This is a genomic window from Shumkonia mesophila (assembly GCF_026163695.1).
In the GTDB taxonomy this organism is placed as follows: domain Bacteria; phylum Pseudomonadota; class Alphaproteobacteria; order Rhodospirillales; family Shumkoniaceae; genus Shumkonia; species Shumkonia mesophila.
This window is the reverse complement of sequence record NZ_JAOTID010000019.1, coordinates 1-57,671: the sequence shown is the minus strand read 5'-3', so window position 1 is coordinate 57,671 and position 57,671 is coordinate 1. Positions and strand designations below refer to the sequence as shown.

Annotated in this window: 49 protein-coding genes and 3 pseudogenes (1 of these 52 running past the window's edge); 36 read left to right on the top strand and 16 right to left on the bottom strand. The window is 61.8% G+C overall.

Annotation, left to right across the window (positions count from 1 at the left end; translation table 11 throughout):
- From ODR01_RS22440 to ODR01_RS22420, 5 genes are all read left to right on the top strand, one after another.
- Positions 1–310, top strand: the 3' portion of a protein-coding gene (locus tag ODR01_RS22440; protein WP_394356865.1) for a tripartite tricarboxylate transporter permease. It extends 1,232 nt beyond the left edge of the window; only the last 310 of its 1,542 coding nucleotides appear in the window; its start codon lies beyond the left edge, outside the window; it ends in the stop codon at positions 308–310.
- Positions 311–448: 138 nt separating this feature from the next.
- Positions 449–1,438 carry a Bug family tripartite tricarboxylate transporter substrate binding protein gene (locus ODR01_RS22435; protein ID WP_316979948.1) on the top strand — a complete coding sequence of 330 codons (990 nt, stop codon included), beginning with the start codon at positions 449–451 and terminating at the stop codon, positions 1,436–1,438.
- A 310-nt stretch (positions 1,439–1,748) separates the two neighbouring features.
- Positions 1,749–2,648 (top strand): dihydrodipicolinate synthase family protein, encoded by a 900-nt coding sequence (locus ODR01_RS22430; RefSeq protein ID WP_316979947.1) that lies wholly within the window; start codon positions 1,749–1,751, stop codon positions 2,646–2,648.
- A gap of 517 nt (positions 2,649–3,165) precedes the next feature.
- Entirely contained in the window at positions 3,166–4,107 is a 942-nt protein-coding gene (rbsK, locus tag ODR01_RS22425; RefSeq protein ID WP_316979946.1) for a ribokinase, read from the top strand.
- Between the two features lie 83 nt (positions 4,108–4,190).
- Positions 4,191–5,222 (top strand): IS110 family RNA-guided transposase, encoded by a 1,032-nt coding sequence (locus ODR01_RS22420; RefSeq protein ID WP_316979945.1) that lies wholly within the window; start codon positions 4,191–4,193, stop codon positions 5,220–5,222.
- A gap of 292 nt (positions 5,223–5,514) precedes the next feature.
- On the opposite strand, the pseudogene ODR01_RS22415 reads toward ODR01_RS22420, so the two are convergent.
- Positions 5,515–5,807: pseudogene (locus ODR01_RS22415) on the bottom strand (IS701 family transposase); the annotation flags it as partial.
- A 174-nt stretch (positions 5,808–5,981) separates the two neighbouring features.
- On the opposite strand from ODR01_RS22415, the gene ODR01_RS25310 reads away from it, so the two are divergent.
- Positions 5,982–6,098 carry a MarR family transcriptional regulator gene (locus tag ODR01_RS25310; protein ID WP_394356866.1) on the top strand — a complete coding sequence of 39 codons (117 nt, stop codon included), beginning with the start codon at positions 5,982–5,984 and terminating at the stop codon, positions 6,096–6,098.
- Between the two features lie 218 nt (positions 6,099–6,316).
- Here ODR01_RS25310 and ODR01_RS25305 read toward each other — a convergent pair.
- Positions 6,317–6,421 (bottom strand): annotated as a pseudogene (locus tag ODR01_RS25305) (type II toxin-antitoxin system YafQ family toxin); the annotation flags it as partial.
- A gap of 193 nt (positions 6,422–6,614) precedes the next feature.
- Complete coding sequence (locus ODR01_RS22410) at positions 6,615–6,893, bottom strand: type II toxin-antitoxin system RelB/DinJ family antitoxin (RefSeq protein ID WP_316979944.1); 279 nt, start codon at positions 6,891–6,893, stop codon at positions 6,615–6,617.
- A gap of 327 nt (positions 6,894–7,220) precedes the next feature.
- Here ODR01_RS22410 and ODR01_RS22405 point away from each other — a divergent pair.
- A pseudogene (locus ODR01_RS22405) lies at positions 7,221–7,917 on the top strand (IS6 family transposase).
- Between the two features lie 4 nt (positions 7,918–7,921).
- Complete coding sequence (locus ODR01_RS22400) at positions 7,922–8,347, top strand: isocitrate/isopropylmalate family dehydrogenase (RefSeq protein ID WP_316979943.1); 426 nt, start codon at positions 7,922–7,924, stop codon at positions 8,345–8,347.
- A gap of 465 nt (positions 8,348–8,812) precedes the next feature.
- Here ODR01_RS22400 and ODR01_RS22395 read toward each other — a convergent pair whose 3' ends face one another.
- The 3 genes from ODR01_RS22395 to ODR01_RS22385 are packed head-to-tail and all read right to left on the bottom strand — an operon-like array spanning position 8,813 to position 11,627.
- A complete protein-coding gene (locus tag ODR01_RS22395; RefSeq protein WP_316979942.1) occupies positions 8,813–10,087 on the bottom strand; it encodes a TRAP transporter large permease in 1,275 nt (424 codons plus the stop codon).
- On the bottom strand, positions 10,084–10,632 hold the full coding sequence (locus ODR01_RS22390) for a TRAP transporter small permease (RefSeq protein WP_316979941.1): 549 nt from the start codon (positions 10,630–10,632) through the stop codon (positions 10,084–10,086). Before ODR01_RS22390 ends, ODR01_RS22395 begins: the two co-directional genes overlap by 4 nt.
- A complete protein-coding gene (locus ODR01_RS22385; RefSeq protein WP_316979940.1) occupies positions 10,632–11,627 on the bottom strand; it encodes a TRAP transporter substrate-binding protein in 996 nt (331 codons plus the stop codon). The genes ODR01_RS22390 and ODR01_RS22385 overlap by 1 nt, the downstream gene beginning before the upstream one ends.
- 233 nt (positions 11,628–11,860) lie before the next feature.
- Between ODR01_RS22385 and ODR01_RS22380 the strand changes: the two genes are divergently transcribed.
- The 6 genes from ODR01_RS22380 (at position 11,861) to ODR01_RS22355 (ending at position 18,707) form a co-directional block, all read left to right on the top strand.
- Entirely contained in the window at positions 11,861–13,288 is a 1,428-nt protein-coding gene (locus ODR01_RS22380; RefSeq protein ID WP_316979939.1) for a M24 family metallopeptidase, read from the top strand.
- 235 nt (positions 13,289–13,523) lie between these two features.
- Positions 13,524–14,777: an ABC transporter substrate-binding protein gene (locus ODR01_RS22375; protein WP_316979938.1), complete on the top strand. Its 1,254-nt coding sequence runs from the start codon at positions 13,524–13,526 to the stop codon at positions 14,775–14,777.
- 24 nt (positions 14,778–14,801) lie between these two features.
- Entirely contained in the window at positions 14,802–15,710 is a 909-nt protein-coding gene (locus tag ODR01_RS22370) for a carbohydrate ABC transporter permease (protein WP_316979937.1), read from the top strand.
- Positions 15,710–16,543, top strand: a complete 834-nt coding sequence (locus ODR01_RS22365; RefSeq protein ID WP_316979936.1) for a carbohydrate ABC transporter permease — start codon at positions 15,710–15,712, stop codon at positions 16,541–16,543. Before ODR01_RS22370 ends, ODR01_RS22365 begins: the two co-directional genes overlap by 1 nt.
- A gap of 4 nt (positions 16,544–16,547) precedes the next feature.
- Entirely contained in the window at positions 16,548–17,702 is a 1,155-nt protein-coding gene (locus tag ODR01_RS22360) for an ABC transporter ATP-binding protein (protein ID WP_316979935.1), read from the top strand.
- 147 nt (positions 17,703–17,849) lie between these two features.
- On the top strand, positions 17,850–18,707 hold the full coding sequence (locus tag ODR01_RS22355) for a MurR/RpiR family transcriptional regulator (RefSeq protein WP_316979934.1): 858 nt from the start codon (positions 17,850–17,852) through the stop codon (positions 18,705–18,707).
- A gap of 168 nt (positions 18,708–18,875) precedes the next feature.
- On the opposite strand, the gene ODR01_RS22350 is transcribed toward ODR01_RS22355, so the two are convergent.
- Positions 18,876–19,529 carry a flavin reductase family protein gene (locus tag ODR01_RS22350; protein WP_316979933.1) on the bottom strand — a complete coding sequence of 218 codons (654 nt, stop codon included), beginning with the start codon at positions 19,527–19,529 and terminating at the stop codon, positions 18,876–18,878.
- 140 nt (positions 19,530–19,669) lie between these two features.
- Here ODR01_RS22350 and ODR01_RS22345 point away from each other — a divergent pair, with 140 nt between their 5' ends.
- A complete protein-coding gene (locus ODR01_RS22345) occupies positions 19,670–20,431 on the top strand; it encodes an aspartate/glutamate racemase family protein (protein ID WP_316979932.1) in 762 nt (253 codons plus the stop codon).
- A gap of 38 nt (positions 20,432–20,469) precedes the next feature.
- Here ODR01_RS22345 and puuE read toward each other — a convergent pair whose 3' ends face one another.
- From puuE to ODR01_RS22330, 3 genes are read right to left on the bottom strand one after another with little or no spacing between them, the layout of a single operon-like run.
- The gene (gene puuE / locus ODR01_RS22340) at positions 20,470–21,387 is read right to left on the bottom strand and encodes an allantoinase PuuE (protein WP_316979931.1); all 918 of its coding nucleotides are present in this window, start codon (positions 21,385–21,387) and stop codon (positions 20,470–20,472) included.
- 46 nt (positions 21,388–21,433) lie between these two features.
- Complete coding sequence (locus ODR01_RS22335; RefSeq protein WP_316979930.1) at positions 21,434–22,186, bottom strand: GntR family transcriptional regulator; 753 nt, start codon at positions 22,184–22,186, stop codon at positions 21,434–21,436.
- A 38-nt stretch (positions 22,187–22,224) separates the two neighbouring features.
- Positions 22,225–23,028 carry an MBL fold metallo-hydrolase gene (locus ODR01_RS22330; RefSeq protein WP_316979929.1) on the bottom strand — a complete coding sequence of 268 codons (804 nt, stop codon included), beginning with the start codon at positions 23,026–23,028 and terminating at the stop codon, positions 22,225–22,227.
- 235 nt (positions 23,029–23,263) lie between these two features.
- On the opposite strand from ODR01_RS22330, the gene ODR01_RS22325 reads away from it, so the two are divergent.
- The 6 genes from ODR01_RS22325 (at position 23,264) to ODR01_RS22300 (ending at position 29,212) form a co-directional block, all read left to right on the top strand.
- The gene (locus ODR01_RS22325; RefSeq protein ID WP_316979928.1) at positions 23,264–23,959 is read left to right on the top strand and encodes a cyclase family protein; all 696 of its coding nucleotides are present in this window, start codon (positions 23,264–23,266) and stop codon (positions 23,957–23,959) included.
- Positions 23,960–24,111: 152 nt separating this feature from the next.
- Complete coding sequence (locus tag ODR01_RS22320; protein WP_316979927.1) at positions 24,112–25,140, top strand: TRAP transporter substrate-binding protein; 1,029 nt, start codon at positions 24,112–24,114, stop codon at positions 25,138–25,140.
- 86 nt (positions 25,141–25,226) lie between these two features.
- Positions 25,227–25,814, top strand: a complete 588-nt coding sequence (locus tag ODR01_RS22315; protein WP_316979926.1) for a TRAP transporter small permease subunit — start codon at positions 25,227–25,229, stop codon at positions 25,812–25,814.
- On the top strand, positions 25,811–27,118 hold the full coding sequence (locus ODR01_RS22310) for a TRAP transporter large permease (protein WP_316979925.1): 1,308 nt from the start codon (positions 25,811–25,813) through the stop codon (positions 27,116–27,118). Before ODR01_RS22315 ends, ODR01_RS22310 begins: the two co-directional genes overlap by 4 nt.
- Before the next feature lie 19 nt (positions 27,119–27,137).
- Positions 27,138–28,580: an amidase gene (locus ODR01_RS22305; protein WP_316979924.1), complete on the top strand. Its 1,443-nt coding sequence runs from the start codon at positions 27,138–27,140 to the stop codon at positions 28,578–28,580.
- Between the two features lie 161 nt (positions 28,581–28,741).
- The gene (locus tag ODR01_RS22300; protein WP_316979923.1) at positions 28,742–29,212 is read left to right on the top strand and encodes a RidA family protein; all 471 of its coding nucleotides are present in this window, start codon (positions 28,742–28,744) and stop codon (positions 29,210–29,212) included.
- Between the two features lie 432 nt (positions 29,213–29,644).
- Here ODR01_RS22300 and ODR01_RS22295 read toward each other — a convergent pair whose 3' ends face one another.
- Positions 29,645–30,412, bottom strand: coding sequence for an IclR family transcriptional regulator domain-containing protein (locus ODR01_RS22295; RefSeq protein WP_316979922.1), 768 nt, complete (start codon positions 30,410–30,412; stop codon positions 29,645–29,647).
- Positions 30,413–30,533: 121 nt separating this feature from the next.
- Here ODR01_RS22295 and ODR01_RS22290 point away from each other — a divergent pair, with 121 nt between their 5' ends.
- The 5 genes from ODR01_RS22290 to ODR01_RS22270 all read left to right on the top strand — a co-directional run bounded on the left by ODR01_RS22290 (position 30,534) and on the right by ODR01_RS22270 (position 36,383).
- The gene (locus tag ODR01_RS22290; RefSeq protein WP_316979921.1) at positions 30,534–31,721 is read left to right on the top strand and encodes a M24 family metallopeptidase; all 1,188 of its coding nucleotides are present in this window, start codon (positions 30,534–30,536) and stop codon (positions 31,719–31,721) included.
- A gap of 41 nt (positions 31,722–31,762) precedes the next feature.
- Positions 31,763–32,716 carry a TAXI family TRAP transporter solute-binding subunit gene (locus ODR01_RS22285; RefSeq protein ID WP_316979920.1) on the top strand — a complete coding sequence of 318 codons (954 nt, stop codon included), beginning with the start codon at positions 31,763–31,765 and terminating at the stop codon, positions 32,714–32,716.
- Between the two features lie 61 nt (positions 32,717–32,777).
- Positions 32,778–33,932 (top strand): threonine synthase, encoded by a 1,155-nt coding sequence (locus tag ODR01_RS22280; protein WP_316979919.1) that lies wholly within the window; start codon positions 32,778–32,780, stop codon positions 33,930–33,932.
- A gap of 13 nt (positions 33,933–33,945) precedes the next feature.
- Positions 33,946–35,838, top strand: a complete 1,893-nt coding sequence (locus tag ODR01_RS22275; RefSeq protein ID WP_316979918.1) for a TRAP transporter permease — start codon at positions 33,946–33,948, stop codon at positions 35,836–35,838.
- A gap of 77 nt (positions 35,839–35,915) precedes the next feature.
- The gene (locus ODR01_RS22270; protein WP_316979917.1) at positions 35,916–36,383 is read left to right on the top strand and encodes a RidA family protein; all 468 of its coding nucleotides are present in this window, start codon (positions 35,916–35,918) and stop codon (positions 36,381–36,383) included.
- Positions 36,384–36,582: 199 nt separating this feature from the next.
- Here ODR01_RS22270 and ODR01_RS22265 read toward each other — a convergent pair whose 3' ends face one another.
- A complete protein-coding gene (locus ODR01_RS22265; RefSeq protein ID WP_316979916.1) occupies positions 36,583–37,386 on the bottom strand; it encodes a FadR/GntR family transcriptional regulator in 804 nt (267 codons plus the stop codon).
- Positions 37,387–37,673: 287 nt separating this feature from the next.
- Here ODR01_RS22265 and ODR01_RS22260 point away from each other — a divergent pair, with 287 nt between their 5' ends.
- From ODR01_RS22260 to ODR01_RS22240, 5 genes are all read left to right on the top strand, one after another.
- Positions 37,674–38,879 (top strand): mandelate racemase/muconate lactonizing enzyme family protein, encoded by a 1,206-nt coding sequence (locus tag ODR01_RS22260; protein ID WP_316979915.1) that lies wholly within the window; start codon positions 37,674–37,676, stop codon positions 38,877–38,879.
- Between the two features lie 111 nt (positions 38,880–38,990).
- Entirely contained in the window at positions 38,991–40,019 is a 1,029-nt protein-coding gene (locus ODR01_RS22255; RefSeq protein WP_316979914.1) for a TAXI family TRAP transporter solute-binding subunit, read from the top strand.
- A 137-nt stretch (positions 40,020–40,156) separates the two neighbouring features.
- Positions 40,157–42,058 carry a TRAP transporter permease gene (locus ODR01_RS22250; protein WP_316979913.1) on the top strand — a complete coding sequence of 634 codons (1,902 nt, stop codon included), beginning with the start codon at positions 40,157–40,159 and terminating at the stop codon, positions 42,056–42,058.
- Between the two features lie 108 nt (positions 42,059–42,166).
- Positions 42,167–43,315, top strand: coding sequence for a mandelate racemase/muconate lactonizing enzyme family protein (locus tag ODR01_RS22245; RefSeq protein ID WP_316979912.1), 1,149 nt, complete (start codon positions 42,167–42,169; stop codon positions 43,313–43,315).
- A gap of 162 nt (positions 43,316–43,477) precedes the next feature.
- Positions 43,478–43,600 (top strand): hypothetical protein, encoded by a 123-nt coding sequence (locus ODR01_RS22240; RefSeq protein ID WP_316979911.1) that lies wholly within the window; start codon positions 43,478–43,480, stop codon positions 43,598–43,600.
- A gap of 257 nt (positions 43,601–43,857) precedes the next feature.
- On the opposite strand, the gene ODR01_RS22235 is transcribed toward ODR01_RS22240, so the two are convergent.
- Positions 43,858–44,349: a hypothetical protein gene (locus ODR01_RS22235; RefSeq protein WP_316979910.1), complete on the bottom strand. Its 492-nt coding sequence runs from the start codon at positions 44,347–44,349 to the stop codon at positions 43,858–43,860.
- Here ODR01_RS22235 and ODR01_RS22230 point away from each other — a divergent pair.
- From ODR01_RS22230 to ODR01_RS22215, 4 genes are all read left to right on the top strand, one after another.
- Positions 44,339–44,809, top strand: a complete 471-nt coding sequence (locus tag ODR01_RS22230; RefSeq protein WP_316979909.1) for a hypothetical protein — start codon at positions 44,339–44,341, stop codon at positions 44,807–44,809. The two genes, ODR01_RS22235 and ODR01_RS22230, sit on opposite strands and share 11 nt — an antisense overlap.
- The gene (locus ODR01_RS22225; protein WP_316979908.1) at positions 44,806–45,225 is read left to right on the top strand and encodes a DUF1924 domain-containing protein; all 420 of its coding nucleotides are present in this window, start codon (positions 44,806–44,808) and stop codon (positions 45,223–45,225) included. The genes ODR01_RS22230 and ODR01_RS22225 overlap by 4 nt, the downstream gene beginning before the upstream one ends.
- Positions 45,222–45,689, top strand: a complete 468-nt coding sequence (locus tag ODR01_RS22220; RefSeq protein WP_316979907.1) for a diheme cytochrome c — start codon at positions 45,222–45,224, stop codon at positions 45,687–45,689. Before ODR01_RS22225 ends, ODR01_RS22220 begins: the two co-directional genes overlap by 4 nt.
- A gap of 1,157 nt (positions 45,690–46,846) precedes the next feature.
- Positions 46,847–48,421: a Fic family protein gene (locus ODR01_RS22215; RefSeq protein ID WP_316979906.1), complete on the top strand. Its 1,575-nt coding sequence runs from the start codon at positions 46,847–46,849 to the stop codon at positions 48,419–48,421.
- A 362-nt stretch (positions 48,422–48,783) separates the two neighbouring features.
- On the opposite strand, the gene ODR01_RS22210 is transcribed toward ODR01_RS22215, so the two are convergent.
- Both ODR01_RS22210 and ODR01_RS22205 read right to left on the bottom strand, forming a co-directional pair.
- On the bottom strand, positions 48,784–50,292 hold the full coding sequence (locus ODR01_RS22210; protein WP_316979905.1) for a tyrosine-type recombinase/integrase: 1,509 nt from the start codon (positions 50,290–50,292) through the stop codon (positions 48,784–48,786).
- A 13-nt stretch (positions 50,293–50,305) separates the two neighbouring features.
- On the bottom strand, positions 50,306–52,240 hold the full coding sequence (locus ODR01_RS22205) for a site-specific integrase (protein ID WP_316979904.1): 1,935 nt from the start codon (positions 52,238–52,240) through the stop codon (positions 50,306–50,308).
- Between the two features lie 424 nt (positions 52,241–52,664).
- On the opposite strand from ODR01_RS22205, the gene ODR01_RS22200 reads away from it, so the two are divergent.
- A complete protein-coding gene (locus tag ODR01_RS22200; RefSeq protein ID WP_316979903.1) occupies positions 52,665–53,552 on the top strand; it encodes an ArdC family protein in 888 nt (295 codons plus the stop codon).
- A 47-nt stretch (positions 53,553–53,599) separates the two neighbouring features.
- Here ODR01_RS22200 and ODR01_RS22195 read toward each other — a convergent pair whose 3' ends face one another.
- Positions 53,600–57,046: an AAA domain-containing protein gene (locus tag ODR01_RS22195; RefSeq protein ID WP_316979902.1), complete on the bottom strand. Its 3,447-nt coding sequence runs from the start codon at positions 57,044–57,046 to the stop codon at positions 53,600–53,602.
- Positions 57,047–57,671 lie beyond the last annotated feature (625 nt).

The window sequence follows — 57,671 nt, the reverse complement described above, 5'->3', positions numbered from 1 at the left end:
TGTTGGTCTGATAGCCGTCTTCGGGATGCTCGGCTACTTCATGGAAGCGAACGCGATTCCTCTCGCTCCGGCGATCCTCGGCCTGATACTCGGGCCGCTGCTCGAGCAGACCTTCATGACGACCATGCTCAAGTCGCAGGGCGATCTCCTGATTTTCTTTTCCCGGCCGATCGGCGGCACGATCGGCGTGTTCACGATCGGTGTCTGGTTGCTGGCCGTCGGTCTGAAAGCCTTCGCCTCGCGTCACGACGCCCCCGAGGGAGGCTCCGTGCTTGTTTCAGAGAACAGACGGGAAAGCGATACAGCATAGACGGAATCAGTAATGAAAAATCTTGCCAATGTCTAAATATATCAATCTATAGTTTTTTAAATCCATATCTACAACTTAATTAAACATCGACATGTGTCTTTCCGTCAAAATAAATCTCAATAGGAAAATGGGGAGAAAATGAAGATGCGGAACAACCTTATGACGTCGATCCTCTGCGGGATCGCCTTTAACGCCCTGATTGCTGGTGTATCCTATGCGCAGTGGCCAGAGCGACCCGTTAATCTGATCGTCGTGGCGGGAGCGGGCGGCGGCAGCGACTATACCATGCGTCTGTTGGCTCGCGGTCTGGAAGCCAATACGCGGCAGCCGTTCAACGTCATCAACCAAGCCCAGGGCGGTGGCATTGTTGGCTACACAACCTATACGTCCGCGGCACCGGACGGCTATACACTGGGCCAACTTTCGCCTTTCGCGCAGTTCAAGGTGCTCGGCCAAGCTAATTTCACAAGCGAAAACTTTACGCCGATCGCCTTGATCAATGTCGATCCTGCGGCAATCCATGTCGCGACTAAATCCAAGTTCGAGTCCCTGGGCGACATCATCAGGGCGATGAAGGCGGATCCGGCCAGCCTGCGGATCTCCTGCGGCGGGACCTGCAGCGCCAGTTGGGACATTCCGTTCGTTTCCTTGATGCTCGCCGAAGGCGTCGATGTTTCCAAGATCAATCTCATTCCAGCGCAAGGGTCGGCGGCAGGACTGCAGGAACTGGTTTCCGGCGGAATCGATGTCGTCCTCTGCTCGATTCCCGAAACGGATGCCCTGGCCGATGCGGGGCTCGTCAAGACGGTCGGGGTTCTGGCCCACGAACGTCTTGCGAAGTATCCGAACGTCCCGACGGCAGAAGAGGTGACGGGGAAAGCCGTTTCCGGAGGCACGTGGCGTGGCGTTGCAGGTCCGGCGGGGATGGATCCGACGCTTATTTCCGTGATCAATGAGCAGATCCACAAGGCCTATGAGTCCGAAGGCTTCCTGGGTGGCATGAAGAATCGCGGTTTCGGGACCAAGTACCTGGGATCCAAGGATTTTGCAGCCTTCATCAAGCAGCACGAGCTGCAGACGCAACAGGTTATGACCGCGCTCGGCTTTGGGGCAAAGCCCGGCAAGTAGCAAGACGCCGAGGCTAATGCCGGGGGGCGCGTTGCGCCTTAGGTCCGATGGCTCACCGAGGCGGTGGGCGGCCCGCCAACAGCGTTCCGCCCACCGCGAAGGGGTACTGGTGCAACGGATCGCCTTTGCGCCGGGGGTGGAATGTCGTGTGTAATTTCATCATCACAATATGGGAGCAATAATTGGTTTTTAAATTTGATAACTGCAGACAGCGAAAGTAAAGCTGAAGTACATATATTGTACAGTTATTGTACTGCGGTGTTGATCGTTAGGATTTTTCGGTGATCCACTCAACGCAAAAGGAGAAGTAATGATGAAGAGGGCCGTTGGCCTCATGCCTGCGTGCATGACAATCTGGAACAGCGATCAGAGCTACAGCAAATCCAAGATGGAAAAGTACCTGCGCTGGCTCATCGATCAGGGAGCGCAGAATCTCTCGATCTGCGGCAGCACCGGTGAAAACATCACCATGAACATGACCGAGCAGATGGCGATCATAGAGCATGTGCTGAGTTTTGTTGCAGGGGAGGTTCCTGTCTTCTGCGGTACCGGTGTTTATCCCACGATGCACACCGTGACCCTCAGCAAATTCGCCGAGGACCACGGCGCCGATGGGGTGATGATCATTCTGCCTTACTACCTCAACCCCCACAAGAAAGCAGTGATGAATCACTTCCGCGAGCTTCGCCGCAATCTCTCCATCCCGATCATGGTCTACAACAATCCTTGGTTCACGGGGTATGAGCTCACCCCCCTGGAGATCAAGACCCTTTTAGACGAGGGGGTTATCAACGCCGTCAAGGCGGCCCATGGCGACGCCAACCGTGTCCATGAGCTAAAATTCCACTGCGGCGATAAGCTCGACATCTTCTACGGTCACGACTACGCGGCGATGGAAGGGCTGCTGGCCGGTGCCAATGGTTGGTTAAGCGGTTTCCCGGCGATCCTACCGAAGGCCTGCCGCGAGCTTATGGATATCTGCCTCGTCGAAAAGAATGTCGACAAGGCGCTGGCTCAGCAATTCAAGATGCAGCCCTTCATCGACTACTTTTTCTACGACAAGGTCGCTGGTGTGCCGCACTGGCAGGAAATCTGCAAGTATACCCTGACGGTTCAGGGGCTCGACGCCGGATTGCCTCGCAAGCCACTGGGCGATCTCGACGCCGCCAATAAGAAGAAGGTGGAAAAGTTGCTTGGGGATTTGCTGTAGCCGTCTTCGCGCCATCTCGCATCGCTTCATCCTCCCGCATTTGGCTGCGGGGGGATGAAGGATCCGGACACCGACCCGCCGGGGTCCCTCGGCAATTCCGAAGGCCAAAAGGATCAGCCAAAGGATCAGCCAATATTTCATTTGTGACAGCGTGCACCAAATCGCCGCCTCGCGAACCAGTTGCCGCCACCAGATCAACGACAGCACAAGTCGAAGAACAAGCATACGGCCGAGATTCTTTACGAGGCTGAAGGCCTTCCCGACCACCGAATCAAGATCCCGTCACTAGGCGATCGAGCGCGATTGCGGGAATGGGTCGGATCTAGCAGGCTGCTGAAAAAGTCCGATGCGGATCGACGGGGCGCAAGTTTCGAATCAAGGTGATCGGCGCATTGAATCGTTATTGCGTCGGTGTCGGCGCCCACGAATCAATCTTGCGTTGGCAAGGTGCCGAAATCGTTTTTCAGCAGCCTGCTAGATGTGAACTATCCATCGGCTGGATTTTGTGGAGAGCTTTATGAGTATCGTCGTCTTCGGCAGCACCAACATCGATGTTTGCGCCTATGCAACACGTCTTCCACGACCGGGAGAGACGGTACACGGCGACAGCTATGCCATCACGCTGGGCGGCAAGGGCGCCAACCAAGCGGTTGCGGCGGCACAGCTGGGGGCCCAGGTGGAATTGGCCGGCCGAACCGGTATCGACACATTCGGGACATTGGCGCGCCAGCGATTGGCCGAAAAGGGTGTTAGGACGCGTGCGCTCTACCAAGATCCGGATCACTCGACCGGTATTGCGGTGATCGGCGTCGATCAAAGCGCAGAAAACTGCATCACCGTGGTCGGCGGCGCCAACATGGCGGTGGAAAGGGGCGACGTCGAGCGGCTCGAGCCGCTGCTCGGGGAAGCGAAGGTCCTGCTTCTTCAGTTGGAGATCCCCCTGGATGCCTCGTTGGCCGCTGCACGCCGGTTTCGGTCTCGCGGCGCCGTGGCCATCCTTGATCCGGCGCCGGCCCCCTCGCATGGCTTTGATGCGGCGGCCTGGTCATCAGTTGACGCCATGACGCCCAATGAAGCGGAAACCGAGGCATTGGTCGGCATCAGACCTAAAGATGCGTCTTCCGCCGCTCGGGCGGCGACCGCCCTCGCCGAGCGCGGCCTCAAGATCGCGATCGTTAAAATGGGTGGCGCAGGCGTCTATTTCCGCTCCCCAGAGGGTGAAGGCCATATTCTAACCTTTCCCGTTAAGCCGATCGACACGGTGGCGGCTGGAGACTGTTTCAATGGCGGCCTAGCCTACGCCCTGGCTCGCGGCGATGAACTGCCGACCGCACTCCGCTTCGCCTGCGGATGCGGCGCCTTGGCGACCACCCGTCGTGGCGCCTCGGACGCCGCACCGACCCTGGCGGAGGTGGAAACGATACTTAGATGCCGTAATGGGCCGGCGCTCCTCGCATAGCCAGGAAGGCGGCTGTCCCTCAGAGTGATGATGTTGGACGAGGTCCGATTGTGTCGGCCCCAAGCATCAAGCGAGGGACAACCATGGGCTATTATGCAGGAATTGATGTGTCGCTGGAACAGAGCAGCGTTTGCGTGGCCGATTCATCGGGCAAGATCGTGCGCGAGACGAAAGTGGCGAGCGAGCCCGAGGCGCTGTTGCAGCATTTTGCCGATCTTGGGCTGCCGATAATCAGGGTCGGCCTTGAGGCGGGACCACTGTCGCAGTGGCGGCGCGAGGGTCTGGTCGACGCCGGCCTTGACGTGGTGTTGCTGGAAACGCGGCATGTGAAGGCGGCACTGTCGGCCATGACCGTGAAGACGGACCGCAAGGATGCTCGCGGGATCGCACAGTTGCTGCGCATGGGCTGGTACCGACCCGTGCATGCTAAGTCCGCGGACGCCCAGGCAGTGCGGGCGCTGCTGGTCGGCCGCAAGCTGTTGCAGGCCAAGCTGCTCGACGTCGAGCTCAGCATCCGCGGAATCCTGCACGGTTACGGGCTCAAGGTTGGCGAGGTGAGCCGGGGGCGTTTCGAGGCCCGCATTCGCGAACTCATCGAAGGCCATGACATGCTCGAGACGGTCATCGGCGCGATGCTGGAGGCGCGTGCCGCGTTGTGGCAAGAATTTACTCGGCTGCACCGCGAGATGCTGAAGATCGCTCGCGCCGACCCTGTCTGCCAACGACTGATGAGCGCGCCTGGGGTCGGAGCTTTGGTGGCCCTGACGTATCGCTCAGCGGTCGATGACCCGAGGCGATTTGCAAAATCGCGAACCGTTGGGGCGTACTTCGGACTGACGCCCAAGAAATATCAATCCGGCGAAACAGACTTCGACGGCAGTATCACCAAGGTTGGCGATGCCATGGTGCGCACCGCGCTCTATGAAGCAGCGCATATCATGCTGACGCGCGCCACGCGGTTCTCCGCCCTGAAACACTGGGCGATGGACGTCGCGAAGCGGCGTGGCATGAAACGGGCGAAGGTGGCGCTGGCCCGCAAGCTTGCCACCGTCCTCCATCGCATGTGGGTGGACGCCAGCGCGTTCCGTTGGAGCAAGGAGATCGTGACCGCGTGAAGGAGAAACAAGGGAAGCGGAGCAGGCCAGCTTAGTTAGGCTCTGCTCCTTCGAGGTCCCGTCGCCGGGACGAGGGCTTGGCAAGGTCGGGAGTAGTGCTGTGAAAGCCTCGGCAAATCACGCGTCCTAGATTGACCTGTCGGCTCTGGATCTGATGGCATAGTGTGGCAGCCTTCGTGCTGACCACGGATAGAAGCATGATCCTGGCGGCGCGATGATCACTCGAAGGGACTTGACGAGCAAAGGCCCATTACAGAAGCACTACTTTGGCAGATTTTTAGGAGAGAAGGGCCTACGGCAGTGTGGGCATCGGATTGGTGGCGGCTGTGAGAACGCGTTTAGGATCGCCTGCGGACGGCTGGAAGGCTTGGCTGTGGCGGCGGGCCGGGGATTCTTTTTTCCCCCTGCCGCTTGTTTGAGGCGGTGAGATTGCAGGAAGGCGTAGGCGATCATCGTCATCAGCGCGTGTCGGTGAAGGCCCGTCCATGATCGCCCCTCGAAGTGATCGAGGCCGAGTTCCTCCTTGAGTTGCTGATGTGCCTGTTCGCAAACCCAGCGCGCCTTGATGGCGCCTGCGAGCTGCTTAGGCGAGGCAATACCCGGAGTGATTGCTCCTCCACAGGGATTTTCCTTGTTGCCATGCAGTTCGCACGTTTCTCCAAATTGTGCGAAGATTCGCAGTTTTGGCCGGACGTTTCTCGAAGTTTCTCGGATTGTGGTCGATCTTTCTCGCGTCGTTGAGGGGCAGGATATGGGGACATCGATCAGGGCTCCCTTGCCGACATCCTTGCCATGGATACGATTGTACTTGTTCGTCTGTTGGACCGACTGGAAGAGGCGGGCTTTATCGTCCGTATGCCCGATCCCTTCGCTTGAGGCTTATCCCGCTGTCCCAGGTGGATACCAGATGTAGGGTAAGGGCATGCACGAAAAGGTCGTATGACCTCAGCGAGCCATTGCAAGGTAGCGAGGCAGCCTGAGCGCCATAGCTGAAGGTCTACTCAGTTGGGACTGGACCGGGCCCGGAGGATCGGCGCCCCGACCTCATCCCTTGGGAAAAGGGGTTCCCCCCGATAGTGGTTGAAAATTAAGTCTCAAAACAGGTCGGCGTGCGTGCCGGCGCGGACGAACACCACCATGTCGCGCTGACCTTGGTCATCAAGGCGATAAATCAAAAGGAAATCGCCACCGATGTGGCATTCGCGGTGATTGGCCTAATCGCCCTTCAGGGGATGATCCAGTCATTCCGGCCCCAGGGGTCCGTCGTTGGCGATCAGGAGCAGCATCGCTTCCTTGAGATGCTTCATGTTGTAGCGACCGGACCGCGACAACCGCTCCCAATCCCGCAAGAAGCTTTTGGTGTGATCCGATGCCCGAGGTAAGGCCGCCCGCTTATCGCTTGCCGCCGCTTTCGAGGCCATCAAACAACTCCTCGGCGGTGGCAAAACGAACGTCGCGGCTGCGAACAATGGCATTGGCCTCCGCCATTGCCGCACGGGTTTCGGCATTCGGCACCCGCACTTCGAACGGCATCGCCTTTTCCACGACGACACGCTTCAAGAACACCCTGACCGCATCGGACACAGACAAACCCATCGAGGCCAGTGTCTCGCTCGCCTGTGCCTTGACCTCTTCATCCACGCGCACGTGAATCATCGCTGTTGCGGGCATCACGGTCTCCTGCTTATCTGTTCGTAATACAACGTATCTCACGCCCACTTGGAAGTCAAGTTTATTCTCTATCGGTCGTTCGATGGGGGGTGCATCGCCGATCTGATCGAGGAGCCACCCTCCGCCTCTAAGTCGACAGACTACTCTTTTTAATTGAATTACACCGAATCATCCAGAGATCCATATCCTGTGTCACCTGGGACAGCGGGATAAGCCTTCTTCGCTTCCAACATCCATGTCCTGGCGCTCACAGCCAGAGCGCTTTCCAAGGCATTGTCACGTTGTATGTCGGCTTGTAGTCTGTCCGGCGGTTCGTTAGCCAAGTGGATGACGAAAATCAGCTACAGCGGCTACCGGTTCCCGCCTGAGATCATTCACCGGGCAATCTGGCTTTATTTCCGGTTCACCCTGAGTCTCCGCGACGTCGAAGATCTGTTGTCGGAACGTGGCATCGCGGTTTCCTATGAGACCATTCGGTGCTGGGTGGACCATTTCGGACCCCAGATCGCCGCGGACTTGCGTAAACGTAGACCAAAGCCCCATGCGACCTGGCATCCGGACGAGGTGATATCTCAAGATTGATGGCTGGATTGTTTACCTGTGGCGGGCTGTCGACGCTGAAGGCGAGGTTCTCGATATGCTGGTACAGGCGAAACGGGATAAGCATGCTGCGTTGAAACTGATGCGCAAGCTCCTCAAGAAACACGGCTTCGTTCCCGAGCGGCTGATAGCGGATGACCTGCGTTCATATGGGGCGGCGGCTCGTGGCCTTGGGATAGGGAGGCACCATCAGCGTGGTCGTTGGCGTAACAACCGGGCTGAGAACTCGCATCAGCCAACCCGACGACGAGAACGCAAGATGCAGGGTTTCAAAAGGCAGGGATCAGCCCAGAGATTTCTTTCCACTCACGCGGCCGTCTACAATACCTTCAACGTCCAACATCACCTGACATCCGCCCGAACGCACCGCGCCTTCCGTGCGGCGGCCATGGACACATGGCGGACGGCGGTCGCGGCCGCCTGAGAGTATGGTGGCCGCAGGCTCTTCGCGTTCTTCGTTCGGCAACGTGACAAAGCCGCCGACCTCCTTTGACGTCGCGGTCATGCCGAACCAGTACGGCGACATCATGTCCGATCTCGCCTCGGCAGTGGCCGGCAGCGTTGGCCTTGGCGGCGGCGCCACCTTTGGGCGCCGGGTCTGCCTTTTCGAGCCAGTGCACGGCACGGCACCCGACATCGCCGGCAAGGGGATCGCCAACCCCGTCTCGCAGATCCTGACGGCGGCGCTGCTGTTGCGTCACCATGGCGAAGCCAAAAGGGGCGAGGCTATCGAGCGGGCCGTGGCCGATGCGCTGGCTGATCCGATAAACCACACCCCCGATCTGAAGGGGAGGGGAACCACCGAGTCCATGACGGAGGCGATCATTGATGCCCTGCCACGTCATATGCACTGAGGAGTTTGGCTTCGCTTCTCCCGGTAATGTCGGCCGAGGATACAGTGGGCAGATGGATCTGCCGGACCAAGCACCCACGCCCGAGTTTGGAACTCGCGGACGTGAGCTGCCGAAGTTCAAAGGGTGTCTGGGCAACTGCGATTCGGATGACAAACGGGGGGCCGGAGAACGAACCCGCTGCGCGGAACGCGCAAAGCGAAGCTACTGACCGAAATGTCAGAGAGAGCAGTGGGTTTTGGTCGTGTCTCGTTTTCAGATTCGGGCAGGGTCCATCTCGGTCCTCAGCTTTGCGGTCATCGCGACACCGAAAGATGTCTCGGCATCCTTGATCCCGGGGACCAAAAAAGAGTCCCCTGCGCCTTGCGGTGCAGGGGACAGGTCCGACTTGGGAGCAATGTCTTTTTTGGGCCACGGATCGGCGGCTGATCGTGTCACCGGCCATGGCTGGCCAGCGATGGAAATTTGTCAAAGCGCCACGAGAGACGGAAGAAAAAGCGAGAGTTCCGGAATGAAGGTGATGAACCCCAAGACGATGATGAGAACGACGTAGAACAGCCAGCTTTCCTTGGCGAACTCGATCATGCTGATCTTCGCGATGTCGCAGGCGATGAACATGTTTACGCCGTAGGGCGGCGTGATGGCGCCGATCATAAGATTGACCACGACGACGACCCCGTAGTGAACAAGATCCACTCCGAAATGCTTGGCCATTTCGAGCATGAGCGGAACGACGATAAGCATCGCCGTCATCAGATCGAAAACCAGACCCAGCACAAGAAAGACGACGTTAGTGAAGATCAAAAAGCCGATTGGCCCACTCACGATCGTCGATACGGCCGCCACGATCTCCGCCGCCGCGTTCTGCGACGTGATGACGAAACTGACGACGAAGGCCATCGACAGGATGAACAACACCTTGGCCGATTCGAGCCCGGCAACCGCGAAGGCCCGCACTAAGTGGGCGAACGACATCTCGCGATAGACGATGGCCGCCAGTACGAGGGCATAGGTAGCGGCAACGATCGCCGCCTCGGTCGGCGTGAAGATGCCTGCGATGATGCCGCCGATCAGGATGATCGGCGTCAGCAGCGAAAGGAAGGCGCGGGCAAACGACACGACCAAGACGACGAGGCCGGGAAAAGGCTCCGAAGGATAGTTCCGCTGGTGTGCGCGGTAGGCCACTACCAGCATCATCGAAAGGCCCATGACTGTTCCAGGGATGGCCCCGGCTAGCAGCAGCTTGCCGATGGATTCTTCGGCGATCGCCCCATAGACGACGAGCGGAATGCTGGGCGGGATGATCGGACCGATCACGCCGGAAGCGGCGGTGACCGACGCCGAAAACGGAGCATCGTAGCCGGCTTCGCGCATGGCCTTGATTTCGATCCGGCCAAGCCCGGCGACGTCGGCGGGGCCGGAACCCGACATGCCCGAGAAGATCATGCTGGCGACGATGTTGACGTGCCCGAGACCGCCCCGTAGGTGGCCGAACAGGGTTTGCGCGAACGTGAATAGACGGTCGGTAATGCCAGACGTGTTCATCAACTCGGCGGTCAGGATGAAAAACGGGATGGCGAGGAGGGCAAAAGAGGCGATCCCATCCATCATGCGCAATGGCAGGAACAACGGATTGGCGGCGTGCGGATCGAACAAGATGCTGAGGACGGAGGCGATGCCCAGAGAGAAGGCCACCGGGACACCCACGAAGAACAGCCCCATCATGAGGAGGATCAAGGTCATTTTTGGCCTCCGCTGCCCGTCCGGGCCGCCCACAGCAGGAGCATGCAGCGCCACAGGGCGACCCCGGCCATCGCCACCAGAAAGACGGGAACGAAAACATTGAACGCGGCAACGGGCACGGTCGGAATGGACACCAGAGTTTTGTGGATCAGCTTCCATATGACGCTGAAGGAAAGAAAGGCGAAGTAGGCGCAGAACGCAGCCGTCGCCAATTCGAGCAGCGCCGCGGCGATGGTCCGCAGCCTGGGTCCGAGCAACGCCGTCAGGTTGGATGTCGCCCGGATGTTTTCGTTGCGACGGACATTGATGTAGGCGCCGAGGTACGTCAGCACGACCAGGAAATAGCGGTTAACCTCGTCCGGCCAACTGAGTGGATCGTTGAATACGTAACGCATCACGACGCCGGCCAGCCCGATGGCCATGGTCGTTGCCATCAGCAGGGCGATGACCGCGTTTTCCGCGACCATCGCCCGTTTCTCCCATGGTCCGGTTCCCGGCATGGTGCCGGGGTCGGCGATGCCGCCCGGACCGATGTTCTCGTCCATCACTTCCCCCAGGCCCGCATCTTCTCGTAACGGGCAAAGATGTCGGCCGGAAGGTAGCTCTTGTAGAAATCTTCGGCGACTTGGTTCAGGGGCTGGGTGTCGATGGAGATCACCTCGATGCCCGCCTTCTTGATGGCCACGAAGGCTTCTTTGTCCTGAACCGCCCATGCGTCATTGATGAAGCGTTCCGCCGCCTCTCCAGCCTGGAACATGGCCTGCTGGATGTCTGCGGACATCTTCTTGAAGGTGTCTTCGCTGACCATGAACATGTTGATGGTGCGGACATGGCTGGTCAGGATCAGGTACTTCTGAACCTCATGCAGCTTGCCGTTATAGGTGTTGACGACAGGGTTCTCCTGCGCATCGACGATTCCCGTCTGCAGGCTGGTGTAGAGTTCGGCGAAGTCGATGGGGGTCGGGCTGACGCCCGCCTGGCGCCAGAACGCCTGCCAGACGGTGACCGGCGGCACCCTCAGGCGCAGGCCCTTGAAGTCGGCAATGCTACGGACCGGCTTGTTGGAGGTCATCTGGCTTGCCGGCTGGAAGATGGTGGTGAGGATGCGCACGTTGATCTTCTTGCGCATGTCCTCGTACAGATCCTTGCCGAGATCCGACTTGATGACGCCGCGGAAATGCGCGTCGTCGCGGTATCCGAAGGGCAGGGCCAAAACGACCGCCGGCTTGTAGATCGCTTCCAGGGATGACGCGCTGGTCTGGGCAAAATCGAGCAGCCCATTGACGACGGCTTCCTGAAGGGTGTTTTGGCTGCCCAGCTGGCCCGACGGATAAAGAGTGATCGACACGCGGCCTTGCGACGCCTTTTCCACCTGCTCCTTGAAGAGTGCGGCGCCCTGCGAAATCGGGTGGGTCTGGGCGAAGGTCAGCCCGAACCGGAGCCGAAATTCCTGTGCGTTCGCCGGCGTTGCCAAGCTGGCGGCAGCGGCAATTGCCATGGCCGCAATGCCGAAAACGATGTTTGTGGCTGATTTTATCATTGCACTCTCTCCACTGCATGCCGCCGAAGCGGGATTCTACATCGTGGAAAAATCGTAACTTATGTTTCATGTGTGGTCAATAAAAGATGGACGTTATTTTCGATAAATAGCTACAACGTTGTTTTTAAAAACTTTTATATATGACGATATGAAACGTACGTTACAAGACTGTTGACATGGGTCCCGCATTGGTCAGAGACTGATGGCCTCAACACCAGTTCGGGAGAGAAAGAATGGCGGCCAAGGCGACTTCAAAGCTTCCGGAAGCGTGGACCCTGCGATGCGAACGCCTACTCGATGGCTTTGAGCCTTCGTTCGAGTTCAAGCCGGTCAATCCGCTGCCGGCGTCGGAGTACGAAGAGCGCCTGCGGCGACTCCGCCGTGAGGCGGTGGTCGGCGGCTACGACGCGCTGCTCGTGCATGCCGACATCATCGGCTGGTACCACGCCTCCAATTCCTATCTGCGCTACCTGTGCGACTGGTCGCGGGAAGGCCTGCTGGTCGTACCCACCGATGCCGACAAGGCACCGGTCATGCTGACCTTCTTCGGCAGCTCCGTCTTGCTGCCCCCTTACGGCGAGCCGGTCCTGGTCGAGGAGATCTGGCAGGTGGCGCCGTGGAGCCGCGAATACCTCGATCGTCCTGGTAACACCGCCGTCAAGACCGCCCAAGCAACCGCGGGCGTGCTGGAGCGGTTCGGGCTCGCGGCCGGCAGCTTCGCGCTGATCGGCGATCGCACCTCGGCGCCCTACTGGGCGGCGCTTCAGAAAATCCTGCCAAAGGCGGCGTTTGCCAACGAGAGCGGGATGCTCAACCGCGTCCAGCGGGTCCGCTCCTTGGGCGAGCAGGCGCTGATCCGCGCCGCCGCACAACTCATCGACATCGGCATTCAGGCCGCCTATCACGTCACCAAGCCAGGCGTCACCGATCACGAGATCTATGCCGCGTTTTCCTACGCCCAACTGGCCCGCGGCGGCGAGACCGGCGACGGCTACCAGATCGGCATCAACCGCTACGGCACCGCTTGCGGCAAGCCCTACGGCCACGTCGTCAGGTCCGGCGATCTCATCAACCTTTACATCTCCAACGTCACCTACCGCGGCTACTACGCCCAGACCGCCCGGATGATTGCCGTCGGGCGCATCACCGCCAAGCAGGAGGAAGTGCTGGAGATGTGCGTGGAGGGGGTCAAGCGCGCGCTGGTGAAGGTCAAGCCGGGCGTGCTGGCCAGGGACGTCAATAACGCCTCCTTCGAGCCGTTCATCGAGCGCGGCTACCTCGACTCGCCGGAGGCCAGAACCATGCCATTCAATTGGGAGGCCATGCCCGACGGTTCGCCCAGGCCGTTCAAGACCCAATACGTGCCCGACGAGGACTGGGAACGGCAGGGCCGCCGGCTGATGCATGTCTATCCGGCCACCCACGGCCCCCACAACCCGAACATTGGCCACTCGGTCGGCATGCCGGCGATGCCGACCTACAACCTCTCATCACACAACTACGATCGCCTCGAAGAGGGAATGACCTTCGTGCTGCACTCCCAATGGCTCCAGCCGCTAGAGGCTGGATGCAACGTCGGCGAGTGCGTGCTGGTCACCGCCGACGGCGCCGAAAACCTGAGCTGCCACACGCCGCTCGAACCTCATCGGGTTCGCGCCTGACAGGGGTGGTCAATAGGAGGCAAGGAGAAAACCGAGACAGGAAACTTTGAGCATCAACAAGCAGATTCTGCGGGATTCGGGATGAGCACGGCGGCCCCCTGTGTTCGAAGGTCTTCGGTCCGCCGCCCGCGGCCTGCCGTCAACCGGCGGGGTACGAGAGGTTAAAGGGCTTTGCGCCTCGCCATCGTGTCGAGTTCGCCATCTGAAGAAAGGGGTCCCTAAAATGTTCGCTCGCATGCATAGACGATCATTCGCTATCGCCACGGCGGTGATCGCCATCGCCGTTGCCATCGCCGGCCGCCCGGGCGAAACCCTCGCCGCCGACGCTCCGGTCACCCTCGTGATCTCGAACGCGCAGTGGCTGGACGCCCTGCGTGGTAAGTCTCTGTGGGAAGCCGTGCTGAAATACCAAGATGTGGCGCCCCACGTTAAACTTGAGCAGGAGGCCATTCCCACATCCGCCTATGCCGACAAGCTGACGACCGAGATCGGGGCGGGGCAGGGCCCGGATATCGCCATCCTCCAGGACTCGCTCTTCTATGCGCTGGCCGGGGCCGGCTTCCTGGTTCCCCTGGACAAGGCTGTCGAGGGAGTCAAGCTCAACAACACCAACGACGACGGCATGGTCAAAAGCCAGCGTCTGGGCATCGCATGGCAACGCGCCGTCTATGCGCTGCTCTATAACAAGAAGCTGATCGATGCCGCCGGCGCCAAAGTGCCCACCGACGTTGCCGGCCTCATCAAGTCGGCCAAGGCCGTCAGCAAGGCGACGGGCGCGATCGGGCTGGCCACGCGCCACCAGATGGCCGAAGTCTCCAACTGGTTCAAGGACTTCCAAAGCTGGGCCTACGGCTATGGGGTCAACTGGGTCGGCAGCGATGGGAAACTCACCATCGATACCCCGGAGGCGGCCGCCGCGATCGCCGCCTTCAAGGCCGTATACGACGCCGGGATTGTCCCCATCGGCGACGACATGACGACGCAGCGCAGTCGCTTCAAGGAGAACAAGGGCGTCTTCTGCATCGACAACAGCGGCAGCGCCTTGAACATCGCCTCGGGCGGTGCGCTGCAATCGGCCGATCTGGTGGCGGCGCCCCTTCCCTTCAAGCTTCCCGGAGCCCACCAACAGATCTTCATCTCGGTGAGCAAGCACAGCAAGCAACAGGCGGAGGCCATGAAGTTCCTGGCCTGGCTGGTCGGCCCGAAGGGTCAGCAGGCGCTGCGGGATGTTTCCGGTCCCGATGCGCTGGCCACCGACGTCCCGGTCACCAAGGAGTTCCTGGCCGCCCATCCATGGGCGACGACATTCGCCGAGTTGGCCTCCACCTCGCGCAGTACTCTCATTCCGGGCTACGAGGTCGAAACCGCGCAGATCATGCGGGTGGTGATGGAGGCGGTCGAGCGCGTGCTGATTGCCGGCACGCCGCCCAAGGAATCCCTGGCGAGAGCCCAAAAACAGATCGACGCCAAGTTCGCCCGTCGAGGCTAAAAAAACTGAAGGAGGGAGGACGCAATGCAAATCGGCCTGGCCACACTGCGCCGCCGTTGGGGAGCAACGATCATCCCCTACGCCTTCGTCCTCCCCCCGCTTATTTACCTCGGGGTTCTAATGTTCTGGCCGTTGGCCCGGCAGCTGTGGATGAGCCTGACCGATACCCAGCTCACCAACCCCAACGTCGGCCGCTTCATAGGCCTTCAGAACTACGAGTGCCTGCTCTCCGACCCCAGTTTCTACAGCGCCCTCAAGGTCACCCTCTATTACACGATCGGCTCTGTGATGCTGGGAGTGACGATCGGCCTGATTTCGGCGCTGGCGATCAACCGCCCATTCTGCGGCCGGCCGGTCGCCCGCGCCATCCTGCTGTTTGGCTGGGCGGTGCCCAACGTCGCTTCCACGCTCATCTGGCTGTGGATGTACAACGGGCAATCCGGCGTCTTCAACGAGATCGCCATGGCAATCGGGCTGGGGCGGATACCCTGGCTGACCAGCACGGACTTCGCGCTCGCCTCGATCTTCGCCGTCACTGTCTGGCACGTGGCGCCTTTCGTCATGCTGGTCGTGCTGGCCGCCTTGCAGTCCGTTCCGGAGGAAGTGTGCGAGGCTGCGCGCATCGACGGGGCCGATCCGCTCAGCGTGTTTCGGGCCGTCACCTTTCCGCACATCCGCCCGGCCGTCCAACTGGTGGCGCTGCTGGTCGCCGTGTGGTCGATCCGCCGTTTTGAGCTGATCTATCTGCTGACCGGCGGCGGCCCGCTGGACAGCACCAGCACGCTCGTCGTCACGCTGCGCCAGGTCGCCTTCGAGAACTACGAACTGGGAATGGCCGGGGCCTACGGCGCCGTCGGGCTGGTTCTCGCTCTTCTGGTCGCGGCCTTGCACTACCTGGTCGAACAACGGCGCATGAAGTGGATGACCCAATAATGAGCGGAACGACGATAGCCTTGCGCATCCTGCGCTATCTGTTGATCGCCGGGCTGGTCGCCTTCGCCGGCTTTCCAATCTACTGGATGGCCTGCACGGCACTGTCCACCACCTCGGAGCTGTTCAACACCGGGCAGGTTCCCTGGCCGCAGTTCCGGCACCTTCCGGCCCTGGTCACCGATTTGGGCAAGGTGCCGATCGGCCGCTGGCTGTTCAACACCGGCGTGATCGCCACCGGAACGACGGTCTTGAGCCTCCTGCTCGGATCGCTCATGGGCTATGCGCTCAGCCGCTTCCGCTTCCAGGGGCGCGGAGCGATCGGATTTTTGTTGTTCATGACCCAGGTGCTGCCCGAGGCCCTCATCGTGGTGCCCCTCTATGCCATGTTCATCACCATGGGACTGCTCAACAATCTGACCGGCCTGATACTCGCCAACGTCGGTTTCTCGCTACCGGTGGCTGCTTTCATCATCAAGAACGCCATCGACGCCATCCCTTACGAAATCGAGGAATCGGCCATCATCGACAACTGCCCGCGCATTGGCATCCTCACCATGATCATTCTGCCGCTCATCATGCCGAGCCTGGCCGCCGCCGCCGTGATGGCCTTCTTCGCCGGCTGGAATGAGTTCCTGTTCGCGACGACGTTCCTCTTGGACCGAACGCTGTGGCCGGCCAGCGTGGGCCTCGCCTCGTTCATTGGCCAGTACGAAACTCCGCTGTCGGCGGTCATGGGGGCGGCGCTCATCTTCAGCCTGCCGGCCATCGTGTTCTTCCTGCTCATCCAGCGCACGATCGTATCCGGGCTCACCGCCGGCGCCGTGAAGGGATAAGCCCATGCCGAAACTCACTTTCAACAACGTCTGCAAGTCGTTCGGCGACAACCGGGTGATCGATTCGTTCAATGCAACGATCTACGATGGCGAGTTCGTAGTGCTGCTGGGGCCATCCGGCTGCGGCAAGTCGACTCTCCTGCGGATGATTGCCGGGCTCACTCCGATCACCGCGGGCGAACTGCGCTTCGACGGTGAGGTGGTGCATTCGTGGGAACCCCGGCGGCGTGGGGTCGCCTTCGTCTTCCAGACCTACGCGCTTTACCCGCACATGACGGTTCGCGCCAACATCGCCTTTCCGCTCGTGATGGACGCCTTCAAGAAGTGGTACCACCTGCCGATCGTCAATTCGATCGCGCGCCGGCACCTCATGAAAAGCCCGGACATCGCCGGGCGCACGGAAAACATCGCCCACCAGCTTGAGCTTGAGAAGTTCATGGAGCGCCGCCCGGCCAGCCTTTCCGGTGGCCAGCGCCAACGAGTCGCCCTGGCCCGCGCCCTGGTGCGTGATCCGTCGCTCTATCTCCTGGACGAACCGCTTTCCAACCTCGACGCCAAGCTGCGCAGCCAGATGCGAGCCGAGATTTCAGCGCTGCATCGCAAGGTCGGAAAGACGTTCATTTACGTGACGCACGACCAAGTCGAGGCGTTGACCATGGCGACCCGCATCATCGTGATGAACAACGGCGTCGTGCAGCAGATTGACGCGCCTCAGGCCATCTATGACGAACCGGCCAACACCTTCGTCGCCCGCTTCGTCGGGGCGCCGCCGATGAACCTGGTGCCCGTTTCCCATCAGGCAGGCCGAGTCACGGTCGCCAGCGGCCTGGCCTGGGATCATGACGGCGGCGTGCCCGACGCCCCGCGCCTGCTGTTCGGCATCAGGCCTGAAAAACTGCAATTCCGCGCCGCGGGGGGCGGGCCGATTTCGGCCCAGGTGGCGATGGTCGAGAGGCTGGGGGCGGAAACTATCGTGGGTTGCCGGCTGATCTCTGGCAACGGTACCTGCACATCCCGGCTGCTGGAACACGACTTGGTGTTGGCGACGATTCCCGGCAGCCCGAAGATCGACATCGACGATCGGTGCTCGCTCGACTATCGGGCCGCCGACGTCGTGTGGTTCGACGAGTCGACCGGGGCGCGCATCCCGACCCGCTGACCAGCCTTCCCCCGGCATGGTCCCGCGGTCGACGGGAGAGCGCGCCCCGGGCGGCGACCGCCTAAGGGCGGGGCGGCTCCGGCCGGTCGGCTCTGGACACGGGGGGGCGCTTCGGCTTAGCTGCCCTCTGCAACGACGGGAGCGGCCATGAAGCCTATCGAGACGCGCATCTACGACCACTACGACAACCTCTCGCGCAGCGAGCGGCGGCTGGCCGACGTGGTGCTGGAACATCAGCGGGATCTGCCAAGCTACACGGCGACCGAGCTGGCCAGTCACGCCGGGGTGTCCAAGGCTACGGCGGCCCGGCTGTTCAAAAGCCTGGGTTATAGCACCTTCGACGAGGCCAAGCGCGAGGTGCGCAATGCCCGCTATTGGGGCTCGCCGCTTGCCGTGGTCGAGGGGCAAAACGGTGAGGATGTGCCCGGCGCCTCGCTCCAGGGGGTTGTGCAGGCCGACGTCGCCAACCTCAAGATGACCATGGATTCCCTGTCGGCGGCAGATTTGGAGAAGGCGGTGCGCATGATGAACGAGGCGGCGCGCATTCGCATCGTTGGCCTCAGGAATAGCTTCGGCTTGGCCCATCTGGCACGCCACTATCTGGGCTTCGCACGAGCCGACGTCCAGGCGATGCCGGTCGGCGGTGCCAGCTGGGGCGAGGAGGTCGCTTCTCTATCCTCCGGCGACCTGATGTTCGCCATCGGCTTTCGCCGGCGCCCCAAGATTCTGGCACGTCTTCTGCAGACGGCGCAGGCGATGGGCGTCGGCACGGTTCTGCTCACCGACATGAGCGCAACGATGAGCGCCAAGTACGCCGACGTGGTGCTGCGCTGCCACAGCAAGTGCCCAGCGCCCTTCTCGTCGTTCACGGCGGCCATCACCGTCATCAACTACCTGGCCTGGGCGCTGATCGAAGCGCAGGGGCCGAACGGCATCGACCGCCTGCGGCAGATCGACGACCTTATCACCTCGCTCGACGACGTTTCGCAGCCGGCGAAGCGGTAGGGATCCAATACTTGGCTTGGCCGATGTGAAGCTGGAGTTTCAGCCGAGAAAGGGCAGCAATGCGTAGCGCGGAACACGCAAAGCGGCCGCTTTCTTCATAGGAGCGTCCGCAGCGGCTGACCTAGACCAGCCGGCGTAGCTATGCAACCGACTCAAACGCGGAACCACCTAAACAAGGACCTCCGACTCCTTGCTCCGCGCGCGGAAGTTTTCAAGCGGTTGCTTCTTGAGCTCGAAGAGGTTGTCGGCGACGAGGTAGCAGTCGGCATGCAATCGGGCCAGCGGATGGTAAGTTTCCGGCAACACGTGAAGCGAGGACGGGTCAATGCAGTCGTCGCGCACCCACATGTTGAGGACCTGCCCGACGAAGATGGAGCGTCCGGGATATTCTATGGATTGGGTCAGCCGGCATTCCAGGGCCGCCGGCGCCTCGACAATCCGCATGGGGCGCACTTTCCGGCTGGGCACGGCAGTCAGCCCGGTGGCGGTGATCTCGTTGACGCCGGTTGGAAAGTCGATGGCGCAGTCAACCATTTGCCGGGCCATGGCTCCATCGACCAGGTGCACCACAAATTCCCCGGTCGCCCGAATGTTGGCCGTCGTGTCCTTCGGCGTTCCGTCCGGTTTGGCCTGGATGCCGAGGATGAGGATCGGCGGTTCGTCGCCAAAAACATTGAAGAAGCTGAACGGCGCCGCATTGCCGACGCCTTCGGTGGAAGCCGTCGTGACCAGCGCGATGGGACGCGGCGCGACGAAGCCGCACAGCAACTTGTAGCGCTTCTCCTTGGACAGGGACTCGAAGTCATACTCCAATGCGCTCACGCCGGGCCTCCGATTTTGTTTGCCAGTCCCCTTATTATTGTGGACAATTAATTCAGTTTTTGTCAACAATATAACCATGCCGAGCTGACGTGGCGGCGAACGACGGGCACGCGGTGCCCCGATATGGCGGGAGCGCGGGAATGAAGATCTTGGTCGTCAACGGCAATACCTCTGACGAGGTGACGGCGGTGCTGCGCGCTGAAGCCGAGGCCAGCGCGTCGAACGGGACCGAGATCGTCGTCGTGAAGGGCCGGTTCGGCGCCCACGTCATTGGCTCCAGGAGCGAGAATGCCATTGCCCAGCACGCCGTTCTCGATGCAGTGGCGCGGCAGGGTGCGGGAATGGATGCCATCCTCATCGCGGTTTCGCTGGACACGGCCCTGGACGCGGTGCGTGAGGCGGCGGAGGTGCCGGTGGTGGGGATGACCGAGGCCAGCCTGCTGACCGCCTGCATGCTCGGCGACCGCCTGGGGCTGGTCTCCTTCGATCGCCGTTTGGCGCCTGTCTATGAGGCCTTGGTGGTTTCGTATGGACTGCGGGACCGTCTGGCCGGCATTGAAATCGTCGAGATGGCGCCGGCCGTCGCGGCCGTCGCTCGCGACGCGTGCGAGACTTCTCTCCTACGGGCGGCCCAAGTGCTGGTCGAAAGAGACCGCGTGGAAGTGGTCGTCGCCGTCGGCGCCGTGGCCGCCGGCATGGGCCGCAGCCTAAAGGACGCGTTGCCGGTTCCGATCGTCGACGGCGTTGCCTGCGGCATCCTTCAGGCCGAGCTGCTGGTCCGGCTCGGCGCACGCAAACCGACGGTCGGCAGCTATGCGCTGCCACTTGTCCGCAACCCCGTAGACCTGGGTGACGCTCTCAGCGGGTTCCTGTGCCGCAAGCGGCCGGCGGACATCAGCTAGGGCATTTTCCGCGGAGAACGCGATCCGGCGAAGGACGGTCAGCCGGCCGTGGTCGCTTCGGGTGCGTGGTGGGTGAACCAGTGGCGGGCGATTTCGTCCCGCCGGCAGATCCACACCCCCTCGTGCGCCAGGGCATGATCGAGAAACCGCTCGAGAGCGGCGGCCCGGCCCGGTCGCCCGGCCAGCCGGCAATGGAGCCCGACCGACATCATCTTGGGTGACGTCGCCCCCTCCCGATAGAGGAAGTCGAAGCTGTCCCGCAGGTGTTCGAAGAACTGCTGGCCGGTGTTGAAGCCGGGGGCGGACGCGAAACGCATATCGTTGGTATCGAAGGCGTAGGGGATGACCAGCCAAGGCTTGCCGCCTACGCGCACCCAGTAGGGCAGGTCGTCGTTGTAGGCGTCGGAATCATAGATGAACTGCCCGTGGGCCGCGACCAGACTGCGGGTCCGTTCGCTGATGCGCCCGGTATACCAGCCGACCGGCGTTGACCCGGCGGCCTGCTCGATGGCTTTCACGGCGCGCCCGATGTGGTCGCGTTCCTCGGCTTCGGGAATGCGGCGGTAATCGACCCAACGCCAACCGTGACAGCAGATTTCGTGGCCGGTCGCCACCGCGTAACGGCCGACGTCGGGTGTCCGATCGATCGCCATGCCGATCGCGAAAACTGTCGTCTTTATCCCGCGTTCGTTAAATAGGCGCATCAAGCGCCAATACCCGGCCCGGCTGCCGTACTCATAGAAGGATTCGGTGACCAGGTCGCGCTCTCCCTGGCGGGGGGCGATTCCCACATTGTCGGAATTCAGGGTCTCGGAATGGGCATCGCCGTGGAGGATGCAGTTCTCGGCACCTTCCTCGTAGTTGACCACGAACTGCAAGGCGATCCGCGCCTCTCCCGGCCACCGGGGATGGGGGGGCGTCTGGCCATAGCCGATCATGTCGCGGGGGTATGTCACGAGCGATCCTCTTGAGGATGGAATGCCAGGGCAGGCGCCCCGCCTCTCATTTGTCGGCCTTGAAAACGTCGACAAGGTCCCGGGTCTCGGCGGGATCTTCGATCATGTTGAGCTGGTCCTCCATGTGATCGAAGTGCCGCGTCATGATCTCTGCCGCCTCTTCGGGATTGTGGGCCTTGATGGCGTTCACCAGGCCGAGATGTTCGCCGAAGAAACAGTCGCCGCGGCCGGGGCGATCATAAAGGGCGATCGCCAGGGACATCCGTGAGACAACGTTGCGCAACAACTCGGAAAGAACCGCATTGCCCGCCAGGTCGGCGATCATGAAGTGGAACGAGCGCGACAGCATGATGGCCGTCTTGCGTTGGCCCGAGGTCCACGCGTCCTGTTCGCGGGCGACACAGGTCTCCAAGTCACGGATCTGTTCGGCCGTGGCCGTCCGCGCCAGCCGAGCGACGGTGGCCATCTCGATCACCCGCCGCGCCCCGAGGATTTCGTGCGCTTCCTCGATCGACGGCTCGGCCACGAATGCCCCTCGATGGGGGTAGGTGACGACGATCTTCTCGTGGGCCAGCCTGTTGAGAGCCTCGCGCACCCGCGCGCGCGTGGTTTGTAGGGCGTCGGCCAGCTTGTCCTCGCCTAGCTTGGTGCCGGGCAGCAGCCGATGATCGACGATGGCATGAAAAATGCGTTCGTAGATCGCATCCGAACTGTTCGAGGAGTCTTCCTCGGACGAGTTGGCAACGCGCCCATCCGCAACTGCGGATCGCCTCATCTTCATGATGCTTTGCCGCGCCATTTCACCTCCAGAACGACGTCATCCCAGACTCGAGCCGGTCAGCCGACCGTCGAGAAGCCGGGCTCTGCATACAACACTTCGGTAGCCGGTAGGAGTCGTTTGACGGCACTGACGAAGGCCTCTGGGGTGGCGGAGTCGACGTTGATTTTCTCGAAAAGCTTTTCATGCGGGTGATAGAGCATCACCGTCGATGGCCGGAACACGGCCGCTCCCTCCGATACGAACTTCTCGAAAGCGCAGTTCGCCCCGGCGACGAGGACGTCTGTTTCAAACCGCGCCGCAACGTTCCTTGCTTGGTCGAGATCCAGATTCTGCGTGAAACCCTCACTGTAGTTGGTGACCGTCTGATATCCGGGCATCCTGACGTGGAACCCCAGACAGGGCGAGAAGGAGGGCACCTTGGTGAGCGCCGTCCACGCCCATTTGATGCCGTGCAACACGCCACCGCCGAACACGCCCTGGGCATAGCTGACGTCGCGATGCCGCCATTCGAACGCCGTGATCTCGAGGCCGGCAACGGCTTTGGTTTCGAACGGCCGGATCGGGACAAGTTTGTCGCGAGGCACCTTGTAATGATTGTGCAGATGGTCGCACACCTCCTGCGAAGACACCACGGGCGCGCCCGTGCGCCCGGTGACCGCCGGGGTGTCCAGGTAATGGTCCTGGTGGCCGTGCGACACGCAGATGACCTTCGCATTGGAAAAATCTTCCAGGGTCGAGAAATCGGCACCGCAGTAGGGCCGGAAGAACGGATCGAAGACCAAGTCTCCGTGCTCGGCCTCAAGGATCACAGACGACCACCCCAGATACCGGATCTTCGGCATGGGTTTCGTCGTTTTCATAGCTTCATCCCCTTGCGATCTCATCACGCGCACCTTCCAAGCCGTCTTCTCCGGGCAGTCGGGCCAACCTGTTGCGTCGACATATTTCCGAAGTTCGGTCTTGTGATCGTATACAAGTTATGTTCTTATTGTCCACGAAAAAGACGACCAGAGAGCAGTTTTTGTAAGCAGTGTATGGAATGCGGCAGCCCCAAAGCCGGTTTCAGGGCTGCGACGGTTAAGAGGAGTGAGCCCCATGACCCGCATTGTCGATCTGACCCTCGCCATCGAGGACAACATGGTCAGCCACAAGAACCTGGTGAAGCCGGTTCTGATTCCGCACACGACCCACGAGTCTTCGAAGAAGTACGGGCAGGGCACGCCGGAAGATCCTCAAACCTATTCGACCACGTTTCTGAGCATGCTCGACCATACGGGCACGCATGTGGATGCGTTCCTGCACGTCAAGCCGGATGGCCTGCCGGTCGACGAGATGCCGATCGAGATGTTCATGGGCAAGGCGGTGTGCTTCGACCTGCGGCACATTCCGGACCTCGGCACGATCGATGTGGCGGAAATGGAAGCTGCCGAGAAGCAGTCCGGCGTCAAGGTGGACGGCCACATCGTCCTTTTGTGCACCGGCCTTCACAAGCGCCATTGGCCGCGCGAATCCATCGCCTACAACAATGCGGCGGTCACCTGGGAGGCCACCAAATGGCTGGCTGACCACGGATCGAAGCTGCACGGGGTCGAGGGACCCTCGACCGATCGGCCGACGGAAAAGACGTTCGCGAACCATCGCGCCTGCCGCGACCTGGGGATCACCCACTACGAGTGGCTGGTCAACCTTGAGGAACTGATCGGCGTCGGCGAGTTCCATTTCGAGGGCGTCCCCCTGAAGTTGAAGGGGGCCTCGGGATCGCCCGTGCGGGCACTGGCCTTCCTGGACTGAAACGACTGAAGGCGCAACGGCTCGATGGAGCCTGCCCGCCATACCCGCCGACCGGTGGGCAAGAACAACAATGCAAGGCGGATTTTCGCCGAATGAGAACGACAAAACAGGTGTGGAAACAGGAGATCATGATGGCAAGACTTCGTACCCGAATGACGATCGCAGCCGGCCTCGCGGGCTGCGTCGCTTTTCCCGCGGCGGCGGAAACCGTTGCACTCAACGTCATCGGCATCGTGTCCACGCACGAGCACCACATTGCCCTCGAAAAGGAGTTCTACCAGAGCCTTTCGCAGAAGAGCGGGGCCGACTTCAAGGTCAACTTCAACCCGCTCGATGTGGTCAGCGTGAACATGCAGGATACGCTGCGGATGGCCAAGAACGGGTCCTTTGACATCGTTTTGTCGACGATCGGTCCGGTCGCCAGGGACGATCCGTTCCTAGAAGGGATCGACCTGATCGGTGTGGCGCCGACGCTGGAGGACATCAAGACGGTGGTCGAGGCGTATCGGAAGCCGTTCACAGACCGGGTCGCCGCCAAGTTCAACGCCCGGGTCATGACGCTCTGGCCCTTCGGCCCCCAGGTCTTCTACTGCAAGGCGGGCGTCAAGGGACTGGATGATTTCAAGAACCTCAAGGTCCGCGTCTACACCCGGACCATGGCGGCCCTTATGCAATCGCTGGGTGCCACGCCGGTGACCCTGCAGTTTGCCGAGGTATATCCCGCGTTGCAGCGGGGCGTGGCGGACTGCGGCGTCACCTCGCCGACCTCGGGCAACACGGGCAACTGGCCGGAGGTCGCCAAGACCTTCTTCCCCCTCGGCATCAACTGGTCCGTCAACGCCCACTTCATGAACCTCGATAAGTGGAACAAGCTGACGCCGGCGCAGCAGAAGGGCCTGGATGCCGCGTTCAAGGATCTTGAGAACCGCTACTGGGCGATGACCAAGGAACTGACCGAGGACGGCACCGCCTGCAACACCGGCCAAGCCAGCTGCAAGACCTACAAGAAGTTTGACATGACCGCCGTCGAGGTTTCCGACAAGGATCGCGCGACCCTGAAAAAGGCGGTCGAAGAAGTGATCCTGCCAACCTGGAAGCAGGCCTGCAATGCCGGCTATGCCGAGTGCTCCGAGATATGGAACAAGTCCGTCGGTAAGGCAACGGGCTACACTATTCGCTAGGGTGTAAAACAACGGGGAAGAGGCGCCGCGATGGTGCCGGCGTCTCTTCCTTCCAAATCAGCGACATGTTCAGGGAGGCGGTCGTCATGCGTGCGATAGAGACCACCGCGCGATTCTTTGCCATTCTGTGCGGCTGGGGCTGTTTCATTCTTTCGGCCCTGATCGGCGTCGATGTCGTCGCCCGCAAATTCTTCGGGTTTTCATTGCAGGGCACCGACGAACTGGGCGGCTATGTCGTGGCCATCACCGCCGCGTTCGGTTTCTCGCTGGCGCTCATTCAGCGCAGCCACACGCGTATCGACGTATTCCTGGTCCATGTGCCGCCCATGGGCCTCGCTCTTCTCAACGTGCTGGCCATGGCCTGCACGGCGGTCTTTGCCGGGTTCATGGCCTGGCGGACCTGGGCCACGCTCGACGAAAGTCTCGAATTCGGCAGTCTCGCCAGCACGCCCTGGCAGACCCCCCTGTGGATTCCGCAGTCGATCTGGGTGGCCGGACTGGTGATGTTCGCGGTGATCGCTACCGCCTTCGCGGTGCACGCCGCCGTCCTGTTGTTTGCCGATCCGGACCGGCTGAATCACCGGTACGGTCCCCCGTCGTTGAAAGAGGAAATCTCGGCCGAACTGGAAACCGGGGTTCTGGCACCCGGTGAGACGAAGGAGACGCCACGATGATCGACGTGACCGGCGCCGTCATCGGCTTCTTCATCATGCTCGGCATGATGTTCGTGGGATTGCACGTGGCGACCGCGATGTTCCTGAGCGCCGCTCTTGGCGCCTTGATCTACTTGGGCCCCGCGCAGATCCTGGTCTTCGGAACCACCTTGTGGGCGGTGATGAACGACTTCATCCTCACCGCCATTCCGTTGTTCATCCTGCTGGGCGAACTCCTCATGCGCAGCGGCGTGACCCATCGGATGTACGACGGCCTGTCCGACTGGCTGAGCTATCTTCCCGGCGGCCTTCTTCACTCCAATGTCGGAGCCAGCGCCTTGTTTGCCTCGGTATCCGGTTCGTCGGTCGCCACGGCGGCGACCATCGGAACCGTCGCCCTGCCGGAGCTCGAAAAGAGGCAGTACAATGAACGCATCGCGCTTGGCAGCATCGCGGCCGGCGCGACCCTCGGCATCCTGATTCCGCCCAGCGTCAACATGATCATCTACGGGGCGCTGACCAAAACCTCCATCGGCAAACTGTTCATTGCCGGAATCATTCCAGGCCTGACCCTTACGGTACTGTTCATGACGACCATTCTGGTCATGTGCGTCATCTGGCCGTCTCTGGCCGGGCGTGACTCGAAGGAGGATCAGAAGCCGCTGCGAGACAAGCTGGCCCGCCTGCGTTTCCTCGTGCCGCCGCTGATGATCTTCGTCGCCGTCATGGGCAGCATCTATTTCGGCTGGGCAACCCCCAGCGAGGCCGCGGCACTTGGTGTCCTGCTGTCGGCGGCGCTCGCGGCGGCCTACGGCAATCTGAAGATCAAGGTTCTTCACGAAGCCTTCGTTTCGACGGTGCGGACCTCGGCTCTCATTCTTTTCATCATCATCGCCGCCTTCTTCCTGAACTTCATCGTCGGCATCCTCGGCATCCCGCAGGCATTGACCCGATTCGTCGCCGAGGTGGGCGCCACTCCCACAACGACCGTCTGGCTTCTCGTCATCTTCTACCTGGTGCTGGGCTGCTTCCTGGAAACCCTCTCCATGATGGTCGGCACCATCCCGGTGGTTTTCCCGCTGATCATTCACCTGGGCATCGATCCGGTATGGTTCGGCATCTTCCTGGTGCTGATGATGGAACTGGCATTGGTAACGCCGCCGGTGGGGATGAACCTCTATGTCGTGCACGGCGTCCGCGGGCACGGCCGGGTGACCGATGTCTTCTATGGCATCACCCCCTTCCTGCTGACGATGTTCCTGATGGTGGCGGTGATCATATGGTTTCCGGGGCTGGTGATGTGGCTGCCGAACCTGATGTTCTGAGCGGCGGCGAGGTGGTGCGATGAAAGCGGATGCCCTTGGAACGAGCCGTGCGCCTTGGCAATGGACAGCCGTCGAGGCAGCCACGGCGGTCCGCGAAAAGCGGATCCGCTCGGCGGAGCTCGTCGCTGAGTGCCTGGCGCGGGTCGAAGCCCTCGACGGGTCCCTGAAGGCCTTTGCAACCGTCAACCGGGATGCTGAAAGCGACGCCGCCGCCGCCGACCGCTCGGTGGCGGCCGGGCGCCGGCTGGGGCCGCTGCACGGGGTGCCGATTGCCATCAAGGACCTGGCGGCAACCAAGGGGTTGCGAACCACCTTTGGCTGCGCGCGCTTCGCCGACCACGTGCCCCCGGTTGACGATTTGTGCGTGGCGCGCTTGAGAAGGGCCGGCGCCATCATCATCGGCAAGACGACCACGCCCGAATTCGGCTTCGGGGCGGTATGCGCGAACCGGATGAACGGGCCGACCTGCAACCCGTTCGACCCGACGCGCACCTCCGGAGGTTCGAGCGGCGGCTCGGCGGTCGCCGTTGCCACAGGAATGGTGGCCCTCGCCCATGGCACCGACTTCGGCGGTTCCGTCCGCACGCCGGCCAGCTTCTGCGGCATTGTCGGATTGCGCCCGACGCCGGGGCGCATTCCCGAACCCGCCTATCCGCCGGCCTGGAACCGGCTGAGCACGCACGGCGTGCTGGGCCGCACCGTCGAGGACGTCGCCTTGATGTTCGAAGTGATGGCCGGGCCGGATGCCGGCGATGCCATGACCATGGGCGTCCCGGCCTGGAAAAGGCCGGGCTACGAGAGGGAGGCGGGTCGCGTCGAGAGGGTGGCCTACACCGACGATTTCGGCGGCTCCGTTCCGGTTGACGCGGAGGTGGGCGCCATCGTCCGGCAGGCGGCTCAGGCCATCGGCGGACATGGCTGGACGGTTGCCGAACTCAGCCCCGACGTGAAAGGCGTGCGCGAAGCCTTCCAGACGCTGCGCGCCGCGGTTCTCGACCGCCAGTACGGCTCCCTGCTGGAAGAGGGAACCAACGACCTGACCGAATCCTTCGTCTGGAACGTGGCCAGGGGAAAGGGAATGTCGGCGCGCGACTACCTGGCGGCGGAGGAGACGCGCGGCCGGATCGTGCGCGAATTCAGCGCGCTTTTCCGCCGGTACGACATTCTGGCGTTGCCGGCGGCCGGGGTGCTTCCGTTCGCCAACGAAGATGGCGGGGTTGACGCCGTCAACGGCCGACCGCTCGCCAATATCATCGACTACCTGGCCGTGACCTTCGCGATTTCGCTGGTGGGATTTCCCGCGCTCTCCATCCCGTGCGGCCATTCATCGACGGGCCTGCCCATCGGCCTGCAGCTCGTGGCTCCGCCCTTTAAGGAAACCCGCCTGCTGCACTTCGCGAAAAGGCTCCAGGACAATTTGGGATTTCGGCACCATTGGCCGCCGACGGCCAGCCGCATCTGACTTTAGGTTCTCCCTGTACCCATGGACATTTCCCCCATGGAAACTTACCCCCTGTGCCACGAAGGCGCAGGGGCTTTTTCTTGACCGGGCAGGGAGAAAGTAGAAGGCATCGGGTGTCGCCTGATCACTTCCACCGACACCCACAGCTTCGAGGAACCATCATGACCAGCATCGCCGAAGACCGCCTCGCCAAAATGGGACTGTCGCTCCCGAAACCGTGGACGCCGCGCGGCAATTTCCTTCCCTATCGCCGCGATGGCGCCACGATCTTCCTGTCGGGCCAGATCTGCGAATGGGATGGGTCCGTGGTGCTTGAAGGCCCAGTGGGCGGCGCCACCGGGGCCGATGCGGCCCATGACGTGGCCCGCATCTGCGCGCTCAACCTCTTGTACGCGCTCAAGCTTGCTTGCGAGGGCGACCTGGACCGCGTCGAGGAGGTCATCCGTCTTGGCGGCTTCGTCAATTGCGTCTCCGGCTTTTCCGGCTCGCCCGCCGTCATCAACGGCGCGACGGATGTGTTCATCGCCGCCTTCGGAGAGGCGGGCCGGCACTGCCGCACGGCGGTGGGCGTTGCCGGTTTGCCGGGCAACGCGGCCGTCGAAGTCGATGCCATAGTCCGCATTCGCTTGTAGAAAAGCGGAATAGCCTTGGAACTGGCTGGGGACCTAAGGTCCGACATATCCTAGCGCAGACCGACCGAGCAGTTGGGCAAACTTCGGCCTTCCACCCGGACGCGTCGATTTGACCAACGAGGGGCGACATCTGCTGTCAGGGTGCTTTTCTGCAGCACCTGAATGTCCACGATGGTGAAGGTTTCCGGATGCCGGCCAACACAGGCCGCGCGGCTTGAGATGGGGCCGGCATCCGGAAACCTTCACCATCTTCGCCATTCGCGACGGCTGTAACCAGTCCCAAAAGCAGACGTCTCTGAGCAAGAGACATTCTTCTCAGAAGTGCCTAAGGCGGACAAACTCGACCGTTCGCTCACACCTAGAACAGCCGCCTCTCACTCTTCCTCACACTTCTGATGAAAGCGAGTCGCACTAGGCAGTTCATTCCGGCGATCATCGTCGATGAATAACAGATTCAATTCGATGAGCAGTTTCCTGCAATTCATCCAAGACGGCGGGCATCTTCAGATCCTCGTCGCGGCCGGAAAGGCTGATGGCGGCCATCACCCGCCCCAGGCGGTCGCGCACCGGTAGCGCGATGGCGCAGCTGCCCTCGGCCAGTTCGTGGTCGACCCGGCACCAGCCGCTCCGCCGGGTTTCGAGAATCCGTTCCTCCAGAACCGTCGGGTCCGTCACCGTGAGTGGCGTCATCTTGGGCAAAGGGGCGTGGCTCAGCCAGTCCCGCAGGGCGTCGATGGCCTTGTCGCTGAGGAGCACCCGGCCGCTTGCGGTGCAATGCGCCGGAATGCGGGACCCCACCTGGAGCGGGATGCTGACGATCCGATGGCTCGCCGTGTGCCGGGCGATATAGACGATGTCGTGCCCCTCGAGAACAGACATGGTGCAGCTCAGGCGCACCTTCTCGACTAGGTCGACGATGAGCGGGTCGGCGATCTTCCACAGTTCCATCGACGACAGGAAGGCGTAGCCGAGATCGAGCACCTTCGGCAGAAGCCGCAGCCGTCGACCAGACCGTTCAACGTAGCCAAGGGCCTCAATCGTCAGGATCACCCGTCGGACCAGCCAGCGGTTCATGCCCAGCCGCTCGGCCAGCTCGGGAATCGACGTGGTGTCGGATTTTCCCATGGCCACGATGACGGCCAGCCCGTGGGCCAGGGACTGTAGGTATTGCTTGCTCTTCGCGGGATCAGTGCTGTCCATGCGCCACCATTGACACCTTCGAAAAAGAATCCGTATAATTACACTATTCGCTCAGACGTGCGGATAGTGTAATATTTATCAGGCAAAGTCAAGAGAAAAAAACGCGACGAAAGGGCCGGGAATGCTGATCAACAAGGAACGGGCCGGGCGGATCATGGCGGAAAACGGGCTGGACGCTCTCGTCGCCACCACGCCCGAGAACGTCGCCTATCTGACGGGGTTCTGGATTCTGACGCATCTGCGTCACCGCGTGCGCCAGGTCTTTGCCGTCGTCACGGCCGATGACCTGCAAGCCGACCTGGTGATTTCCCGCGGCCTGGCGGATGCGGCCATCGCCGCGGACACCTGGGTCAAGACCTACCGGCTCTACGGCAACTTCTATTTCTCGACGGCCAGCCTCGATAATGGCGATGCCGAGGCCAAACGCCTGATGGCGCTGCTCGATTCCTCGCCGTCCTATCCCGCCGCCGTCGATGCGCTGGCCGGCTGCCTGGCCGAGCGCGGGGTCGCGCGCGGCCGTATCGGCGTCGACCAGGGAAGCGACACCATTGGGTTGGGCCGGATCCTGGAAGGCAGGCTGCCGGGCCTGTCAACGGCGCCGGCCTACGACCTCTTCCGGCAGATTCGGATCGTCAAGACCGCCGGGGAGATCGACCGCATCCGTAATGCCGTTTCCGTCAACGAATCGGCGCTCACCGAGGCCATCGCCGCCATTGACGAAGGGGTGGGCGAAAACGCCGTTGCCGCCACCTTTTTCAACGAGGTTGCCCGGCGGGGCGGCCTGCCGACCCTGGTCTGCGTCGGATCGGGGCCGCGCGGCGCGCTTCCCAACGTCACCGCCGGGGACCGGATCATCCACCGGGGCGACGCCGTGCGCTTCGACGTCGGCTGCATCGCCTCGGCTTACCACGCCGACATGGCGCGGACGGCCGTCCTCGGCAAGCCGAGTTCGAAGATTCAAATATACCACGATGCCCTCGTCGCTGGCGAGCAGGGCATCCTTTCCACGATCAGGCCCGGCGTGGTCGCCGGCGATCTCTTCCACCTGGGAGTCGACATCGTCCGCGCCAACGGGATCCCCCACTACGAACGGAACCACTGTGGGCATGGCAACGGCATCGAGGGATACGATCTTCCCCACATCGCGCCGGCCGATCGCACGGTTCTGGAGCCGGGCATGGTGCTGTGCGTCGAGACGCCCTACTACGAGCCGGGGTTCGCCGGCCTGCAGATCGAGGACGTGGTGGCGGTCACGGAAACCGGATGCGAACGCATTTCGAGCATCGAACAGAAACTGTTCATTGTCTGACAATCGGTCAATGCTGGCCAATGACAAGGGAGATATCGAAGATGACGGGACATAGTCGAGCTAAGGTCTTGTGCGTCGCTCTGGCCGGGGTGGCCATGGCCCTTGCCGGGCCGGCCCAGGCCAAACCCAAACAGGTGACCATCTTCACCAGTCTTGCCGGCAGCACCTGGTATGGCATCGGTGCCGGCATGGCGAAGATCTTCGGCGAGGGCGGCGTCCAGTCCAACGCCGAGCTGGGGGCGGCCCTATCCAACATCGTCAACGTGGTCGAGGGCAAGGGCGAGATCGGCCTGACGATGACGGCCGCCGTTTCCATGGCCGAGGCTGGCGATCCGCCGTTCAAGGGCAAGATAGACAAGGTGGCCGGCCTGATCGGCCTGTCGCCCAGCTATCTGCAGATCGCGGTCGCCAAGGACGACAACATCATGGGCGTGGGCGATCTCAAGGGTAAGCGTTTCGTCACCCAGCCCAAGGGGGCGATCACGGCCGAAGTCTTCAGCCGCACACTCAAGGCGTACGGCCTGTCTGAGTCCGACCTCGATCTGTCGCGGGGCAGCCTCGATGTGCAGATCGACCAGATGAAGGACCGCCACGCCAAGGGCATGGTCTCGATGGCGAGCTTCCCGGCCTCGTTCTTCTCGGAACTGGCCAACGCCGTGCCGCTGCGCATGCTGCCGATCTCCGATGCCGCCTTCGCCAAGATCGCGGCGGACATGCCGGGCCTCGCCCAGGCCACCATTCCGGCCAATACGTATAGCGGACAGGGCGTCCCGGTCCCCACGGTCATCTCCAAGATGGTCGGCGTGATCAGCGCCGACATGTTGGACGACGATGCCTACTGGCTGGCCAAGGCGCTGGTCGACAACCTCCAGGCGGTGCGCGAGCTTCACTCCTCCTACAAGGATCTGACTCCGGCGGACTTCGCGTCGATCCCCGGCGTACGTCTTCACCCGGGCGCGGCGCGTTATTACCGCGAGAAGGGTGTTCTGAAGTAACCTCCCCTAACGGCCGTCCAGCGAAAGAATTCCTGGACGGCCTTTTTCTCGGAGAGAGTTCATGCCGACGATCAACCGGAACCTCACCGGCTTCTCATGCATGCGGACGGGGACAACCTATCCAGTCGGCGACTACCTGACCGGCAGCCCCGAATCGATCCGGCAGGGACGGCCGGCCAACCTGCGGGCGATCTACGGCTCTCTTCCCGCCCTGTCACGGCCGTCCCCAGAACGGGGATTGCAGCGCTATCGCGACCGTCTGCCCTATGTCGCCTTCCCCAGCCTGGGAGAGGGCGGGACGCCGCTGGTTCCGGCGCCCCGGCTGGCGACCCGGCTGGGAATCGGCAGCCTGTGGGTCAAGATGGAATCCCAGAACCCGACGGGTTCCCACAAGGACCGGCTCAGCTCCCTAGTCGTCGCCCGCGCCCTCGACCTGGGCCGGCCCTGCGTGGCCGCGGCATCCAGCGGCAACGGTGGGGCGTCGCTGGCGGCCTATGCCGCGGCGGCGGGACTCCGTTGCGCGGTCGTTACCACCGATAGCATTCCGGCCTGTTGGAAAAAGGCCCTGACGGCCTACAACGCCGAGATCGTGCTGACCAAGACGTCCCGGCAACGATGGGAGATCATGGCGGAAAAGGTCGAGGCCGGGGAATGGTATCCAGCGACCAATTTCACGTCGCCGGTGGTCGGCAGCAACCTGTTCGGCCTGCAGGGATACAAGACCATCGCCTACGAAATGGCCGAGGATCTGAGGGGCGGGGCGCCCGACGCCGTGGTCATTCCGGTTTCCCGAGGCGACCTACTGTGGGGAGTCTACGAAGGTTTTCGCGAACTGGTCGTCGAGGGCGTCATGGCCAGGATGCCCAGGCTGTTCGCGGTCGAGCCGTTCCCGCGGCTGACGCGGGTCCTAGCCGGTGACGACGACACCGGCATTTTCGAGGGCAGCACCCGCCTGATTTCGATCGGCGGCGACACCGTTGCCTATCAGCTTGTCGAAGGGGTCCGGGCGAGTGGCGGCGGCGCCGTGGTGGTTGCCGACGACGCGGCGGCGGATGACATCGGGCGGCTGGGATGCCATGGCTTCTACGCGGAGGCGTCGTCCGCCGTGGTGTTTTCGGCCGTCGCTTCGTTGCGGGCCGCCGGGACGCTTGGCGCCGACGACGCGGTCGCGGTCGTCCTGACGTCCCACGGGTTCAAGGATGGTCTGCGGAATTGAGGGATTTCACCTGATGAAGACGCACGTCGTCGAACGGGCGGGCCTTGCGGTGAGGGGGGCTGTCTCCATCGTCGCCGTATCGATGTCGCTCTATCACCTGTATGTCGGCTTTTTCGGGCAGCCGATCACCGAATTCCACCGCCCGCTCCACCTGCTGTTCGCCTTAGTGGTCCTGTTCTGGGTGGATTTTGATTTCCGCAAACCGCGAAGCGGCCGGCGCCTGGCCTCGAATGCCGTGTTCACCCTTGCCGCCGTCGTGTCCTGCGGTTACCTGATGATCGAGGCGACGGCGGTTTCCGAACGTATGGTCTACGTGGACCCACTGACGCCCGGGGTCATGGCTCTCAGCGTGGCCCTTATCGTGGTGATCCTGGAGGCGACGCGACGGTCGCTGGGCTGGCCGCTCGTCATCCTGACGGTTCTCTTTCTGCTCTATGCCATCTTCGGCAAATACCTGCCCTATCCGTTCTGGCACCGCGGCTATTCGATCCAGCGCATTCTCGAACAGATGTACCTGACCCTCGACGGGATCTGGGGCACGCCGGTCGGGGTTTCCGCCAGCTTCATCTTCCTGTTCGTCTTATTCGGCGCCTTCCTGTCGGAATCGGGAACCGGGGCCTTCTTCAGCGACTTCGCCAACGGGCTGGCCGGGCGGACCATCGGCGGGCCGGCCAAGACGGCGGTGGTGTCCAGCGCCATGATGAGCATGCTGTCGGGCAGTTCGACGGCCAACGTCGTCACCACGGGCTCTTTCACCATCCCCGCCATGAAGAAGAGCGGATATCCGGCCCATTTCGCCGCCGGCGTCGAGGCGGTGGCCTCGACGGGCGGCCTGATCACGCCGCCGGTCATGGGCGCCGCTGCCTTCATCATGGCTGAGTTCCTGGGGATACCCTATGCCGCGGTGATGAAGGCCGCCGCCCTTCCAGCCTTTCTCTACTACCTTGCCGTCTATTTCGTGGTCGATTTCGAGGCCCGGCGCCTCCGGCTGATGCCGGACAAGGACGCCGAGTTCCCCTCGGTGTTCGCCACGCTCCGGCGCAACGGCTACCTGCTGCTGCCGGTCTTCATCCTGATCTACGCCCTCATCGACGGCTACACGCCGGCCATCTCGGCGGTATGGGCGACACTGGCCCTTCTTGCCTGCATCGCCGTCTTCGACCGGTCGAACCGGGCCCGCCTCCACCGGATCGCCTGGCAGGGCTGCGTCGATGGGCCGAAGCTGATCGGCCCCATCGTCGTCGCCTGCGCGGTCGGCGGCATGATCGCCGGCATCCTTCTGCTGACCGGCCTGGGCTATCGGCTGAGCCTGATCATCCTGGCGGTGTCGGGCGGCTCGCTCTTCATCACGCTTTTCCTGACCGTGCTGGTCGCTGTCATCCTCGGCATGGGCATGCCGACCTCGGCCATCTACATCGTCCTGGCGGTGATCCTGGGTCCGGCCATCGAGAAGCTGGGCGTCCCAGCGCTGGCCGCTCATCTGCTGATCTTCTACGGCGCGACCATGTCCAACATCACGCCGCCCCTGGCCATGGCCTCGTTCGCCGCGGCCGCCATCGCCGACACCAGCCCGTGGAAGACGAGCTGGAGCGCCATCCGCATCGGCGCCGTGGTCTTTCTCGTGCCCTTCTTTTTCACCTACGGCCCAGCCCTGATAGGCATCGGCTCGCTCGGCCAGGTCATCCACGTATTCCTCACGGCCTGCTGCGGCGTCGTGCTGCTGGCTGCCGCGGCCGTCGGCTGGTTCATCCAGCCCCTGTCCTGGATCATGCGCCTGGTGGCGTTCTCGGCGGCAGTACTGCTGATGGACCCGACGGCGGTGACCGACGTCGCCGGCGCGGCCCTGGGCGCGGCGGTGGTGGTCATCGTCGTCCTGCGCCATCGCGCCGGGCAACGCCAGACGTAGCCCGGCTCCTGACGCCCCCGACGTCCCCTCTTCGCGGGCCGCCCGCCGGCCCCCAGCAAAAGGAAGGAAGACCCGCCATGTCCGGGATGATCGATGCCCGCCTGAAACAGTTGGAAATCAGCCTACCGGAAGCCGCCGTGCCGGTGGCCAACTATCTTCCCTGGGTGGTTGCCGGCAACCTCGTCTTCGTGGCCGGACAGCTCCCGCTGGTCAACGGTGCCCCCCGCTACGTCGGCAGGGTCGGCCGGGACTTCACAGTCGAGGACGGAGCCGCCGCGGCAAGGCTCTGCGGCATCAACCTGCTTGCCCAGCTGCGGGCCGCTTGCAACGGCAGCCTCGATACCGTCCGCCGGGTGGTCAAGCTGGGCGGCTTCGTCAATTGCGCCGACGATTTCACTCGCATCCCGCAGGTCGTCAACGGCGCCTCGGATCTCATGGTCGAACTGTTTGGCGAGCACGGGCGTCATGCCCGCTTCGCCGTCGGCGCCCCGTCACTTCCTCTAGGCGCCGCGGTTGAGATCGATGGGATTTTCGAAGTCGCCTGACGTCAACCGCCTCGCGCTCGTAGAGCCGGCGGTGCAGCGCCGCCTCGATGTCGGATTTCGATGCGTTTGGCGGGATCTGACCAACGAACTCGCCCAGCGACCTGACCAGAATCTTGTGCTGGGGGGCCTCCTCGGCGGCCAAGTCGGCCGGCCGGCAGGGTGATGTCGCCGTCATTGCGACGTGACGGGAAATGCCAGGTCAGTTCCCCTTTCGGGGGCTGGCGCGCCGGCTCGGATGGCGAGACCGCCCTTTCAGGCCGGGCTCCGATACCGCAGTGTCGCCCGATGCCGCCGACTCCTCCTGCGCGCCGTGATAGAGCCGCGCCCGGTTGACCATGGCGCGGATGGCCTTGGCGGCGTCGTCGGCGTTTCCCGCCACCAGCGCATCGACGACGTCACGGTGCAGCACCCAACTGGTGTCGAGATCGCCGGCCTTTTTCATCGTCCGAGTAATCGAATGGGAAATCTGGCTTCTCATCGGCGTCTGGATGGCGAGAAGAAGCTTCTCCAGGATCTTGTTGCCGGAATAGCTGGCCAGCAGGCGGTGGAAGGCTAGGTCCTCGACGAGATATGCCTTCGGGTTCTTGCGCTTGCGCTGGAGCCTTTTCAACGCCTCGGTGATGGCGCCGAAATCCTTGGCCTTCGAGTCGCGGGCGATTTTCCGCACGATGTGGGTTTCCAGAAGCTCCCGAACCTCCAGGAAGTCGTTCATCTCGGCGTCATCACTGGCGACGCCCAGCCACCCGTCGAAGGACGGTTCGGCGTCGCCGATGCCGCAAACGATAGTGCCGCGCCCAGGGGTCACGCTGATGACGCCGGTCGCGGCAAGAACGCTGATCGCCTCGCGGACCGAGGTTAGGCTGGCCCCGAACTGCTGGGCGAGTTCTCGTTGCCCCGGCAGTTTCTCGCCGCGCTTGATGCCGCCGGAGAGGATGGTTTGGTGGAGCGAATCGACGATATGCTTGCCGATCGACGATCGCTTATTCACGGGCGGGAACATCATGCCAAGGCCTCCTGCGGTCTTCGTTCCATTCCTCATAGGGATCACACGGGCAAGTTGCCCTATGGGCGGCCCGCCAAATTGTTAGGATGACCTGAACAAGATCATATAGCCGTTGCCATCCGATCGGTCCATACGCTTGTCTTTCCCTTCCGGCGCCGCCTCTTGACCGGCGAGCAGCTGATATGTTAGTAGCACAGCCGCTAGACAAGTTGTTATGATGTTCAGAACAACTTGTCTATAACGGTAAGCGTGGCGAACCGTGCGAGGGGTGGAAAGGGAGGCCTTCGGTGAGGATCACCGCCATCGAAACGCTGCTACTGGGCGGCTTTCCCAACATGTGCTGGGTGCGCGTCGAAACCGATGCGGGAATCACGGGGTGGGGCGAGACGAAGAACGGCGCCGGTGCCGTCAGCGCCCATATCCACGACGGGCTGGCGCCGACGCTGCTGGGCGATGACCCGATGGCCATCGACCGGTTGTCGCGGTTCATGCTCTATCCCTATTGCGGCTACAAGTCGACCGGAGCGGAAATTCGCGCGGCCTCGGCGGTTGATCTGGCGCTGTGGGATATCCGGGGCAAGGCCCTGAACGTCCCGGTCTACGAGCTGCTAGGCGGCAAGACGCGGGAGCGGGTCCGTACCTACAACACCTGCGCCGGCCACGGCTATGTCAGCAAGGGTGCCTACTCGCCGGTCAAGAGCTGGAGCGAAGGTGCGCCCGTCGACGGGCGCGACTTCGAGGACCTTGACGCCTTTCTCCATCGCGCTGACGAGTTGGCGGAAAGCCTTCTCGCGATGGGCTTCTCGGGAATGAAGATCTGGCCGTTCGACCAGTTCGCCGGGGAGAGCGGAGGCGCCTACATCTCGGCCGCCGACCTTAAGAAGGCGTTGCAGCCGTTCGAGAAAATCCGCAAGAGGGTCGGCGACAAGATCGACATTCACGTCGAGATGCATTCCATGTGGCGGCTGCCGGCCGCCATCACCATCGCCAAGGCCCTCGAACCCTACAATCCGATCTGGATTGAGGACCCCATCAGCATGGCCAACCTCGATGCCGTCGCCGAGTTCAAGCGGCACACCGACATTTGGGTCGCCGCCAGCGAGACATTGAGCACGCGTTGGGGCTTTCGCGACGCACTTGAAAAGAACGCCACCAGCCTCGCCATCTTCGACATCATCTGGTCAGGCGGCCTGACCGAGGGCAAGAAAATCGCCACGCTGGCCGAGACCTATGAAATTCCAGTGGCGCCCCACAATTGCGGCGGCCCGCTGACCATGGCGGCCTCCGTGCACATGAGCCTCAATGCGACGAACACCCTGGTTCAGGAGATGGTCCGGGCATTCTATTTCGGTTGGCACCAGGAGGTGGCCGAAAACCTGCCGCGGTTCGAAAACGGCTATCTTTACGCCCCCGATGGCCCCGGCCTCGGTACTCGGCTCAAGGCAGACATTCTCGATCGTCCAGACGCGGTGAGGCGGCGGACTGCGCTCTGAGGGGGATCACACGAAGGAACGCGAAGAGGGGAGGCCGGACGTCAGGAGACACCCGGTGCCCGATCAACGGCAATCGGCCAAGCGGGCCAAAAACCGAGAAGGGAGAGACATATGGTGAAATCTTCGATCCAGAGAATGATGTTCGTCGCGGCTCTGGGTGCCGTGGGGACGATGGCCGCGGTTTCCGGAGCAGCGGCGGCTGACGACTGGAAGGCCGTGAAGGGCGACGTCCGTTGGGCGTCGGCCAGCATGGGATCGACGACTCAGGTTCTGCTGAGCGGCGTCGAGGCCGTCCTGAAGGGCGTTCTGCCGAACGTCAGGATGTCGGTCCTGACTACGTCGGGATCGGTGGAGAACCCGCGGCTGCTCGAGGCCGGGGAGACGGAGCTCGCCGGTGTCAATTCCGACAGCGCCTGGCAGGCCTCCACGGGGATGAAGCCCTACGGCAAACCCATCGAAATGCAGATGGTGCTGACCGCCTACGGCAACACGGTGATCTTCCTCACCCGGCCGGACAGCGGCATCAAGAAGATGGAAGACCTTGCCGGTCACCCGGTTTCGGTCGGTCCGTCCGGCAGCGGCGGCTACAAGCTCGCTTATTCCGTGCTCGCCCACGGCTACGATCTTTGGGGCAAGATCAAACCCTACTACATCGCTTACAACGACCAGATTTCGGCGCTGCGCGACGGCACCATCGATGCCATGATGGCCCATTTGAACGACGGCATGCCGACGTCGTACCTCGCCGAAGCCGATGCCACCGGAAAGGTGTATGTTTTGGGCCAGGACCAGGCTGCTATCGAGCGCATTCAGAAGGTCGAAGGGTTCCAGACAGCCTACAAGCTGACCCCAAAGAACTTGAAGAATCTCGACCGCGAAATCCTGGCCATGACCAACCACCACGTCGAATATGCGCGCGCGGACATCCCCGAGGATCTCGTCTACGCCCTGGTGCGGGCCTTCTACGAGAACTCCAAGGAACTCGGCAATTATCATCCGCTGGCCAAGAACATTGATGTGAAGCACGCCCTCGACGGCGCCTTCAAGGGCATTGCCGTCCATCCGGGCGCAGCCCGCTATTACAAGGAAGCCGGCGTCTGGCGCGATGATTTGACCGTCGGGCAGGCGAAGAAAAAGTAAGGCGCTTTTGGGAGCCGGCTGGCAGCCAGCGCGGGCCCCGGCCGGCCCCAGTTTCATGGTGCCCATCGGACGGCACAAGAAGACCGAGGCGCCAAACGTCGCCTGAGGCGGTGCGGTGCGTTCTGGAGAACCGATTGATGTCTCTTTTCGATAAGGCCCTCAGGCCTACCATTTTCGCAATCTGTCTGGCGATGTCGGGGTATCACCTTCTCGCCACGCAATTCAGGTTCATGTCGCCGGTCGAGAACCAGAACATTCACCTTGGATTTTCTTTCGCCGTTCTCTTCCTGGGCCTGGTGGCGACGAAGAAGGCCCTCTCGGCCCGGGTTCTGTACCTTCTCCTCGCGCTGCTTGGCGTCGCGGCCACGACCTACATCCAGGTGAACTACCTGGATCTCGTCGACATGGCGGGCTTCTTGCGGCTTCAGGACGCCATCGTCGGCGTCCTTCTAATCGTCCTGGCGATCGAGGCCAGCCGGTGCCAATTCGGCTGGGTCATCCCGATCATGACGGTGTGCGCCATCCTCTACATGCTGTTCGGCCCCTACATGCCGGGCATTCTCCACCATGGCGGTTTCTCGGTCCAAAGAACGATCGCCTCGGTGACGACCACGTTCAACGGTATTTACGGCAGCCTGCTCGACGTCTCGGCGACCTTCATCATCATCTTCATGATCTTCGGCGGCCTTCTCAACGCAACCGGCGCCGGCAAGTTCTTCATGGATCTGGCGTGCAGCGTCGGTAGTCGGTTCCGCGCCGGTCCGGCCCTGGCGGCGGTCATCAGCAGCGCCATCATGGGTTCGATCAACGGCAGTGCCGTCGCCAACGTGGCGACGACGGGCGCGGTGACAATCCCACTCATGAAGAGAAGCGGCTTTAAGCCGGAGTTCGCCGGCGCGGTCGAGGCTGCAGCATCCACCGGCGGTATGTTCCTGCCCCCGATCATGGGGGTCGGCGCCTTCATCATGTCGGAGCTGACCGGCATCGCCTACATCGACATCGTCATCGCCGCCACCATTCCGGGCATTCTCTACTATTTCTTGGTTGGCGTTTCGGTGTGCATACGGGCCAATAAGGATGGTGTCAGTTTGGGGGTTTTCTCGGACCTCGAACCGGCCGGACGCATCCTGATGCGGCGCGGCTATTACTTCATCCCGATCATCGTCGTCCTCTACTACATGGTCATTGGCTACTCGCCGATGACGGCTGGCCTTTATGCCATCTACTGGCTGGTGGGCATCCACTTCTTGGTTACGGCGTTGACCACTCCCAAACGGTTTCTGCAGAAGGCCTTCTGGATGGAGATGGCCGACGGCCTGGTCGACGGTGCGAAGAATGGGGCCACGGTGGCAGCCATCCTCGCCGCCGTCGGCATCATGATCCAGGCGATCATCGCGACCGGTCTGGCTCACCGCTTCCTGTTCCAGGTCCTGGCCCTGGCATCCTCCGTCGAGGTCGGGCTCCTGATGACGATGGGACTTGCGCTTTTCTTCGGGATGGGCGTGCCGACCACGGCGAGCTACATCCTGCTGGCCATTCTCGTGGCGCCTTTCCTGGTCAAGCTGGGCGGCCCTCTGCTGGCCGTTCACCTCTTCATTTACTATTACACGATCATCGCCAACATCACGCCGCCGGTTGGCAGCGCTGCTATTGTCGCGTCGCGCATGGCTGATTCCAACTACATGAAAACCTGCTTGATCTCTATTCGGCTGGCCATGGTGGCGCTGATCATGCCGTTCCTGTTCGTCTGGAACCCGGGCCTACTTGCCCAAGGCCCGTGGTACGGCATTCTCGAAGTGACTTTGACGGCGACGGTCGGGCTCGTTGCCATCGCCGGCTTCTGGGAGGGCTATCTGTTTTGCCCGACACGCAGCGCCGAACGTGTCTTGATGTTGGTCGGGGGAAGTCTGTTGGTGTTGCCGCTGCCTCTTTACGCGACGGCCATTGGAGCGGGGTTGTTCGCCTACGCGCTGGTCACCCAGTGGCGGCGCAGCAAGGCGATGCAGGTGGCCGCCCTCAAACAGGCGCCGATCATCTGAAGATGACCGCGGCAACTTGCCGCCAGTCGTAGAAGAGTTCGCGGGGCCGACGGAGGCCCGCGAGCGGGATATTTCTCGCACGAAGACTGGATAAGAAGGAAGCAACAGGTGGGAACGATACGAAGCATCGAAGTGTGCGTGGCCCGGGTTCCACTGGCCAATTCCGTCACCTTTTCAACCCGGAACGTGCAGGCACGCGAGTACTGCCTCGTGCGGGTGACCTCGGCGGAAGGTCATGTCGGCCTCGGCTACAGCTATGCCGTCAACACCTCCGGGCGCATCCTGGCGGCGGCCGTCGAGGAAGCCTTCGCGCCCCGGCTGATCGGCCAGGATTCCTTGAGGGTGGAAGGACTGTGGCGGGAGCTTTATCAGGAGGCCCTGCTGATCGGCCGGACCGGTGCCGTCATGCGCGCGCTGAGTGCCCTCGACATCGCGCTGTGGGATCTCAACGCGCGCAGCGTCGGGCTTCCGCTCTACAAGTACCTGGGCGCGGTCGTGACGGATAAGGTGCCGGCCTACGGTAGCGGCGGCTATTACATGGCCGGCAAGTCGAACGACGATTTGGCCGCCGAAATGATGGCCTTCGTGAAGGACGGCTATGACGCCGTCAAGATCAAGGTGGGACGCCTGAGCCCGGCTCTGGAGGAAGAACGTCTTCGCGTGGTGCGCGAGGCGATCGGTCCCGACATCAACTTAATGTTGGATGCCAACAATGCCTGGGCGGACCTGCCGACGGCCATGCGCTTTATCGAGCGCTTCGAGAAATACAGCCCCTACTGGATCGAGGAACCGTTCCTGCCCGACGACATCGACAGTCACGCTGCCCTGGCGCGGCGGACCTCGATCATGGTGGCGACCGGCGAGATTGAAGCTGGGCGCTGGCGGTTCAAGGAAATCCTCGACAAGGGCGCGGCCCACATCCTGCAGACCGACTCCATCGTCTGCGGGGGAATCTCGGAATTCCGCAAGATCGCCGCGACGGCGGCCAGCTACGGCGTTCCGGTCGCGCCGCACGCCTGGCACGACATTCATGTGCACGTGGCGGCAGCCACCAGCAATGCGCTCTATGTCGAGTTCATGCCCGACGATCACATCGTCAATTTCCGCAACCTGATAGACGTCCAGATCGAGGCCAAGGACGGCCATCTCCTGCTCCCCGACCGCCCGGGTCTCGGCTTCTCGTTCGATCCCGCGGCCATCGACCGTTACGGCGTGCGTGTTGGCGAATCAGCCACACCGTGGGTCCGAATCGGCTGACTGGTACACGATTCGCTGCAGTCTCGGGACTGAAACAACGCCCCCTCCTTCAGAGATCTTCTGAAGGAGGGGGCGGACTATTGGTGGGCGGGTTTTCCTTACTAGATGTGGTCCAGGCCGTGGAAACGTCGCCAGCCAAGTGCCATCTCGCGCTCACTGGAGATGATCACAGTTGAATTCCATCACCGGCGCCGCACCGCCCTGATGCTGCCCATTTACGTCCTGTCCGAAGAATTCGACGAGGTTCTCCCGAACCTGATGAAAGTGAAGAACCTGGGAGATTGATCTTCACCATTTCGTTCAAGTGCCGGGCCTGCGGACTGGCGGACGAACTGGGCCTGCACGCCTCCCTTACAGGGGCCATCAATGCCGCCGCCCGCCGCGATCAGCATGACGCGGTGGCCGGAAAAACCGATGCCGCCCCGGCACGGCGATGGGGGTGGCCGCTGCGCCGACGGGCCTTGGCGAGGCGAGGTGTTCGACGGTATCAGATGCATCGAGGCATTCCGCATCGCCTTCGAGGGACCAACTTCGATACAGTTCTATGATATAGACCGGTCGCGTGACGCGGCCCTGGCCGAATAGATCCGCCGCCTCGACCCCAGGTTCGAGGTGACGATCGGCGAACCTGTGGTCGAGGGGAGCGACATCCTGCTTAACGCCACGCCCGTCGGCATGCTGACCGACGCCCGAATGCCGATACGGGAGAACGGGCTGCCCGCGCCTCTCTTCGTCTTCGACGCCATCGTGAAGCCGCAGGAGACACCCCCGCTGACCCTGGCCATCTGCACCTCGACGCCCGGGATGCCGCGGCAGCAATTCCAGATGTTGGGATCAGTCTTTTCCGCCTGCGTATGGGGTGCGTGGTCGGTGGCGATCATGTCGATGACGCCTTCCTTCATTGCCTGCCACAGCGCTTCGGCGTGGCCTTCCTCGCGGATCGGCAGGTTTATGCGCACCATTCCGCCCCAGCGCTCGACATCGCGGCTGTCCATGAGAAGGTAGTGCGGGCAGGTCTCGGCGGTGATATCCACGCCCCTCGCCTTGGCGTCGCGGATCAGATACCTGACGGCCGACGAGGACACCTATGCGCTGCACCAGTTCGCCGGCTACGCGCTGCTGGCCGCCATCGCCGTGCGGCTGCTGGCGGGCATGGCGGCGCCCGCCGCCGGCCCCTGGCGCCTGCCCCGCCCCGGCATCAAGGCCGCCATCGGCTGGCTGTCGGTCCGCCGGGGGCGCCATCCGCTGTTCGCTTGGCTGGCGGCAGCCCTGCTGGCCGGCCTCGGACTGGCCGCCGCCACCGGGGCGCTGGCCGACGCCGTGACCTGGTTCGAGGACCCGCACGAGGCCATCGCCGAGGCCTCGCTGTGGGTGATCTTCGCCCATATCGCCTTCGTCGGCTTCATGTACGGCGGCAAGCGGTTGCTGAACCGGGCTGCCGCCTGGCTCGCCGAGGCCCGTCTGCCCGTCCCCTCCCGGAGGAATGCCCGATGATCCGTCCGCTGTTGATCGCCGCCGCCCTCGTCGCCCTGCCTGCAATCGCCGCCGCCGGCGACGCCCGCCGCGACACCATCCTCGCCGAGTATGCCGCACTGGCCCGCAAGGCCGACGCCGCCTTCGCCGGCTTCTCGGCCGAGCGCGGAGAGGCCCTGTTCCGCACCCCATGGGCCGGCGGCGACGCGCGCACGCCCGCCTGCACCGCCTGCCACACCGGCGATCCGACGAAGCCGGGGCGGAACGCCAAGACCGGACGGCCGATCGACCCGGTGGCGGTGTCGGCCAATCCGCAGCGGTTCACCGACATGGCCGAGGTGGAAAAGCAGTTCGGGCGCGACTGCAAGAGCGTGCTGGGCCGGCCCTGCACCCCGCGCGAAAAGGGCGACTACGTCACCTTCATGGCGGGACGATGACCATGCGCCTCGTCCTGTCACTGGCCGCGCTCCTGCTGGCCGCCGGCCCCGCGCTTGCCGACGGCGGCGTGCCCCCGGTCGCCGACCCGCTGGTCAAGAAGGAATGCGGCGCCTGCCACATGGCCTTCCAGCCCGCCCTGCTTCCGGCCCGATCCTGGAGCCAAATGATGGCGACCCTCGACGATCATTTCGGCGAGGACGCCAGCCTGCCTGCCGAAACCGCCGCCGCCATCGGCGCCTATCTGACGGCCCATGCCGGCGACGCCGCCAGCGGCGGCCGGGCCGGCAAGTTCATGCGATGGGTGGCGCCCGGCGGCGCGCCCCAGCGCATCACCGAGAATCCCTATTTCCAGCGAAAGCACCCCTTCCCGGACAGCGTCTGGCGGGACCCCAAGGTGGTGACGAAATCCAATTGCCCGGCCTGCCACCTCGGTGCCGATCAGGGCTGGTACGACGACGACTAGACGAGGAGGCTTCACGCTCGTAGCAGCGTAGCATTATCCAGCGTGTTGCCGCACATCGCAAAGTAGTATCTCCACGGCTTCTCGCCAGCCTCTCGGATGCCATTTGAACCCCGACACGGTACCTGTCAAAACGGGAAATCTCGCGTCGTGAGTGGGATCAAAAACCTGCGGCGGCCGAACTTCGAGTGGCAATTGGGTTCCTGCGGTCGGACAGTTCACTCGATTTGTCAGGTTTCAGCCCTCTTCACCCCTGATGTCCATTTCATGCTGCGGCATTTCCGCGCTCGGGGAGGCACCACACAAATGCGATCAGCCTAGCTGTCACCCGCAGGGCTGGCCCACTCGGATTTTGGACTCTACTGGTGCCCCATGGGCGGGACGAGGTTGAAACAGGGTATGGACTTTACTGGCGGCCCATGGGCTGGACGGCGCTGAAACCAGGGTTTTGGACTTTACTGGCGCCTGTGGGCGGGACGAGGTTGAAACAGGGTATGGACTCTACTGGCGGCCCATGGGCTGGACGGTGCTGAAACCAGGGTGTGGACTTTACTGGCGCCCCATGGGCGGGACGGTGCTGAAACCTGGTATGGACTTTACTGGCGCCCGTGGGCGGGACGAGGTTGAAACAGGGTGTGGACTCTACTGGCGCCCCATGGGCTGGACGGCGCTGAAACCAGGGTGTGGACTTTACTGGCGCCCCATGGGCGGGACGAGGTTGAAACAGGGTGTGGACTCTACTGGCGCCCCATGGGCTGGACGGTGCTGAAACCTGGTATGGACTTTACTGGCGCCCGTGGGCGGGACGAGGTTGAAACAGGGTATGGACTCTACTGGCGCCCCATGGGCTGGACGGCGCTGAAACCAGGGTGTGGACTTTACTGGCGTCTGGCAGGCGGCTGCTTATCCCGTTGTCCCAGGTGCCCACTAGATGTTGTGCCATTCCTGAACACGCCAAAGTAGTCGCTGTGCCTCAGCCTCCCAGTCCGCTACTGTCCAGTTTGGCGCGTGGAAACACTTCATGATAGGCGCCTCGCCGAATAAGCTAAGTTTCGCGTGACATGAAAAGCTAATAATTGTACTACATAATAAGCTAACGGGCGCGCTGCTCAAAAAGCTAACGGCAACGCAGACTTGAAGGCGAACGGAGATGCAGGCTCATGGCGACCCCACCGGAGAAACTGGCCGACTCCCTTGATGCGCTGAGACAACTCCAGAACCGCGGCGTTGTGGCGATCCGCGCCGTTGACCTTTCGCGCGTTAACCGGGAACGCCTGCTGAATAATGGCTTCATCCAAGAGGTCATGAAGGGCTGGTACATACCGGCTCGCCCAGACGAAACGGCCGGTGAAAGCACGACCTGGTACGCCTCGTTTTGGGCTTTCTGCGCTGCCTATCTGCGTGAGCGTTTCGGCACCGAGTGGTCGCTCTCGCCCGAACAGTCACTTTCTCTGCATGCCGGGAACTATGCCGTCCCGCGCCAACTTCTGGTTCGCTCGCCCAAAGCCAGAAACAGGGCCACGGCGCTTCCCCACGGAACTTCCGTTTTCGATATGCGCGCAGCGCTGCCTTCGGAGAAAGACGTCGAGGAAAGGGAGGGGCTGCGGCTCTTCTCGCTGCCGGCCGCCCTGATTGCCAGTGCTTCCGGATTCTTCGCGAGCAATTCCACAGACGCGCGTGCGGTGCTGGCAACGGTGCGTGACGGATCGGAAGTGCTCAACCGCCTTCTGGAAGGCGGGCACAGCACTATAGCCGGACGCCTTGCGGGTGCCTTCCGCAATGTCGGGCGTGACCGCATTGCAGACGACATCCTCAAGACCATGCGCAGCGCAGGCTACGCCGTGCGCGAACAGGATCCCTTCGCAAGCCGGATCGATCTTGTCTTTCCTCGGCGTGAAGCCTCCCCCTACGCCGCACGCATACGCCTGATGTGGCAGCAAATGCGTGACACGGCGATCGAACGGTTTCCAGCACCTGTGGGGCAGCCGAACGATATCGAAGCCTATATGAAGCGGGTGCAGGAGGCTTATGTCGCCGACGCCTATCATTCATTGTCGATCGAAGGCTATCGCGTCAGTCCCGAGTTGATCGAGCGTGTGCGGAGTGGAACCTGGAATCCAGACAACAACGAGCAGGACCGCGAGCACCGCAACGCGCTTGCTGCGCGGGGTTACTGGCTCGCCTATCAAGCTGTGCAGAAGAGCCTTTACCGCGTATTGCGCGGCGAGAATCCTGGCGTCGTTGCTGACGAAGATCACGGCACTTGGTATAGGGAGATGTTTTCACCAAGCGTAACGGCGGGTCTGTTGCGGCCTGCCGATCTAGCCGGATACCGCAACGGGCCTGTTCATATCCGACGGTCGATGCATATCCCGCCGAACAGTGAGGCCGTGCGTGATGCCATGCCGGTCTTCTTCGAGATCCTCGCTGAGGAAACGGAACCGTCGGTACGGGTGGTGCTCGGGCATTTCGTCTTCGTCTACATTCATCCGTATACAGACGGAAACGGGCGCACCGGCAGGTTTCTGATGAACGTCATGCTGGCAGCGGCCGGCTACCCATGGACCGTGATTCCAGTCCAGCGCCGGAATGAGTACATGGCAGCGCTCGAGGAAGCGAGTGTCAGGCAAGACATCGCACCATTCGTCGATTTCCTCTCGCAACTCGTTGAGGAGGGCGCACGTGGGAGAAGCGTTGTCGAAGCAGCGACGACCGGACTTCCTCCCGGCCCATAATGCCCCCTCTCAATGAAGTGTTCTGGCTTGCGTTGCAGCTTTCAGTTGAACGCGCCCACAAGACTCACCCATCCCACATCTTGTGCCACCTGGGACAACGGGATAAGCAGTCAAATCTGGGAGGGAAGATCATGAAGGCACTTGAGAAGCGCAAGGACATATGCGCAATGGCAGATGTTTGGAAGCATGCCTTTAAGGCGCCGTAGATCCAAGATGATGCCTCTCCGGCAGGTGGAGGGGAGCGGCACTGATGGTTCTCTGACGGATTGAGAGGCCGGCGCCGTGACGGTAGGACGAAGCCATCGGCCGATTTGCGCCGGCAGTTCGGCAGAACGATGAACGTGAACGGCGACCTGCGGAGGTCAGGAAGTCCGAAGCGTGGGACCGGGCCGCCGGCGGTTCCGCAACCTTGGTCCGACGGCTGCGATGAGCTGGTTGCTGGCCTCGTCGAGAGCCCTCCCAGCTCTGAAGGATTCGGAAATCAACTGGTAATGCGCTATCGATCGTGGATCGCGATGGTCCAGCATGACACGCACGAACGGCAGGAGCCGTCCCTCCTCGATCGCCATGCTGGTTGCATAGTTGGTCCGGAAGCCTTGGGGCCCGACCGGGCGATCAAGCCGCTTCCTGGTCCAGTGGGTGACGCGTCGCCAAATGTCGTCTGAGGACAATGGCCTGCCGAAGCGGCCGATCCAGAGGTGTTGGTCTTCGGAACCTGCGGCGACCAACTTTGGCCTGTATCGGTCCCACCACAGGCGATGGAACTTTCCGAGAATGGCTGTGGGGTAGGGGAGAGAGGATTCATCTCCGTTCTTCGTTCGCGACCACCACAACTGATTCGGCAGACCGTCGCTTCCGAAGGCAAGGTTGGTGCCCACTTCGATCTCCGCGATGTTTGATGCCCTCTTGGGTCGCAACGCGAGGAGGGCGACTAAATAGCCGTCACGGAACTTCGTGGCCGTCCGCAGTGTGGGAGCCTCTTCCATCGCTTCTACCATCAATCGAATCCCGAGTTCGTACAACTCATCGATCGGCACGAATTTTGACCATTTGTCGCGGGACGGCTCAGCGATGTTCTCCAACGCCAACCAGTCGCGCTTGAGCCATCGCCAATCGACATCGGGCCAGAGCTCGGCGGCGACCCGATAGACTTGGCCCACATAGGTGGCGATCGTCACAGGCGCATTCTTTCTCCTCTCACAGGTGGCGACGAACCCGTTCAACGCTTCGGGAGTGGGCATTTCCTGGCTGTTGGCGGCGGTTCTCGCCCAGGCCAGCCAGCGGCACCATCCCCTTTCGAGAGCCTTGCGACGAATGGGCGTCAGCAGATGCAGCGGCACCGAGGACCAAGGGGATGACCTGTCTGCGTTGGCCTGTGATGTCGCGTTTCTCTCTTTTCGGGTTTTGAACATACCAAGACGGGGACCGGCGGCGAGGGCTGCCTGCCAGCATCGCCGATGTTCCACGCTCCAGCAGTCTAGCCTTGTGTCACGGCGTGACCGGACAGGGCTTGGCTGCGTCGGACTTTTTGGCGGTTGCGCGAGGGGCAACCGCACGCTTTTCCAAAGCCAGAGCCAGTCAGCATCCGGTTGCACGACGCAAAGAGCATAGTAGAGATCGATCAAGTAGCTCGCCACGGATGAGGTCGCCAAACGTGAAGCCAAGAAAGCTTCATAGTCGGCAATCGTTGACGAGGCGATCCTTTCCGGCCGTATCTTGAGGAATGCCAGAAACCGACCATATCCCCGGGCCATGCGCCGAGCATAGCCTTTTGACCATCGCCCGACCGTCGGAGATTCCGCCCACCGGGCACGCTCAGCCTCGGGCCAGGCGGCAAAGGGAGTGATCGGGATCGCTGCTTTATCGTTCATGGTGCCGCCTCCTTCATTGCCTCCGTGCCCATTTGGGTCGCATGGCCCTCTCGGCCAGCCGACCGGCATGCTGATCCAGTTCGTCCGCGGCCCACTTCGACTTGATCTCCACGTATACATTGGTCGCGCGGGAATCCGGCCTGTGGCCGAGCAAGGCGGCAACCAGTTCCAAGTTGTGGGTGACGTACAGCAGGTAGCCGCCCATCAGCTTGCGCCAAAGATGCGGATTGACGTAATGGCCGGTCCAATCGTTGACCATCTGCGTGACTTCGCGCCCAAGTTGGCTATGGGATTTTGCGGCGCCGGGTTCCGCGCCCGGAAATAGGTACGGATTGATCGGGTCGTCTTCGGTCAGCTTCGGCCGATAGTGGTTCCAGTAGATCTCAATGAGGCGCGTCTTCCAAGATGCCAGGGCCGCCTGGGCGTCGGTGATGCCGTTCTTGTGGGTTTTTCGGATCTTGTAGTGCAGGGTTCCAACACCGCCTCTCCTGGTCGGGCGGATGATGTTGACGTCCATCCGGGTGCGTCTGAAGTCCCCCCAGCGCACGCAAAGCGTTTCCTGGAGGAGGACGCCGATCGCCGCTTCAGCCCGCAAGGCCATGTCCCGGGTGGCGAGGCCTCCATTGCGGCGACGCTCACGCTCAAGGTTCTCGAACTCCCAGCGAGGAATGCAAAGCAGGACTGCCATCGTCTCAAGGTCATTGAGGAAGGGAGCGAGCCGCCGCCGATCCTTGTCGGGCATGCGGCCGAGATTCTCGGCCTTGTTGTTGACGAGCTTCTTGAGTATTGCGAAGTCGTTGATCTCGGCTTGGCTGATTTCTGGAACCCAGCGCTCGGCGATCGATCTCAGACGGCTTACGAGGGATCCCCCATATTGGCTCTCGATGCCGAGCCGCGGCTTTATGTCATCATTGATGACGCGATCGGCGATACCAACGTCAGCGATATCGGCGATCGACGTGACGTCCTCGACATTCATGTGGCCGAGGCGCACCATTGCCGACGCGGCGAACCAGAGCGCTTCCGCATGTTTTGCCAAAGTTGCCTCTGCGAGCGGCCCCATAACCCCTCCCTCGCGTTCGTCTTTGGCCGTCATGCGAGGCTGATACGTGGCACGAGCTTCCTCGAGCAGGGTCATACCAGGACGGATCTCGCCGTTGCGAAGACCGCGGCAGGCCGTGTAGCGCTCGATGTCTAGGCGGAAGCTCGGCGGAAACGACTCCTCAGGAAGGTTTAAGACCTTCCGAGTCTTTCCGACTGAAAGCTTGAGTTGGGGCCAGGCCGGGATGATGTCCACAGACCGATTCCATGCACTGCGGATGGCGATGATTTTGCCTGCAATATCCGGTGTGAGATCGAATTGGTGACGATAGGTGGCGAAGGCTTCAACGGTGCCATCCGTGACTTCTTCCGGCGCAATGCCAAACGAATCGCAGTAGCGGATGAAGGGGCTGAGCGATGGTGTCAGCCATTCTGGCGCCACCCGCAGGTCGTCGTTCAGGGCCCGCCATACCTGGCCGAGGGAGCGACATGGCTTACGATCGACGGGAATGACAGAGGCAATACGGAGTGCCCTTCGGACACTGCCCCAAACGTTGTCATAACGCCTTTGCGAGACGGCAAACTTTTCCGGCGTCCACCCCTCCGAGTAATTCCGCAAGCTGTGGGCGTCCGCCGGCACGGCCTCAGGCTGGCGTCCGATCCACTTCAGGCAGAAGTGACGGACGTCGTCGACAATTTCCTTGCCCATCTGGAGCGAAAGGCCTTCTTCGTTTTCGACCGCTTTGATGACCGCCTCGAAGAACAGGCCCACGCGAAGCTTGCTCGCGAGGCTCGCATGCGGAGCGTCTTCGACCCGATGGCTGAACGTTTCAATCGGTATACCGGTTTCCGCCGCAAGCGGGGTATGCAAAAAATTACGTGCTAAATTCTTAAGACCGAGGGCCAACCGTTTCTATTTTTTGAGGGCAGAGGACAGACAGAGGGACAGACAGAGGGACAGACAGAGGGATAGATAGAATATAGAATAGATCTTGATTTGCAGGCATTAAGAATTGTTTTAATATATACTCTTCGATTGTGCCTGATAGACAGATTTCTATTCCTGGTTCGCAAATACAGGTTCCGTTGCTTCCCCAAGCAGGAAATCGCCCTTCCTGAGAAAAAATCGCCAGTACACATCCCGGCCACGAAACGCTTGGTTCCTGGCCGCTTTTATGGCGCGGGCCTCCAAGTATTCTCCGGGATTCTTCCAAGTAGGCCCTGATTTCAGGCCGGTACTGGCCGGCATTCTGCAAGGCCGCCACCGCCGTTCGGTCAATTTCTGCCGCACCCGGCAGAATACGATCAGGTGCCGAATGCGGAGCGGAGCGATGGACCAGCCACCCCGGGATCTTTATCAGCGTGTCACGGACCAGATCATCGCCGCGATTGAAGCCGGGGCCGGCGAATATCGCATGCCCTGGAACCCCCGTTTATGTACGAGTGCCGAGGTTGGCATTCCTCACAATCCGGTGGGCGGGTATGCGTACCGCGGCATCAACATTCTTGGCCTATGGGCAAGTCAGCAGGCCGCCGGCTACGAAACGGCCCACTGGGCCACCTTCCGCCAGTGGCAAGCGGTGGGAGCCCAGGTTCGCAAGGGGGAGAAGGGCTCGCTTACGATCTTCTTCAAGCCCATCGAGAAGGAGACCAAGGACTCTGCCGCAGAGGGCGACGGCGCCGATGGCCCCCGGCGCTCCGGCTTTATCATCCGAGCCGCTTGGGTCTTCAATTCCGCCCAGGTTGAGGGTTATCTGCCCCGGCTGAAAGCGCCCCTCCCAATGATAGAGCGAATGGACGTGGCCGAGGGCCTGTTGGCAGCCAGCAAGGCCCGGTTTATCCATGACGGCCCAGAAGCCTGCTACGTTCCCTCCCGCGATGAAATCCATCTGCCGCCGCCGGGGGCCTTCAGGGACAGTCCCGCCTTTTATGGGGTGGCTTTTCACGAACTGATCCACTGGACCGGCCACGAAAGCCGTTGCGCCCGCGATCTTCGCGCCCGCTTCGGCAGCGAAGCCTATGCGGCCGAGGAGCTGGTCGCCGAGCTTGGAGCCGCCTTTATGGCCGCCGCCGTCGGCATCGCGCCCGAGCCCCGGACCGACCACGCCGGCTATATCGAAGGCTGGCTACGGGCTTTGAGGAACGACAAGCGGGCCATCTTCACGGCCGCCGCCAAGGCCAGCCAGGCCGCCGACTACTTGATAGGGCTTGCCGATTGAACGGCCAGGGCCGCTTAGATCGGGTTCCCTTTCAGGTTACGAAGGCTTTATTTTTTCCGGAGCGATTCAATCTCTCGCCACGCATTGTCGACATGCATGGGCGCGTCTTTGCCCCGATAGAGGAACGAAACCTCATGGCGCTGATATGCGCTGCCACGATCTCGCTTGGCTGACAGCCAGTTGAAAGAGCCTTCCACGATCCAGCTTTCATCGACAGCCAAGGTCTTGTTGTGAATGCCTTCCAATTCCCACAGTTCCACGCCCGTGGCCCCTACTAACGCCTCGATAGCCAAAGAGGCGTGCGGTAGGGGCCGTTGATCGCGGCCTATATTGAGATATTTGTCGTAGGCGACCACGATTCGGGGGCCACCTTTGCGGGAGGCTAGCAGTGGCACCAGATTGTCCGCGTTTATGGCAACGTCCGATAGGAAAGGGGAGACAATCAGCAGACGCTCGCGAGCCCCAGTGATGGCTTCGCGCAGTTTGGCACAGTGGCCATCGAGAGTATCGAGCCGCTCCAGCTCCGATGGCGCCATCAAGGCGATGGGGCTAATCGGGTCGATATCGGTGATCTCGTTTTCAGGGGTCGCAAATAAGTAGCGTCCAAGCAGCCCCGAAGGCAGTGAAGTCTGGCCGGGGTTAAACAGCCGCAAATTGCCAAATACCAGGAAACTCTCTCGGGCACGCGAGACGGCAACATTGAGCATCGAGATGTTGCGGTCGAAGAATAGTCCTCCAGTGTGGCCCGCATCGTACACAGGGGAGAACAGCACAACGTCCTTTTCCGCACCTTGTAACGTGTGGACCGTACCCACAGTGATGTTTTCGTCACCCAGGCCGGCGGCGCCGAGCGCGTCACGAAGTTCTTTGATCTGAGCCCGGAAGGGCGTGACGATCGCAACGACCTCGCCCAACTTGCGGACGTTGCGTTTCTCTTCTTGTTTTTCGTAGTGCTGGATCAATTCACTTCGTCTGCGCGCCAGCCATTTGGCGACGACCCCTGCCTCGTCCGCATTGACCCTACTGAGATCCGAGCTGCTGGCGCGGCCTGGTACGTGGGCATAGCCCAAAGCCGGCCATGGATACTCGCCATCAGACCGCATAGGCTTCAGTGCGTCGCGATAAGCCAATTCATTGCAGTAGGCGATAATCGAAGAGCGGCAGCGCCAATGTTCGTTGAGGAACAAACCACGATGGGGCGCGGCAGTGAATGCCGTAGCCGATTGCGCCAGGGCCATTACCGAGCCCTCAGAGGCGAGCATACCACGCTTCATTACCTCTCGGTCGTCGTCCATGCCGTACGAGACGAGGTTGCCGCCATCGGTGTCGGCATCAATACCCCACACGGGTTCAAGCTGCATCACGTCGCCGACCACGAGGGCTTTGCGGGCAAAGGCAAATAAGGCCGCCCCGACTTGGGGTGGCATTTGACCGGCCTCGTCCACGATCAGCAGGTCGATGAAATCGAAGAGACGTTTCGTATCCCCGTCGTAATAGTCAAACAATCGTGGGGCCGTGAAGGCCGTGGCGACCAAACAGGGGGTCAGCTTGGCAAAGCGCCGCCAACGGCGCTCGCACATGTCACGACTGCGCCCCTTAAAGGTTTTGTCATTGCGCTGGAGCGCCTCGGTCATCTCCATCAGCCAACGGCCTTCCCAGTAGCGGCCGGCTAGGTGGAACAGTTCGGGGCGAACCCGGGTGTCGAGCGCGTCGTCGACGCGCTGGTAGTCCTTCCAAACATCGTCAGGGACGAGATCCGGCAGAATCGCTGCTAGCTTCGAAACCCAGCTATCCCAATTTGCGACGATTCTCGTCTTGGCGGTCACCGCGGCTTCGGATCGCCGCGTGTTCTCCGCCAACCAACGGCGGAAAGCGGTTGCGTCCAAAACTGTATCCCAACCCCACTCGGGGTCGGCAAGCCCCTTGGAATCAAGGTACTCGTAAGCGCGCGTCCACAGTCGGCGCCTGATCGGTTTGAACCACGACAATAAGGATTCTATGAGGGAGCCCTCAATCCGCCGCAGTGCCTCGTGGCCATGATGGCATAGGGCATCCAGCCTGCTTTGACCGTCGGCGATTTCCGCCCGTAGCGTATCCATTGTCGCTGGGGTTGGAGGGGTGCCGGTAGGAAGCGTGGTTAACAAGGCCGTGCGGTGAAGGGCAATCGCTGCCATAGCCTCGACCTTGGCGGCCAGCGTATTCCGTACGGTTTCGACTGCCTCCGCAATAGTACCTGACGCGTGGCCGGTCCAAGTCGCGAACTGGGTTTGCCAAAAGGGTTCGGCCTTGGCGACGTAGTCTTGCGTTTCCACTGTTCCCGGCAAACCGGACCAGGGTTGGCCGTTCTGGGGACACCAAGCTGCCGCGTACTCTTTCTTTATTCCCTTTTTGGTTTCGCTCGTGGACGGCAAAAACAGCCCGTACTGGCCAAAGTCCGGTAGCCAACGCTGGACGAGTGGCGAGCCGGCAAGAGGATGATCCTCGGGCAACGTCGCTCGGGCAAAAGTGTCCAGGATGTTGGTGATGGCTTTATTGTTGGTGGAGCTGGCCAGAATCACGGGAGGCTCACCATCTTCGGCGAGCGCATTTTCCACCCACAGTGAGGCAACTACACTTTGGATGAAAGTGGTCTTGCCCGTACCTGGTGGGCCGTTGAGCGCCAGAATCTCTCCATTTTTTGCTGCCAGCATGGCTCCCAGGGCTTGGCGCTGGTTGGCATTAAGGGGGAATTCACCTCCGATTTGGCCCAAGTGGCGGCTTGCCAACGCTGCGGGGCAGTCCTGGGAGGTGGTAACCTCGCGAGGCGGCTGGGGATCGGCTAAACGAGCGAGAAGCGTCGGCGGAGAATCTTCCTCGGCATCGCTCAAGATCTCATAGATCTCTCGAATGGGCCGGCTGGCGTCGATGGGGGGCAAGCCGTATGCCACGAAAGTACCACGATCTACATAGCGTTCGGGGGTCCAATTGCCGAGGCTGCCGCCGAAGAGGTCGGCAAACATCGTCATGGCGTGGCCCCAGAATGCTCCCCAATCAGAGTCCTCGCCTGGGGATGGGTTGGTGTTCAGGTATTTATCTACGGCCTCGACCGTGGTGAACGTTTGGGACCCCGATCTTAATGGCGCCTGAACGGCGCGATCGACTATTGGTGCTCCCACTGGATGGAGTACGCCTGCGCGATCGGCACGGGCAAATACCCACAGCGGAACTCGTGTCCGCTTTATGGTCGCGTAGCGTTCTGCGTGCTCGTGTTCGGACTCCAGCACTTGAGGGGCAACGAGGACCGAAATGAACTGCAACTCGTCGCGCTTCTCTTTAGGCAGGCCTTCTTCGGCGTCCTGCCATATTTCTGCCAACGCCTCCTTATCGAGGCGGCCGGCAGCCAAGTGTTCACGTCGGCAGGGACAAAGGTTGAGAGAATAGGGTTCGATGTGCCGGTTGCTGTCGAGGAGAGCGGCACGCCAATAGCGCAGGAGTGATTTCAGGGGGAGGGGCATGGAGACATTGCCTGAAGGAGGGAAATCCGGAAGGCTACTCGCCTTGATAGCGCGCGTTTTATCGTATACGCAAGCTGATATACGGCTAAAAGGATGGGGGGGCAAACCGATGAACTTCGATCTACGAGCCGTCTTGTCTGTGCTTCTACCAAAGGCAATTGAGTGGGCTGAAGCCCAGTCTGCTCATATCGCAGAAGTGGGAGAGCCTCTGGATTGTGTTCTCCAGTCCCTAGCGAGCAGCGTGGGGGTGTCGGAGCCTAGCCTCATCCGAGTTGCCGAGGTTCCCAGCCTTCCTCTTCCGGAAGACCCCACCTTACAGGAGGCAGCGGTGGCGACGGGACTTATTGGTCCTAAGATGGTCGGCCTTACCCTAGGCCACGGTGTTTATATTTGTCGTGGGCATAGAACCGTCAGATTGCTATCCCATGAATTTCGGCACGTTTTTCAATACGAGCAGGCCGGGTCAATTGCAGCTTTTATGCCGATCTACCTGAAGCAGATCGCTGAGTTTGGGTATAATGAAGCGCCCTTTGAAGTTGACGCCAGGACTGACGTGAGACCGGAAAATTCCTCCAAGAATGGGTAGAGTCCGTCGCAAAACGAGGAGACGGATGAATGAAGCGGA

Bases quoted from the DNA above. Each gene is read 5' to 3' on its own strand.
- ODR01_RS22255 (WP_316979914.1), top strand. From the start codon at position 38,991: ATGGTGAAATCTTCGATCCAGAGAATGATGTTCGTCGCGGCTCTGGGT.
- ODR01_RS22430 (WP_316979947.1), top strand. From the start codon at position 1,749: ATGATGAAGAGGGCCGTTGGCCTCATGCCTGCGTGCATGACAATCTGG.
- ODR01_RS22345 (WP_316979932.1), top strand. From the start codon at position 19,670: ATGAAGATCTTGGTCGTCAACGGCAATACCTCTGACGAGGTGACGGCG.
- ODR01_RS22400 (WP_316979943.1), top strand. From the start codon at position 7,922: ATGGTGGCCGCAGGCTCTTCGCGTTCTTCGTTCGGCAACGTGACAAAG.
- ODR01_RS22250 (WP_316979913.1), top strand. From the start codon at position 40,157: ATGTCTCTTTTCGATAAGGCCCTCAGGCCTACCATTTTCGCAATCTGT.
- ODR01_RS22215 (WP_316979906.1), top strand. From the start codon at position 46,847: ATGGCGACCCCACCGGAGAAACTGGCCGACTCCCTTGATGCGCTGAGA.
- ODR01_RS22300 (WP_316979923.1), top strand. From the start codon at position 28,742: ATGACCAGCATCGCCGAAGACCGCCTCGCCAAAATGGGACTGTCGCTC.
- ODR01_RS22285 (WP_316979920.1), top strand. From the start codon at position 31,763: ATGACGGGACATAGTCGAGCTAAGGTCTTGTGCGTCGCTCTGGCCGGG.
- ODR01_RS22210 (WP_316979905.1), bottom strand. From the start codon at position 50,292: ATGAACGATAAAGCAGCGATCCCGATCACTCCCTTTGCCGCCTGGCCC.
- ODR01_RS22355 (WP_316979934.1), top strand. From the start codon at position 17,850: ATGAAGCCTATCGAGACGCGCATCTACGACCACTACGACAACCTCTCG.
- ODR01_RS22365 (WP_316979936.1), top strand. From the start codon at position 15,710: ATGAGCGGAACGACGATAGCCTTGCGCATCCTGCGCTATCTGTTGATC.
- ODR01_RS22310 (WP_316979925.1), top strand. From the start codon at position 25,811: ATGATCGACGTGACCGGCGCCGTCATCGGCTTCTTCATCATGCTCGGC.
- ODR01_RS22225 (WP_316979908.1), top strand. From the start codon at position 44,806: ATGATCCGTCCGCTGTTGATCGCCGCCGCCCTCGTCGCCCTGCCTGCA.
- ODR01_RS22325 (WP_316979928.1), top strand. From the start codon at position 23,264: ATGACCCGCATTGTCGATCTGACCCTCGCCATCGAGGACAACATGGTC.
- ODR01_RS22385 (WP_316979940.1), bottom strand. From the start codon at position 11,627: ATGATAAAATCAGCCACAAACATCGTTTTCGGCATTGCGGCCATGGCA.
- ODR01_RS22270 (WP_316979917.1), top strand. From the start codon at position 35,916: ATGTCCGGGATGATCGATGCCCGCCTGAAACAGTTGGAAATCAGCCTA.
- rbsK (WP_316979946.1), top strand. From the start codon at position 3,166: ATGAGTATCGTCGTCTTCGGCAGCACCAACATCGATGTTTGCGCCTAT.
- ODR01_RS22195 (WP_316979902.1), bottom strand. From the start codon at position 57,046: ATGCCCCTCCCCCTGAAATCACTCCTGCGCTATTGGCGTGCCGCTCTC.
- ODR01_RS22380 (WP_316979939.1), top strand. From the start codon at position 11,861: ATGGCGGCCAAGGCGACTTCAAAGCTTCCGGAAGCGTGGACCCTGCGA.
- ODR01_RS22435 (WP_316979948.1), top strand. From the start codon at position 449: ATGAAGATGCGGAACAACCTTATGACGTCGATCCTCTGCGGGATCGCC.
- ODR01_RS22315 (WP_316979926.1), top strand. From the start codon at position 25,227: ATGCGTGCGATAGAGACCACCGCGCGATTCTTTGCCATTCTGTGCGGC.
- ODR01_RS22240 (WP_316979911.1), top strand. From the start codon at position 43,478: ATGATCACAGTTGAATTCCATCACCGGCGCCGCACCGCCCTGATGCTG.
- ODR01_RS22305 (WP_316979924.1), top strand. From the start codon at position 27,138: ATGAAAGCGGATGCCCTTGGAACGAGCCGTGCGCCTTGGCAATGGACA.
- ODR01_RS22220 (WP_316979907.1), top strand. From the start codon at position 45,222: ATGACCATGCGCCTCGTCCTGTCACTGGCCGCGCTCCTGCTGGCCGCC.
- ODR01_RS22275 (WP_316979918.1), top strand. From the start codon at position 33,946: ATGAAGACGCACGTCGTCGAACGGGCGGGCCTTGCGGTGAGGGGGGCT.
- ODR01_RS22410 (WP_316979944.1), bottom strand. From the start codon at position 6,893: ATGCCCGCAACAGCGATGATTCACGTGCGCGTGGATGAAGAGGTCAAG.
- ODR01_RS22390 (WP_316979941.1), bottom strand. From the start codon at position 10,632: ATGGACGAGAACATCGGTCCGGGCGGCATCGCCGACCCCGGCACCATG.
- ODR01_RS22265 (WP_316979916.1), bottom strand. From the start codon at position 37,386: ATGATGTTCCCGCCCGTGAATAAGCGATCGTCGATCGGCAAGCATATC.
- ODR01_RS22280 (WP_316979919.1), top strand. From the start codon at position 32,778: ATGCCGACGATCAACCGGAACCTCACCGGCTTCTCATGCATGCGGACG.
- ODR01_RS22375 (WP_316979938.1), top strand. From the start codon at position 13,524: ATGCATAGACGATCATTCGCTATCGCCACGGCGGTGATCGCCATCGCC.
- ODR01_RS22395 (WP_316979942.1), bottom strand. From the start codon at position 10,087: ATGACCTTGATCCTCCTCATGATGGGGCTGTTCTTCGTGGGTGTCCCG.
- ODR01_RS22290 (WP_316979921.1), top strand. From the start codon at position 30,534: ATGCTGATCAACAAGGAACGGGCCGGGCGGATCATGGCGGAAAACGGG.
- ODR01_RS22360 (WP_316979935.1), top strand. From the start codon at position 16,548: ATGCCGAAACTCACTTTCAACAACGTCTGCAAGTCGTTCGGCGACAAC.
- ODR01_RS22295 (WP_316979922.1), bottom strand. From the start codon at position 30,412: ATGGACAGCACTGATCCCGCGAAGAGCAAGCAATACCTACAGTCCCTG.
- ODR01_RS22320 (WP_316979927.1), top strand. From the start codon at position 24,112: ATGACGATCGCAGCCGGCCTCGCGGGCTGCGTCGCTTTTCCCGCGGCG.
- ODR01_RS22420 (WP_316979945.1), top strand. From the start codon at position 4,191: ATGGGCTATTATGCAGGAATTGATGTGTCGCTGGAACAGAGCAGCGTT.
- ODR01_RS22335 (WP_316979930.1), bottom strand. From the start codon at position 22,186: ATGGCGCGGCAAAGCATCATGAAGATGAGGCGATCCGCAGTTGCGGAT.
- ODR01_RS22370 (WP_316979937.1), top strand. From the start codon at position 14,802: ATGCAAATCGGCCTGGCCACACTGCGCCGCCGTTGGGGAGCAACGATC.
- ODR01_RS22330 (WP_316979929.1), bottom strand. From the start codon at position 23,028: ATGAAAACGACGAAACCCATGCCGAAGATCCGGTATCTGGGGTGGTCG.
- ODR01_RS22200 (WP_316979903.1), top strand. From the start codon at position 52,665: ATGGACCAGCCACCCCGGGATCTTTATCAGCGTGTCACGGACCAGATC.